Here is a 56425-nt window from a genome sequence, read left to right as displayed (position 1 = left end):
GCCCTCGCCGACCGCTTCCGCGAGGGTCTGCACGCCCTGGGCCACGCACCGGTCCCCGCCCCCGGCTCACCGATCGTCTCCGTGCCCGGCCTCGGCCACCGTCAGCCCGAGCTGAGCCGCGCGGGTGTCGAAGTGTCGGACCGTGCGGGCAACCTGAGGGCCGCCTTCCACCTGTACAACACGCCCGCGGATGTCGACCGGCTGCTGGACGTCCTGTCCGGCTGAGGGGTTCGCCCTCTGGCGCGGGGTACGGGAGGGCGCTAGGAAGGCACCACGAGGTGGTGGTGCCGGTGGATCCGACGCTCACGGACGCCGAGCTGCATCGGCGGCTGGTGTACGGGGACGAGACCGCGCTGGCCGAGGCGTACGCCGCGTACGGCGGGCTCGTGCGACGGGTCGCCGTCCGGGTCACGCGCAGCCCGGCCGCCGCCGAGGACGTGGCGCAGGAGGTCTTCGCGCAGCTGTGGAGCAGGCCGTACGCCTTCGACCCGCGCCGTGGCTCGCTGCGCACCTGGCTGTCCATGCTCGCCCACCGGCGGGCCGTGGACTGGGTGCGCAGCGAGGCCCGGCACCGCAAGGACGCCCGCACGGACGACTCGGCGCTGCACGCCATCCCCGACGCCGGACCCGGCCCCGACGAGACGGTCGTCGACCGCGAGCGCTCGCTGCTGCTGCACAGCGCCCTCGCCGAACTCCCGCAGCCACAGCGGGAAGTCGTCCATCTCGCCTACTTCGCGGGCCGCACCTACCGGCAGGCCGCCGTGGAGCTGGGGATCCCCGAGGGCACGGCCAAGACCCGGCTGCGCTCCGCCCTGCGCAAGCTCGCCGAATCCCTGGCCGATCCACCGGATCCGGCACTGGAGAGGGGCGCGTGATGGCGGCGCGAGTGGGCCCGGCCGGGCCGGGCGTGCGTATGGTGGCCACAGCGGGGCGAGGTGCGGCCACCATGCCGGCCGTGGCCCGGAAGGGCGGCATGTGATGAGCACCGACCACGAAGGCGTACGGGACCTGCTGGCGGCCTGGGCCGTCGGCGCGCTGCCCCCCGCCGACCAGAAGACGGTCCCCCTGCACCTGGCGGAATGCGAGTCCTGCGCGGCGGAGGCGGAGCGGCTGCGCGAGACGGTACGGCTGCTGGACGGCGCCCCACGGCCACCCCTGGCGAACGTCGCCTCCGCCGGCATCGACGGCGTCCTCACCGTCGCCCTGCGCGCCCGTCCCGCGGCACCTCGGGTGGCCTGGCACGCCGCCCCGTACGCCGCCGCCGTCGCCGGACTCCAGGCAGTGCTGCGGGAGTTGGACGGGCCCGGCCCCTGGGGTACGCCGGTCGTGCACGACTGGGACGTGCACGCCACGGTGGCCCACCTGATCGCGGCGGACGAGCCGCTCGCGCGACGACTGGGCCTGGCGGCGCGGGTGCCGGAGTCCCGGGTCGCGGAGGGGACGGGATGGGCGGACGCCTGGGCCGCGCGGACCGCCGACGTGATCGCGTACGAGCAGAGGCGTACGCCCGAGGAGACCGTTGCCGCGTGGACCGCGCAGGCCGGAGCGCTGCTGGCCACGCCCGAGGCGAGGGATCCCGAGCGGGCCGCGCACGCCACCACGTTGATGGGCGTACGGTTGCCCGTCGCGGACCACTTCGTCGTGCGGGCCTTCGAGGCGTGGATCCACACCGACGACATCGGGCGGGCCTTCGGGCTCGCGGTGCCCCCGCCGCCGGATCCGCACCTGTGGCAACTCGTCCGGCTGGCCGTCCGCATCCTCGGCATGGCACTGGGCCCCACGGCAGCGCCGGTGCTGTTCGCGGTGACCGGGGGAGAACCCGACGCCCAGTGGGTGCTCGGTTCCGAGGACGAGCCGGTACGGGCCGAACTCGTCCTGGATCCCGTGGACTTCTGCCTGCTGGTGGGCGGGCGGTACGCACCCGGCGAAGTGCCTCGGGGCGCTGCGGGGGACGACGCCGCGATCAGGGACGTACTGGAGCGGGCCGCCTCACTGGCGTGGCTGTGACGGAGGCCGCGTCGATGGCGTGGCCGTGACGGAGGCCGCCTCACTGGCGTGGCTGTGACGCGGGCCGGGCCCGGCACCCCCTGCGGCGGTACCGGGCCCGATGTGCCTTCAGATCACCGCACGGGAGTGAAGTCCCGCGCCCCGATGAACTCGGGCCTGCGCACCGGCGCCGCGAACGGCTCCACGGCCGCGTTCTCCACGCTGTTGAACACGATGAAGACATTGCTGCGCGGGAACGGGGTGATGTTGTCCCCGGAGCCGTGCATGCAATTGCAGTCGAACCAGGTCGCCGAGCCGGCCCGGCCCGTGAAGAGCTTGATCCCGTGGCGGGTGGCGAAGCGGGTGAGCGCCTCGTCGGAGGGCGTGCCCGCGTCCTGCATCTGCAGCGACTTCTTGTAGTTGTCCTCCGGGGTGGCACCCGCACACCCGAGGAACGTCTTGTGCGACCCCGGCATGATCATGAGGCCGCCGTTGGTGTCGTAGTTCTCGGTCAGCGCGATCGAGACGGACACGGTCCGCATGTTCGGCAGACCGTCCTCGGCGTGCCAGGTCTCGAAGTCCGAGTGCCAGTAGAAGCCGCTGGCCCCGAAGCCCGGCTTGACGTTGATCCGCGACTGGTGGACGTACACGTCCGAGCCGAGGATCTGCCGGGCCCGCCCGACCACGCGCTCGTCACGGACGAGACGGGCGAAGACCTCGCTGATCCGGTGCACCTCGAAGACGGACCGGATCTCCCGCGACTTCGGCTCGACGACGGACCGCTCGTCGGCACGGATCGCCGGATCGCCGACGAGTCGCTCCAACTCCTGCCGGTACACGGCGACTTCGTCCTCGGTGATGAGCTCCTCGACGGCGAGGAAGCCGTCGCGCTCGTACGCCTGGAGCTCGGAGACCGCGATCGGTCCCGGCTCGCCCGGCGCGCTCCACACGACCGGGTCCTGACGGGGCGCGGACACCTCGGTGGCGCCGCGGCTGGGGTAGAGATCGGTGAGGGTGGTCATGCGCTTGTCACACCTCCTCGGGTTCGGTGAGCAGGGGGTAGACGCCGTTCTCGTCGTGGTCCTCCCGTCCGGTGACGGGCGGGTTGAAGACGCAGATGCAGCGGAAGTCCTCCTTGATCCGCATGGTGTGCCTCTCATGACCGTCGAGGAGGTACATGGTGCCGGGCGTGATCGTGTACTTCCGCCCGGTCTCGTCGTCGGTGAGCTCGGCCTCGCCCTCGACGCACACGACGGCCTCGATGTGGTTCGCGTACCACATCGACGTCTCCGTACCCGCGTACAGGATCGTCTCGTGCACGGAGAAGCCGACCTTCTCCTTGGCGAGGACGATGCGCTTGCTCTCCCAGGTGCCCGAGGCCGACTTGACATGCCGGTCGGTGCCTTCGATGTCCTTGAACGAACGGACTATCACGGTGGTGCGATGCCTCTCTCTCGTGGCTCGGGTGTGTGTCAGGCGGTCTCGCGTACGGCGCGGGCGAGGGTGCGCAGCCCCTCGTCGAGCTCGTCGGGGGTGATGGTGAGCGCCGGGAGGAGTTTCGCGACCTCGCTCTCCGGCCCGGACGTCTCGATGAGCAGCCCGAGTTCGAAGGCGCGTTGCGCGATACGCCCCGCGCGCTCCTTGTCCGTGAACTCCATGCCCCAGACGAGTCCCCGCCCCCGGTACTCCTTGACGTCGGCGAGGTTCTCCTCGGTGATGGAGATCAGCGCCTGCTCGATCTGCTCGCCGCGGGCGCGGGTCTGCTTCTCCATGGCGGAGCCGTCGGCCCAGTACGCCTCCAGGGCGGCGGTGGCCGTGACGAACGCGGGGTTGTTGCCGCGGAAGGTGCCGTTGTGCTCGCCCGGCTCCCAGATGTCCAGCTCGGGCTTGAACAGGCACAGGGACATGGGAAGCCCGTAGCCGCTGATGGACTTGGAGACGGTCACGATGTCGGGCACGATGCCCGCTTCCTCGAAGGAGAAGAACGCTCCCGTCCGTCCGCAGCCCATCTGGATGTCGTCGACGATCAACAGCATGTCGCGCCGCGCGCACAGGTCGGCGAGGGCCCGCAGCCACTCGGGCCGCGCGACATTGATGCCGCCCTCGCCCTGCACGGTCTCGACGATGACCGCGGCGGGGTGGTTGAGCCCCGACCCCTGGTCCTCGAGCAGCCGCTCGAACCAGAGGAAGTCGGGGACCTGTCCGTCGAAGTAGTTGTCGAACGGCATCGGAGTGCCGTGCACGAGCGGAATCCCGGCGCCGGCTCGCTTGAAGGCGTTCCCGGTCACGGCGAGCGATCCCAGCGACATCCCGTGGAAGGCGTTGGTGAAGGACACGATCGCCTCGCGCCCCTTCACCTTCCGCGCCAACTTCAGCGCGGACTCCACGGCGTTGGTGCCGGTCGGCCCCGGGAACATGACCTTGTACGGCAGATCGCGCGGCCGCAGGACGAGATTCTGGAAGGCCTCCAGGAAGCCGCGCTTGGCCGTCGTCGACATGTCGAGCCCGTGGGTGACGCCGTCGCGCTCCAGGTAGTCGATGAGGGCCCGTTTGAGAACGGGGTTGTTGTGCCCGTAGTTCAGCGACCCCGCGCCGGCGAAGAAGTCGAGGTACTCGTGTCCGTCCTCGTCGTACATCCGGCTGCCCTGCGCCCGGTCGAAGACGGTGGGCCAGCCACGGCAGTAGCTGCGCACCTCCGACTCCAGGGTCTCGAAGACGCTCAGGTCGGGCTGGGTGATGCTCACAGCGAATCGCTCCTCGAAGCGTGGGGGAGAAGGAGATCGGGGGAGGTCAGCGGGAGAGGGTGGAGACAGGACCGATGCGGTACAGCACTTCGGGATCGTGCGGCCCGTCGGGGAACTGCTCGGCCTGGAACAGCACTTCGCGCTCTACGGCCGCGCCGTGGCGTCGCGCGTACGACGTGAACAGGCGCTCGGAGGCGGTGTTGCCGGGCGTGATCGTGGTCTCCACGGTGGTCAGCGCGTGCTCGCTCTCCTCGGCGACCCGCGCGGTCAGCCCGTCGAGCAGCGCCGCGGCGAGCCCGCGCCCGCGGTACGCGCCGTCGACGGCCACCTGCCATACGAGCAGCGTGCGCGGGCGCTCGGGCCGGACGTACCCGGTGACGAAACCGACGGGCGTCCCCTCCGCGTCGCGCGCCACCGCCGACGTGCCGGCGAAGTCACGGCACCAGAGCAGATAGCTGTACGAGGAGTTCAGATCGAGGGTTCTGGAGTCCTTGGCGATACGCCAGAGTGTGGCCCCGTCGGCCACCTCCGGACGGTCGATCCGAAGGCCCTCCGGCATTTCCAGGAATTCCGCTTGCAGGTCTGCGTGTGCGGCGGTCATGCGGATTGAATTTACCGAGGGAAAGTTCAAATTGCATCGTCGGTCGGGGTTACGTGCGGCGCGTCCATGTGCTATCGCGCGCCCGTGAGGGGTGCGCGAGCGGGTGGCATTAGCTCCCGTTTTGACCGGAAAATACGGGAGGAAGCGGGCGCGGTGTGGAGTGCGTCACAGCCATGTAATGGCCGCGAGATCTGCCCGAATTACGTTGGTTGGCGTTCGCGAAATCTTTGCGTTTAGGCATCCGGAAAGCGGGCAGAAGAATACGGGAAGCTGCGCTGAATTAATTACTGGATAGGCGGGTGGGGGATCCCCTTTTTCCTGCGGGATCCCGGTTTTTTCGCCCACGGGCGCCCCCTATCCATTCCCGTCCCCTGGGGGCTGCGCCCCCAGACCCCCGCTAAAAGTTCGCGCAGGGGCGGAGGGGGCGACGAAACGCTCGGACCTCAGCCCCAGGCCCCCGCCACGGCCCTCCGCGCCCCCTCCAGATCCACCGAAACGCCGAACTCGGCCAACGCGGCCCCCAGCCCCGCAAGGCTGGAGTGGACGACCCCGCGAGTCGCATCGGGCCCATAGTGGTTCACCCGGATCATCTCCTTCGCGAGCGCACCCCCACCCGCGACCAGCGGAAGCGCCGGATCCGAGGCCAACGCCTTCGCGGCCAACGCCGACGCGTCAACCCCCACCGGCACCCGCAACGTCGTGGCGACAGGCGCGGCGTCGGACGCCGTGTACACATACGGCTCGAGCCCACCGCCCAGGGCGACGGCCCCCGCCCGAGTCGCCGCCGCGGCCGAGGCGTGACGGTCCATCATCGCGTCCAGTCCCTCACCCTCGATGCGCTCGACGCACGCCTCGAGCGCCAGCATCTCCAACTGCGCCGGCGCGTGCAGCAACGCCTTGCGTCCGCCGTCGACCCACCTCTCCTTCCAGTCCAGCAGGGAGAGATACGAGCGACGCGGCGCCGTCGGATTCGCGGCCATCCGCGCCCACGCCCGCTCGCTCACCGACACCGCCGACACCCCCGCGGGGCCGCCCATCGCCTTCTGTGCCCCGATCACGCACAGGTCGACGCCCCACGCGTCCGGCAGCACCGGCTCGGCGCCGATCGACGCGACCGCGTCCAGGTAGAAGAGCGCGCCGTGCTCGCGCACGACCTCGCCGATCTCCGCGACCGGATTGGTGTTCCCGGTGGCGGCCTCCGCGTGCACGAGCGACACGAAGTCGATCGACGGGTGCTCGGCGAAGGCTTCGCGGATCTGCGCGGCGGTGACGGCGGTGTGGAAGGGCACCGCCAGATCGATCACGGTCGCCCCGCAGTCCCGCAGCCAGTCCCCGAAGGTCTGCCCGTACGGACCGGTGATCACGTTGAGCGCGGTCGTGCCGGGTCCGGCCGTCGCGCGAATGGCCCCCTCCAGCGGGAGCAGCGCCTCGCCCTGCATGATCACGACGTCCTGCTCGGTGGAGAGCAACCGGGCCACGCGGTCCTCGATCGACGCGAAGTGCGCGGCGCTCAGCGGCGCCAGGTCCAGGAGGGGATGGGTCACGGCGGTGCTCTCTTCGCTCACGGTTCCGATGCGCGGGTACGCGTTTTTTCCAGCACGCGAGTGCGCGGATTTGAGCGTAACCGGCGATCCCTTGGGCCTCGGACGCGGCGAGGGAGGGGCCCGCCGGTCAGCGGACGCGCCCGAGGCGGACGATCCCGCGCCGCGCCCGGCGAGACCGCGGCCACGCGCCGTCGGGCACCGGCACGAGACCACCTGGCCCCCTCCTGGCAGCAGATCTGAGGCCGGACAGCCCAGCAACCATCGGATTGATTTGAGCAACTCAAACCTTTCCTTATAATCGGAACCCACAGTTTCCCCACAGGAGGTCCCCGTGAACTCGGTCCTCGGACGCCGGACCCGCATTCTGGCCGCCACCACCGCGACGGCCGGGCTGCTGCTCGTGGCCGGCTGCTCCTCGGACAGCGGAGGAGGCAAGGCCACCGCCAAGGGCGTCCCCGTGGTGAAGGCGGGCCAGCTCACGACCTGCACCCACCTCCCGTACCCGCCGTTCCAGTCGGAGAAGAACGGCAAGTACGAGGGCTTCGACGTCTCTCTCATCGACCTGGTCGCCAAGGACCTCGGTGTGAAGCAGGCCATCGTCGACACGCCCTTCGAGAACTTCAAGACGGGCGCGTTCCTCAACTCCGGTCAGTGCGACCTTGCCGCGGCCGGCATGACGATCACCGAGGAGCGCAAGAAGAACGTCGACTTCTCCGACCCGTACTTCGACGCGACCCAGGCCGTCCTGGTCGACAAGAAGAGCGGCATCAACTCCCTCGCCGACGTGAAGTCCAAGGGCAAGAAGCTCGGCGCGCAGGCGCAGACCACGGGCGAGGACTACGCGACGAAGCATGGCTTCGACCCGGTCTCCTTCGAGTCCTCCGACGCGGTCCTCAACGGCCTGCGCACGGGCCAGGTCCAGGCCGTCGTCATCGACTACCCCGTCGTCCAGGGCTGGCTGAAGGACAAGGCCAACGCCGACGCCTTCAAGGTGGTCGACAACCTCAACACCGGTGAGCAGTACGGCTTCACGGTGAAGAAGGGCAACACCAAGCTCCTCGCCGCCATCAACAAGGCGATCAAGGACGCGAAGGCCGACGGCACGTACAAGAAGCTCTACGAGCAGTGGATCGGCCCGTACGACGAGTCCGCGGCCTCCGCCGCCCCGTCCGCCTCATGAGCGGTGCCGACGCACAAGTCCAGCCCCGCAAGTCCGGCCTGACCCGACGCCAGAAGCGTGCCCTGTCGCGTGGCGCGCAGTACGTCGTCTTCGTCGCCGCCGTGATCGCCTTCGCGGTCACGGCCGACTGGGGACGGCTGCAGAACCAGTTCGCGCAGTGGGACCTGGTCACGCAGATGTTCCCGGACGTCATCACGCTGGCGCTGAAGAACACCGTGCTCTACACGATGTCCGGCTTCGTGTTCGGCCTCGTGCTCGGCATGGTCATCGCCCTGATGCGGCTGTCTCCGGTGGGCCCCTACCGCTGGCTCGCCGGCATCTACATCGAGATCTTCCGCGGCCTGCCCGCCCTGTTGATCTTCGTCTTCGTGGGCGTCGCCGTGCCCCTGGCGTTCCCGGGCACGGAGATCCCCGGCGGTACGTACGGCAAGGTGGCGCTCGCGCTCGGCCTGGTGTCGGCCGCGTACATGGCGGAGACGATCCGCGCGGGCATCCAGGCGGTGCCCAAGGGGCAGATGGAGGCGGCCCGTTCACTGGGCTTCTCGCACGCCCGGGCCATGGTCTCGATCATCATCCCGCAGGCGTTCCGCATCGTGATCCCGCCGCTCACCAACGAACTCGTCCTCCTCTTCAAGGACTCCTCGCTGGTGCTGTTCCTCGGTGTCACCCTGGAGGAGCGCGAACTCACCAAGTTCGGGCGCGACCTGGCCAGCCAGACCGCCAACTCCACCCCGATCCTCGTCGCGGGCCTGTGCTATCTGCTGGTCACCGTGCCGCTCGGCTTCGTCGTGCGCCGCCTGGAGGCCAAGGCCGGGGAGGCCACCAAGTGAGCAGTACTCCAGAGATCCAGGTCCGGGACCTGTACAAGTCCTTCGGCGACAACGAAGTCCTGCGCGGTATCGACCTGGAGGTCGGGCAGGGCGAGGTCGTCTGCGTCATCGGGCCGTCCGGCTCCGGCAAGTCCACGCTGCTGCGCTGCGTGAACCTCCTCGAGGAGCCCACCAAGGGCCAGGTCTTCGTCGGCGGCACGGAGGTCACGCACCCCGACGTCGACATCGACGCCGTACGCCGCCGCATCGGCATGGTCTTCCAGCAGTTCAACCTCTTCCCGCACCTGTCGGTGACCGAGAACCTGACGCTGCCGCAGCGCCGGGTGCTGCGCCGGGGCAAGGAGGAGGCCGCCAGGATCGCCGCCGAGAACCTGCGGCGGGTGGGCCTGTCGGAGAAGGCCGACGCGTACCCGGCCTCCCTCTCCGGCGGCCAGCAGCGCGTCGCCATCGCCCGCGCGCTCGCCATGGGCCCCGAGGTGATGCTCTTCGACGAGCCGACCTCGGCGCTCGACCCCGAGCTCGTGGGTGACGTACTCGCCGTGATGCGGATGCTCGCGAACGAGGGCATGACGATGATGGTCGTCACCCACGAGATGACCTTCGCGCGCGAGGTAGCCGACCGGGTCGTCTTCATGGACGGCGGCGTGATCGTCGAGGACGGCAGGCCCGCCCAGGTCATCGGCAACCCGAGCCACGAGCGCACCCGCCACTTCCTGTCCCGGCTCCTCGACCCGGCGATGGCGGACGTGGAGGAGACCGAAAAGGGGCCCTAGCGCCCCGCCGTTCGGCAGGAATTAAGGTGCCGTCATGAGCGATCGCGCGGTGCTGCACGTGAAGGGGCGGGTCCTCGTCGGACCTGACGACGTCCGTGACGAACTCTGGGTCGTCGGCGGGAGGATCTCGTACGAGCGTCCCGCCGGCGCCCGTGACGTCCGTACCGTCGAGGGCTGGGCGCTGCCCGGACTCGTCGACGCGCACTGCCACGTCGGGCTCGACACCCACGGCCCCGTCCCCGAGGGCGTCTCCGAGAAGCAGGCGCTGACCGACCGCGATGCGGGCACCCTGCTGATCCGGGACGCGGGCTCGCCCTCCGACACCCGCTGGATCGACGACCGCGGCGATCTCCCGAAGATCATCCGCGCCGGTCGGCACATCGCGCGCACACGCCGCTACATCCGCAACTACGCGTGGGAGGTCGAGCCGGAGGACCTGGTCGCGTACGTCGCCCAGGAGGCGCGGAGCGGCGACGGCTGGGTCAAGCTGGTGGGCGACTGGCTCGACCGCGGCACGGGCGACCTGGGCGCCTGCTGGCCGCGCGGGGCCGTGGAAGCGGCGATCGCCGAGGCGCACCGCCTGGGCGCGCGGGTGACCGCGCACTGTTTCGCGGAGGATTCGCTCCGGGACCTGGTCGAGGCGGGCATCGACTGCATCGAGCACGCGACGGGTCTGACGGAGGAAACCATCCCGCTGTTCGCCGAGCGCGGGGTCGCGATCGTCCCCACGCTCGTGAACATCGCGATCTTCCCGCAGCTCGCGGCCGGTGGCGAGGCGAAGTTCCCGCGCTGGTCGGCGCACATGCGACGACTGCACGAGCGGCGCTACGACACCGTGCGCGCCGCGTACGACGCCGGAATCCCCGTCTACGTCGGAACGGACGCCGGCGGCTCGCTCGCCCACGGACTGGCCGGCGCCGAGGTCGCCGAACTCGTCACCGCCGGCATCCCGCCCGTCGAGGCACTGTCCGCCACCACATGGGGCGCACGGCGGTGGCTCGGGCGGCCCGGCCTCGACGAGGGGGCGCCCGCGGACCTCGTGGTGTACGAGGCGGATCCGCGGGCGGACGTACGGGTGCTTGTGGCTCCGCGCCGGGTGGTGCTGAACGGGCGGGTGGTCGGCTAGGGCCGCCGTGCGTCGAGGAGCGGATGGCCCCGGCCTGCCGGGGCCCGCCACCTCCGGGCCCTGTCCGTCGCGGCGGTCAGTGCGCCGCCGACTGTGCGGGCAGGTTGAACACGTGCTGCGGGCTGATGATCTCCGTGATGGCCTGGCCGACGACGGTGCTGGGCTCCGCGCCCTGATAGTTGATGTCGGTGTTCAGCAGCACGACGAGGGTCGCCTTCGCCGACGGGAGATAGATCGTCAGGGACTCGTATCCCGGCAGTGAACCGTTGTGCCCGATCCAGCCCTGGACGTTGAAGATGCCGAGCCCGTACCCGGCGCCCGGGATCGTGGTCGGGGGCGTGGTGAGCCGCTGCTTCTGTGTGGCGGGGCTGATCATGCGGGAGCCGTCGGGAAACACGCCCGTGGCCACTGTGGGCGCCCAGGTGCGCAGATCGTTCAGATTGGAGATCATCGCGCCGGCCGCCCAGCCCCAGGAGGGATTCCAGTCGGCCGCGTCCGCGACCTTCCCGTCCGCGGTCTGGTTCGTGTACCCCTGCGCGTGCGGGTTCGGGAATGCCGCGTCGGTCGGGAAGACTGTGTGATTCATTCCGGCCGGTGCGAGGACGTTCTTCTTGATGTAGTCCCCGAGCGGCAGGCCGCTTTTCTTCTCGACGACCAGGCCGAGCAGGATGAGGTTGGTGTTGCAGTAGTAGAACTTCTCGCCGGGCGGGAACAGCACGGGGTGCTTGAAGGAGTAGTCGAGCAGCTGCTGCGGTGTGAACGGCCGTTGCGGATCGGACGTCAGCGCCTTGAAGAAGTCCGGATCCTCGGAGTAGTTGAAGAGCCCGCTGCGCATCCCGGCCAGCTGGCGCAGCGTGATCGTGTCGCCGTTGGGCACACCGGAGACGTACTTGGCGATCGGATCGTCCAGGCCCACCTTGCCCTCGTCGACCAGCTTCAGCAGCGCCGTCACGGTGAAGGTCTTGGTCTCGCTGCCGATCCGCTCGTACAGATACGGCGACATCCTCTGGCCGTTGCTCTTGTCGGCGACCCCGAACGACCGTACGTAGCTCCCCTTGTCGGGCGTCCAGATGCCCACGGTCACCCCAGGGATGTTCGCCTGTCGCATGACCTGCTGCACGGTGACGTCGAGCCGGTGCAGCACGCCAGGGGTGAGCGCGCGGACGCCGCCCGAGGGCGAGGCGGACGGCGAGGGTGGTTCGGTGGAGGTGACGGCGGCGGTGGCAGCCGTGTGACCGAGCGTGGGCGCCCCGACGGCGGTAGCGCTCGCGAGGGGAACCATGAGGGTCCCCACCGCCGTGGCGGTGACGGCACCCCTGCGCAAGCGTCCGGATGAGTGCGTCATGGCTGACTCCAAGCATGGATGCCCCGCCCCACCCTCGGGCCCCAAGGCCCGGCAGGACCAGCATAGGAGCGCCCGCGCCTTGTTGCCTGTCGAGCGGGCGGGCGGTCCGGTGACTACAGATGCCTTCGGCTGATTGACGGAGCGTGACGAGGCGCCGGATCGGCTCGTTGAACATCAGCGTCCGTGCGCCGGAGCGTCAACCGGCGTAATCGCGCAGGGGCAGGTGAATGGGTGACGGCGGGGAACACCCGTGCCGCGAGATTCGAATTGATTCACGGAAACCCCACGTTGGAGTGAAGTCGCGTCAGGTTGCTGACTGTTCACTCTCAGTGCGTAATTCTTGCCGGGTCCCAAGCTTTTCTTCTATGGGGGTCCCACCCTTGAACAGCAACAACTTCCGCATGCCCGCACGCTGTTTCGCCGCCGCGGCCGCCGGTGTCCTCGCCGCCGGTCCCGTGGTGCTGGCCGGCGCGGGTTCCGCTCACGCGACCACCGACCACGGTCGCGCGAGTGCCGTCGTGCTCCGTACCGGGCTCGACGTGTCCCTGCTCAACAAGACCGTGGACGTTCCGCTCACGGTTTCCCTCAACGAGGTGCAGGCGCCGCACAGCGCCCGAAAGACCGCGCTCACCGCGCGGTTGGACGGTGTCGACGGCGGGCGTGCGTTCAGCGTGCTGCGCGCGGACGTCGCCACCGCGAAGGCCACGGTGTCCGCCGGGAAGGCCGAGGGCTCCACGGATCTCGCGCACGCGGTGGTCCATGTCCCGGGGCTGCCGCTGCTGTCGCTCATCGAGGTCGAGCAGGTGACCTCGAAGGCGACGTGCGAGGCCGGGAAGAAGCCCGTGGCCACCGCGAACCTTCTCGGCGGGGTCAGCGTCCTCGGCAAGAAGGTGACGCTGTCGGTGGGCGGGCCGACGGAGGTGAAGGTGCCCGGGGTCGGTGAGGTCCGCCTCGACCTGTCCAAGACCGAGACCACGTCCCGTACGGCGGCCGCGTCCACGCTCGAACTCAAGGTGTCCATCAATCCGTTGAAGTTGAACGTGGCCGAGGTCGAGGGAACCGTGACCCTGGCGGGGGCGACCTGTTCGTCCCCGGCGGCGCCCCCCGCCCAGCAGGAGCAGGCCGAGCCCGCCGATCCGTCGTCCGACGTGAAGCCCCAGGGGGCTCCCGCGGAGGCGAACCTCGCCGAGACCGGGGGCAGCTCCGTGACGCCGTACATCGCGGGCGGCGCGATCGCGTTGCTGGTGGCGGGCGCGGGAGCGGTGGCCTTGACGCGCCGCCGCCGGGGCTGACGCGGGAGGGTTGTTCGCCCCCTCCGCCCCTACCCATTCCCGTGCATTGGGCAGTTCCCCGCGCCCCGGAAAAGGGGCGCGGGGAACTTGCGCGAACGGGGTCTGGGGCGGAGCCCCAGGGACGGGACGGGTAGGGGCGGAGGGGGCGAACAACCCCTCTCAGCCCCCGCCCGCCGTCACCGCCCGGTCCAACGCCTGCAGAAACCGGTTGACCGTCCCCCGGTCCCGGACCGCCAGCCGCAACCACTCCTCGTCGAGCCCGGGGAACGTATCCCCGCGTCGCACGGCGAAGCCGAGACCGCGAAGGCGCCGCCGCACGGCGGCCGCACGCGGGAGGCGGATCAGCACGAACGGCCCCTCCGCGGACTCCACGACCCGCAGTCCGTCCGCCCCGAACTCCTCGAGCCCGGCGACGAGATGGGCCCGATCCGCCGCGATCCGGTGGGCCGCGTGCGCCGCCTCCGCCAGTGCCTGGGAGGACATACAGGCCTCGGCCGCGGCGAGGGCGGGCGTGGAAACGGGCCAGAGCGGCTGGGCACGCTCCAGCGAAGCGATCGTCTCGGGGGAGGCGAGGACGTAGCCGATGCGCAGCCCCGCCAGCCCCCACGTCTTCGTGAGGCTGCGCAGAACCACGAGCCCGGGCACGTCCGTCCGCCCGGCAAGCGCCTCGCGCTCCCCCGGCACCGCATCCATGAACGCCTCGTCGACCACCAACACCCGCCCGGGCCGGGCGAGTTCGGCGATCGAGGCGGCCGGATGCAGCACCGACGTCGGATTGGTCGGATTGCCGATCACGACCAGGTCGGCGTCCTCGGGGACGGCCGCGGGGTCGAGACGAAAGCCGTCCTCAGGGCGGAGCAGGACACGGTCGACCGTATGGCCCGCGTCCCGCAGCGCGGCCTCCGGTTCCGTGAACTGGGGGTGCACGACCACCGGTCCGCGGACTTTCAGGGCACGCGCGAGCAGCACGAACGCCTCCGCCGCACCCGCCGTGAGCAGCACCCGCTCCACCGGCAGCCCGTGCCGCGCCGCCACCGCGGCCCGCGCGGCCCGCCCGTCCGGGTAGGCCGCGAGTCCGCTCAGCGACGCGGCGATCCGCTCGCGCAGCCATGGCGGAGGCGTGTCCGCACGGACGTTCACGGCGAGATCGATGAGCGCCGACCCGTCGTCGCGCACCTCGGCGTCACCGTGGTGACGAAGATCGTGCGCACTGCCCTCGTACACGTTCCCCTGGTACGCCTCGCCCTCGCCCGCCCCCTCAGTGCGCATGAGAATGCGAGTGCGCGTGACCATCGTGGTGGTGCCCGTGATGGTGGTGACCGTCGTCGTCCGGGTGGAAGTGCGGCTGCTGGGGGAGCCCCACCTTGTCCTCGAAGCCTGGCAGGGCGATGCGGTACACGCACGAGTCGCAGTTCATCCGCAGATCGCCCTTGACGGCCTCACGGTAGCGCTCCATGACGAGGTCGAGCAGCTCCGGCTCGGGGCCGATCACATCGGCGGACCGCACCTCGACCTCGGGGTGCGCGGCGGCCCAGCCCTCGGTCTGCTGCAGCACCCGGTCGGGGAGAATGCCCGTGAAGAGGAAGTAGGGGAGCACGACGATCCGGCGCGCGCCCAGCTTCACGCAGCGGTCGAGCCCGTACGGCACGTCCGGCGCCGCCAGCGACACGAACGCCGTCTCGACGCCCGCGTACCCCCGGCCCTCCCACAGCAGCCGCGCAGCCTTGTGCACCTCGGCGTTGGCGTCCGGGTCGGTGGAGCCGCGCCCGACGAGCAGCACGGTCACATCGGCGCGGTCCTCGGGCGTACGGGCCGTACCTCCCAGGGCCTCGTCGAGCCGCCGCTCCAGGACGGCGAGCAGCGACGGGTGCGGGCCCAGCGGACGCCCGTACGTGTACGAGATCCCGGCGTGCCGCTCCTTCTCGCGGGCCAGCGCCGCCGGGATGTCCCCCTTGGCGTGACCGGCGGACACCAGCATCAGCGGGACTGCGGCGAAACGCCGTACACCCTGCTCTACCAGTTCGGTCACGGCGTCACCCAGCGGCGGCGGGGACAGCTCGATGAACCCGCCCGCGACGGGCAGTTCGGGGTGACGGCGCCCCAACTCCCGTACGAAGTCGCGGAAGGCCTCGGCTCCGGCCTCGTCCCGGGTGCCGTGTCCGGCGATGAGCAGGGCGGGGGGCGGGGTGGTCACGATTTCTCCTTCGAAGGCTCGGAGGCCTTGGTCACGGGGTGGTACAGCAGGGCATTGAGCGCGGCGGCGGCGACCGCCGAACCGCCCTTCTCGGACACGTTGCTGACCGCGGGCAGCCCGCTCTCGCGCAACGCGGCCTTGGACTCGGCAGCGCCGACGAAACCGACGGGCAGACCGATGACGAGCGCCGGATCGGCGTCCAGCCTCAGCAACTCCTCCAGGGCGGTCGGCGCGCAGCCGATCACCCACAGCGCGCCGGGCCCGACATCCTCGTACGCGAGCCGGATCGCATGTGCCGAACGGGTCAGGCCGGGGCCCGACTTGGCGTCCTTGAGACGGCAGACGGTGTCACGGCGCGTGATGCCCGCCGCGACCATCTCGACGTCCACCACGACGGGCGCCCCGGCGTGCAGCGCCGTGTGCGCCTTCTCCAGGGAGACCTCGTCGGTGACGAGGTCCGCCGCGTACTCCAGGTCGGCGGCGGAGTGGATGACCCGCTCCACCACGGCGCGCGTCAGCGGCGCGAAGTGCGAGGTGTCCAGGCGGGCGCGCAGCCGCCGGAAGGACTCCTGCTCGATGGGGTGCACGACCCGGGTCCCGGGGAACACCTGGCTCACTCGGCTCACTTGGGCTCCTCCTGCCAGCGGTAGCCGCGCGGTGTCACCATGCGCCCGGCGATCTCCCGGGTCGCCGTATTGCCCACGGTCACCACGGTCATCATGTCCACGATCGCCGGATCCAGGGACCCCAGCGTCGTCACCCGGCTCGACTCGTCGGCCCGGGAGGCATTGCGTACGACACCCACCGGCGTCGTCGGCTCCCGGTGCTCGGCGAGGATCACGAGCGCCTTCGGCAGCTGCCAGTCCCGGCCCCGACTGCGGGGGTTGTAGAAGGTGACCACGATGTCCGCCTCGGCCGCCGCGCGCACACGCCGCTCGATGACCTCCCACGGCGTGTGGAGATCGGAGAGGCTGATCGACACGTGGTCGTGGCCGAGCGGCGCGCCCAGGATCGCCCCGGCCGCGAGCGCCGCGGTCACTCCGGGCACCCCGACCACGTCGATGTCGTCGGACGCCTCGGCCAGCGCGGGCGACGCCATCGCGTACACGCCCGCGTCGCCGCTGCCGATCAGCGCGACGGCCTGCCCGCGCCGGGCCTCCGCCACCGCCGTACGCGCCCGCTCCTCCTCGGCGCCGAGACCCGACTCCAGGATCCGGGTCCCGGGCCGCAGCAGATCACGGATCTGGTCGACGTACTGGTCGAGCCCGACGAGCACGGAGGCGCGGCGGAGTTCGTCTTTGGCACGGGGGGTGAGCAGATCGCGCGCACCCGGCCCGAGCCCGACGACGGCGAGCCGCCCGCGCGCAGGCCGACGCACGACCGCACAGGTCGCCATCGCCGGCTGCCCGTCCGCGCGCTCCGACTTGCGCTTGGGGACCAGGAGTTCACCACCGCCTACGAGGGCGGCGGCCTCCGCCACGGAAGGGGTCCCGACGGCGGCGAGCGGAGCATCCGAGGGGTTCGGCACCTCGACCTTCGCCAGTTCCTCGGCGGTGTACGTGACGACGGGCACCCCGAGGCGCTCGGCGGCCCCGAGGATGCCGGGCTCGTCCGCCTTGGCGTCGACGGTGGCGACCTCGGCAGCGGACTTTGCCGACAGCCCGGCCTCCCGGAGGGCGTCCTCGACGAGCCCGAGCACCTCATCGACGGGCGCGCCCTTGGAGGCACCTACACCGACAACAAGCGAGGGCGGCCGCAGCACGACCTCCCGCTCGACGGGCTCAACGGCACGGTCGGTGACGCGGATGACGGGCGTAGCCGGCTGTGGGCAATCGTCCCGCTGGGCGATGGGGGTCTGCCCTGCCCGAGCGGAGCCGACTGCTTGGGGGAGGGTGGGCACAGCCCCCGGCGCCGGGTACGTGACATGCGACGGCAACGCGGGCAGAGGCCACTGCACCTCCGCTTCCAGCGCGACGGGCTCGCCGTCCAGCATGGCCCGGGAAACCCCGGCGACATCCCCCTCCACCGGGAACCCGAGCGTATCCAGCCCCGGCATCCCGACGGAGTCGGTCGCAGTGGTCACCACAGGCGCGGCCCCGAGCAACTCACCCACCTCGCGGGCGAGTTCGTTCGCACCGCCCCCGTGCCCCCCGACGAGGGACACGGCAAACCGGCCCGCCTCGTCGACACACACGACCCCGGGGTCAGCCGCCTTGTCGGAAAGGAGCGGCGCCACGAGCCGCACGGTCGCCCCCGTGGCAAGGAAGCAGACGAGCTGGTCGCACTCGGCGAACGCCCGCCGAACGGCGTCCCCCACGGACCCGTCGTACACCCGCGTACGGGTGGGCCAGGCGGTGGCGAGCCGGTCACGGGCCACCGCCCCCGCCGCCGTGGCGGAAATCAGGCCGATCACTGGGGGACTCCTTCGGTACGGGCCGGAGGCCGGACGCCCCACAGCAGAAAAACGGGATTGGTGGCCGCGAGCCGGGTGACGCCACCCGGCAGCGGCGCCAGCCGCGACGACTGCAGCAGCACGCCGTCGCAGTCGAACCCGGCACCGGTGAGCGCGTCCCGGGCCGCCGGCACGCGGTCCAGCGCGGCCATGGCGACCACGACGGCACGCCGGGCCCGCCGCGCGCAGACCGTGACGATGGCGGGCAGTTCACGTCCGCCGCCGCCGATGAAGACCGCGTCCGGGTCGTCCAGATCGGACAGCACCGTGGGAGCGGCCCCGTGCACCACCCGTACGTCCACGCCGTGCGCCTGGGCGTTGGCGCGGATGCGGTCGCAGCCGTCCCGCGTCTTCTCGATCGCGGTGACGGCGGCACCGAACCGCGCGCACTCGACGGCGACGGACCCGGAGCCCGCGCCGACGTCCCAGATCAGCTCGCCGAGGCGCGGCCCGAGCCGGGCCAGCGCGAGCGCCCGTACCTCGAACTTGCTGATCATCGAGTCGCGGTGTGCGAACTCGCTCTCGTCCAGGGCCCATTGGGCGGGCCCGGACGGTGGCCCGGCGAGGGTCCGTACGGGGGCGATGGCACGTGACTCGTCCAGGCACAGGACGACGCTCACGGCCGTTCCCCAGTCACGGGCCGCGGCCTCGGCGGGCGTGACCCGCTCCACGCGCTCGTGCTCGGGGTCGCCCAGGGCGCTCGCCACGACGAGGACGCGTTCAGCGCTGCGGTACGCGAGGGCGGCGCCCAGCTCGGCGGGTCCGGAGCCGGGTCCGGTCAGCACGGCCACCTTGGGCTGGGACCGGCAGACCTGGACGGCCGTGCGCAGATCACGCCCGTGCGCGCTGACGACCACCGCGTCGTCCCAGGGCAGTCCGAGCCGCGCGAAGGCGGTCGCGACGGACGAGACGCCGGGGCTGACGTCCAGCCGGTCCGCCCCGAACCGCTCGGCCAGCGCCCGCACGATCCCGAAGAACCCGGGGTCGCCGGAGGCGAGCACGACGACCCGGCCTTCCCGCTTCTCCCCTTTTTTCAGGTATCGCTCGATGTCGTCGAGGGCGGGTGCGAGCGGCCCGAGGACGATCTGCTCGGCCTCCTGCGGCGGCCGCGCGGCCGCCAGATGCCGCCGGGCACCCACGACCAGCCCGGCATCGGCGAGAGCGGACGCGGCATCCGGGGGCAGCGGCGCCCCCGTCCCCGTACCGAAGACACTGATCACGACGGATTGCCCTTCCGCGCCGCGCGCAGCTCCGCACGCGCCTGCGGGTCGGCCTTGCGGAACCCGTGGAAGTGACCGGGGTGGTAGAGGTGCGAGCGGGTGCCGCTGGCGTCGAGCGCCGGGCCGACCAGGAAGAGGGTGTGCTTCCAGAGCTTGTGCTCCTTGACGGTCTCCTCCAGCGTCTCGATCGTGCACTTCACGATCAGCTCCTCCGGCCAGGTCGCCTGATACGCGACCACGACCGGCGTGGAGGTGGGGTAGCCGCCCTCCAGCAGCTCCCGTACGAGCTGGCCGCTGCGGGCGGCCGACAGGAACAGCGCCATGGTCGTGCCGTGCCGGGCGAACTCGCGGACCTCCTCACCGGGCGGCATCGGCGTCTTGCCGCCGCCGAGCCGGGTGAGGATCACGGACTGGGCGACCTCGGGAATCGTCAGTTCGCGCTGCGCGAGCGCGGCGACGGCGGAGAAGGAGGAGACGCCCGGGACGATCTCGGTCGCGATGCCGATCTCCGCACATCGGTCGACCTGCTCCTGCGTACCGCCCCACAGGGCCGGGTCGCCGGAGTGGATCCGAGCCACCCTCAAGCCCTCCGCGCGGGCCCGCCGGTACACGGCGACGACGTCCTCCAGCGACATGGTCGCCGAATCGAGGATCTCCGCGCCCTCGCGCGCGTGGTCGAGGACCTCGGCCTGCACCAGGCTGGCCGCCCAGATCACGACGTCGGCCTCGGCGATGGCGCGCGCGGCGCGGAACGTCAGCAGGTCGGCGGCGCCGGGCCCTGCGCCGACGAAGGTCACCTTGCCGGTGGGGGCATCGGCCATGGAAATCGGTCCTCTCCTACGAAAAACTCGGGTGCTGCGAAAAGTCAGTGCCCGCGCGGCCGTCGGACGTGCGCGAACGGGGGTCGATCGGATAGCAAGGGCGTATGGCGGTCCTCGTCGCGCTCGGCGCGTTCCTGATGACGCTGGCCGGCGGCTGGACGGCACAGCGCGTGACCGACCGCCGCCACCTGGTGCTGGGCCTGGCCGGCGGACTGATGCTCGGTGTGGTCGGCATGGACCTGCTGCCGGAGGCGCTGCACGCGGCGGGAGAGGAAGTCTTCGGCGTCCCCACCGCGCTGCTGCTGTTCGTGGCCGGATTCCTGCTGGCCCATCTGGTGGAGCGCCTGCTGGCCCACCGTCAGGCCGCGCACGGCGGCGAGGAGAACGGCGGACGCGCGCCCGAGGTGGGCCTGACGGCGGCCGCCGCGATGGTCGGCCACAGCGCGATGGACGGTGTCGCGATCGGCGCCGCCTTCCAGGTCGGCGGCGGCATGGGCCTGGCGGTCGCCCTCGCGGTGATCGCCCACGACTTCGCGGACGGCTTCAACACGTACACGATCACGAGCCTGTACGGGAACGCCCGCCGCAAGGCGATCACGATGCTGTTCGCGGACGCGGCGGCCCCCGTGGTCGGCGCGGCCTCCACGCTCTTCGTCACCATCCCCGAGGAGCTGCTCGGCGGCTATCTCGGCCTCTTCGGCGGCGTACTGCTCTACCTCGCCGCCGCCGAGATCCTCCCCGAGGCACACCACGAGCACCCGGCCCGTTCGACCCTGCTGTGCACGGTCGCGGGCGTGGGCTTCATCTGGCTGGTGGTCGGCATCGCGGGCTGATCCGCACCGTGGACCGCTCACAGTTTTCCGCCGCGTCCGCCGTCGCGCCGAGCGGGCGCGATGAGCGTGGACAGGTACGGCAGTGGCCCACCGTCGAGTTCGCCCGCCGGCCTGATCGACTCGTCCTCGAGCCCGAGCGCCGAGCCCCACACGGCGTCGTCGATCCGCCCGGTCTCGCGCAGCGCCTCCGCGACCTCTGGCGCCTGCCGCCCGAACTTGTACGCGACGACCGTGCCGGGCCCGTTCAGGGCGTCCTTGAGCACAGCGGCCCCGGCGGTCACCGGCACCAGGGTGAGCGGCTCGGTCCCCTCCGTGAGCACGGCCCCCGACCGCGCGGCGAGGTCCTGCATGGCGGTGATACCGGGCACGGTCTCGATCTCCGTCCCCGGTACGAGCTCCCCGATGGTGTGCGCGAGGTAGGTGAAGGTCGAGTACACGTTGGGGTCGCCGATAGTGGCGAAGGCGACGGCGGCGTGCCGCTTGAGCAACTCCGCGACGCGCGCACCGGCGGCATCCCAGGCGGCCTCGCGCCGGCCCCGGTCGCTCCGCTCGTTGAGCGCGAAGACGACTTGTACGACCTTCTCCTCGGGCACGTAGTGCAGCACGGTCGCCTCGGCGCGCCCCCGCTCCCCCGTGTCCATGACGGGCACCACGACGACCTCGGCGGTCCGCAGAGCGTTGACGCCCTTGACGGTCACCAGCTCCGGATCGCCGGGGCCGACCCCGACTCCGATCAGCTTGCTGCTCATGACGTCAGGCACCTCTCCACGAACCGACGGGCGACACCGGGCTCGGACGCCCAGTGCGTGTGCAGATAACTCGCGTGCACACCTTGTTGTACGAAACCTTCGACGCGCTTTTGAGGGGCGCGCACCCCCCAGGCGGGAGCCGCTCCGGCGCCGGGCTCGACGACGGTCCGGTGGAACTCGTGCCCGCGCATCCGGGTCCCGGCCCCGGCGAGCACACTGTCGGACACGGCGACGGCGTCCCGGTAGCCCAGGGTGAGCCGCTCGCTCATCCGGGCCGTGGCGTCGAACACCCCGCACATGGGCTGCCCGTCGAGCTCACGGCACAGGTAGAGCAGCCCGGCACACTCGGCGGCAACGGGCGCGCCACTGAGCGCGAGCTCGGAAACGGCCTTCCGAAGCGGCTCGTTGGCGGACAGCTCCGGCGCGTACACCTCGGGAAACCCGCCCCCGATGACCAGCCCGCCCGTTCCCTTGGGCAGTTGCTCGTCCCGGAGAGGGTCGAACGTGACGACTTCGGCCCCGGCGGCGGCGAGCAGCTCGGCATGCTCGGCGTAGGAGAAGGTGAAGGCGGGTCCCCCGGCAAGGGCGATCACCTTCAGCCCGTCCGGCGTTTGAGGACGGGGCCGATCAGACCGATCGGGGGTCTGGGGGCGGAGCCCCCAGGGATCGGGAAGGGGAAGGGGCGGCGGGGGCGAAGAACCAACAGCCTCAGCCGCATCCCAAGCCGCACCCGACAGCGCAGGCGCACTGCGCGCCAGCGCGAAGAGCGCATCGAGATCGCACCCCTCCCGCACCTGCGAGGCCATGGCGGCAACCGCCTCAACGGCCTCCGAACGCCGCTCGGCAACGGGCACCAGCCCAAGATGCCGAGAAGGCGTGTCCACCTGCTGAACCCGCCGAAGCACCCCGAGAACGGGCACCCCGGACTCGTCCAACGCCTCCCGCAGCATCCCCTCGTGCCGCTCGGACCCCACCTTGTTGAGGATCACGCCCGCGACCCGCACCTCGGGATCCCAGGAAGCAAACCCATGCACCAGCGCGGCAACGGACCGCGACTGCGACGACGCATCCACCACCAGCACGACGGGCGCTCGCAGCAACTTCGCGACATGAGCCGTGGAGGCCAGCTCCCCCTGCCCCGCGGCCCCGTCGTACAGCCCCATCACACCCTCGACGACAGCGAGCTCGCACCCACGCGCACCATGCGCGAACAACGGCGCGATCAACTCCGCCCCGCACAGATACGCGTCGAGATTCCGCCCCACGCGCCCGGTCGCGAGCGCGTGATACCCGGGATCGATGTAGTCGGGCCCCACCTTGTGCGGGGACACGGCAAGCCCCCGCGAGGCGAAGGCCGCCATCAGCCCCGTGGCAACGGTGGTCTTGCCGCTGCCCGAGGAGGGCGCGGCGATGACCAGCCGAGGGACGGACATCACCACTCGATACCCCTCTGGCCCTTCTGGCCTGCGTCCATCGGGTGCTTGACCTTGGACATGTCGGTCACAAGATCGGCGAACTCGACGAGCTTCTCGGGGGCATTGCGCCCGGTGATCACGACATGCTGAGTCCCCGGCCGATCCCGCAGCACGGCCACCACCTCATCGACATCCACCCACCCCCAGTGCAGGGGGTACGCGAACTCGTCGAGGACGTACAGCCGGTACGTCTCGGCGGCGAGGTCCCGCTTGACCTGCTCCCACCCCTCGCGGGCCTTCTCCTCGTTGTCCATCTGGGAGTCGCGCTGGACCCAGGACCAGCCCTCGCCCATCTTGTGCCAGTCGACGGACCCGCCCTCACCGGAGGCGCCCAGCACACGCAGCGCGTTCTCCTCCCCGACCTTCCACTTCGCCGACTTGACGAACTGGAACACTCCGATGGGCCATCCCTGATTCCAGGCACGCAGCGCGAGCCCGAAGGCGGCGGTCGACTTGCCCTTCCCGATCCCCGTGTGCACGACGACAAGTGGCCGATTCCGGCGCTGACGTGTCGTCAGGCCGTCGTCCGGCACCACACTCGGCTGCCCCTGCGGCATTACGCGGCCCTCCTCGGAGTCCTCTGCGTCTCCTGCACATCACGCACGAGCCCGGCGATGGAATCGGCCCGCAACTCGTCCAACGTCACCGCGGTGCCGCCCAGTTCACCGGCGAGCCGCCCCGCGAGCCCGAGCCGCACGGGCCCCGCCTCGCAGTCGACGACGACGGACGCGACTCCCTCTGCGGCGAACAACCGGGCCGCCCGTCCGGCCAGCGCGACCGGCTCCGTCGCACCCGTCGCCCGACCACCACCCCTGGCCGAGGCTCCCCCAGAGCTGAACGCCTGGGGGGACCCCCATCGCGCCGCCCCTCCTTCTGTGGCCCGCCCGTCCGTCACCACGACAACCAGCGGCCGTCGAGCCGCGTCGCGCAGCCGCTCGACCCGCAGCACCTCGTGCGCCCTGAGCAACCCGGCCGCGAGCGGCGTCCGCCCACCCGTGGGCAGCGACTCCAGGCGGGCCGCGGCGGCGTCCACCGACGACGTGGGCGGCAGCGCGACCTCGGCCGCGGACCCGCGGAAGGTCACGAGCCCCACCTTGTCCCGCCGCTGATACGCGTCGAGCAGCAGCGACAGCACCGCACCCTTCACGGCACTCATCCGCTGCCGCGCCGCCATCGACCCGGAGGCGTCGACGACGAAGAGAACGAGGTTCCCCTCACGCCCCTCCCGCGTCGCCTGGCGCAGATCGTCCCGCCGTACGACGAGACCGCGCCCCGACCGCCCGCGCGCCCGCTGATGCGGCGCCGCCGCCTGCACGGTGGCCGCCAGGTGCAGCTTGGTGAGCGCCCCTCGGGGCCGTCGCGACCCGGTCGTCCGCCCGTGCTCGGTCCGCGCCCGCGAACGCCGGCCGGCCGCGCCCTCGCCGAGACCGGGCACGCTCAGCACCTTCGTGCGAAAGGGTTCGGCGGCCCGTACGGGGGACTGTTCGCCGGCCGCCCGAGGCTGCCCGCCCTCACCCGCTTCGGCCTGCGCGGGAGCTTCGCCCGGTGCCTCCGGTGCGGAACCGTCGTCGGGCCCGTCCTGAGGCGGCTGCCCGCCGCCACCGGGCCCGTCCGGATCAGGATCGTCGTCGCCGTCCCCGTCCTGCCCGCCGAACTCCTCCAGCGTCTCATCGAGCTTGTCCTCGTCGAGTCCCGGCGCGTCGAAGGGGTTGCGCCGCCGACGGTGCGGCAGCGCGAGCAGCGCCGCCTGTCGTACGTCCTCGGCGAGCACCTCGGTCCGCCCCGCCCAGGCGGCCAGCGCGGTCGCGGTGCGCGCCATCACGATGTCGGCCCGCATGCCGTCCACCTCGAAGGCCGCGCAGGTCGCCGCGATCTGCCGCAGCGCCCCGTCCCCGAGCCGCACGGACGGCAACAGCTCGCGCGCCGCCACGATCCGCGCCCGCACGGCGGACTCCTCGTCGGCCCACCGCGCGGCGAACGCGCCGGGATCGTCGTCGTACGCGAGCCTGCGCCGGACGACCTCGACCCGCTGATCGGGCTCCCGAGAGGCGGCCACCTCGACCGTCAGTCCGAACCGGTCCAGCAACTGCGGCCGCAGCTCGCCCTCTTCGGGGTTCATGGTCCCGACGAGCAGGAAGCGGGCGGCGTGCCGAACGGAGACGCCCTCGCGTTCGACGTACGAGGCGCCCATCGCGGCGGCGTCGAGCAGCAGGTCGACGAGGTGGTCGTGCAGCAGATTCACTTCGTCGACGTAGAGAATCCCGCGATGCGCGTCGGCCAGCAGCCCCGGCTCGAAGGCCTTGACGCCCTCCGCGAGCGCCCGCTCGATGTCGAGGGCGCCGACGAGCCGGTCCTCGGAGGCGCCGACCGGCAACTCCACCATGCGGGCGGGCCGTCGGGTGCCCGTCCCGGGCTGGTGCGGCCCGTCCGGGCAGGCCGGATCGGGTGACGCGGGGGCACACGAGAAACGGCACCCGGCGACGACGTCCACCTGCGGCATGAGGGCCGAGAGGGCACGGACGGCGGTCGACTTGGCGGTGCCCTTCTCGCCACGGACCAGCACACCGCCCACGGCCGGCGACACGGCGTTCAGCAGCAGCGCGAGCCGCAGGTCGTCCTGACCGACAACTGCCGTGAACGGAAACGGAGTACTCACTGGTCGTCGCCCTCCAGGTCGCCTTCGAGCTCCAGATAGGTGGCGCGCAGCCGCTCCAGCGTGTCGGCGTCCGGCTCGGCCCACAGCCCGCGGTCGGCGGCCTCCAGCAGGCGCTCGGTGATGCCGCGCAGCGCCCAGGGGTTGGACTTCTTCATGAAGTCCTGGTTCTGCGGATCGAAGACGTACTCCGCGCTGAGCTTCTCGTACATCCAGTCGTCCACGACCCCGGCCGTGGCGTCGTACCCGAAGAGGTAGTCGACGGTCGCGGCCATCTCGAAGGCGCCCTTGTAGCCGTGCCGCCGCATCGCCGCCATCCAGCGCGGGTTGACGACACGGGCGCGGAAGACGCGGTGCGTCTCCTCGCCGAGGGTCCGGGTCTTCACCTGGTCCGGTACGGCGCTGTCACCGACGTACGCCTCCGGGCTCGTGCCGGTCAGATGGCGCACCATGGCGACCATTCCGCCGTGGTACTGGAAGTAGTCGTCCGCGTCCACGAGGTCGTGCTCGCGGGTGTCGACGTTCTTCGCGGCGACGGCGATGCGCCTGAACGCCGTCTCCATGTCGCCGCGCGCCGCCCGCCCGTCGAGCCCGCGCCCGTACGCGTAGCCGCCCCACACCGCGTACACCTCGGCGAGGTCCGCGTCGGAGCGCCAGTTGCGCGCGTCGATCAGGGGAAGCAGGCCGGCCCCGTACGCCCCCGGCTTGGAGCCGAAGATACGGGCCGTCGCGCGCCGCCGGTCGCCGTGCTCGGCGGTGTCCTCGTCGGCGTGCTTGCGCACGTAGTTCCGGTCGGCGGGCTCGTCCAGCTCGGCGACCGCCCGCACCGCGTCGTCGATGAGACCGACGACGTGCGGGAACGCGTCCCGGAAGAAGCCGGAGATCCGGACCGTGACGTCGATCCGCGGCCGGCCCAGTTCCTCCAGGGCCACGACCTCGAAGCCGGTCACCCGGCGCGACGCGTCGTCCCACACCGGGCGGCAGCCGAGCAGCGCGAGGATCTCGGCGATGTCGTCGCCCTGGGTGCGCATCGCGGACGTGCCCCAGACCGTGAGCCCGACGGACGTCGGGTACTCGCCGGTGTCCTGGAGATAGCGGGCCACGAGCGAGTCGGCGAGCGACTGCCCGACCTCCCAACTCAGCCTGGACGGGATCGCCTTGGGGTCGACGGAGTAGAAGTTGCGGCCGGTCGGCAGGACGTTGACGAGCCCGCGCGTCGGCGAGCCGGACGGGCCCGCCGGGACGTAACCGCCGTCAAGGGCCCGGAGGATGTGGTCGATCTCGTCCGTCGTACGGGCGAGCCGCGGCACGACCTCACGGCAGGCGAACTCCAACACCGCGACCGCGTCCGGGAGTTCGACGCCGAGTACTTCCCGTACGAGCGCGGCGCTCTCGGCGGTCACCCAGCCGCGTTCCTCCATGCCCTCGGCGATCCGGCGGCACAGCTGCTCCAGCAGGTCGATCGCGTCGGCCGCCGTGCGGGACGGGCCCTCGACGAGATCCGTCAGCTCGACCGGCGCCTTCACCGGCGCGCCCGGCTCCGCGAGCAGCTCCTTCTCGACCAGGCCGAAGTGCTCGGCGAGGCAGGCCCGCAGACCGGGCAGCGCGTTGGCCGCGCCGCCCCACACCTGCGAGGCGCGCAGCACCGCCAGCACCAGATTCACCCGCGCCTCGGCCTCCGGCCCGCCGCCGAGGATGTGCAGGCCATCCCTGATCTGCACGTCCTTGATCTCGCACAGATAGCCGTCGATGTGCATGACGAACTCGTCGAACGCCGCGTCGTCCGGCTGCTCGTCCACATGCAGGTCGTGGTGGAGTTCCGCCGCCTTGACGAGGGTCCAGATCTGGGCGCGGACCGCCGGGGCCTTGGTCGGGTCCAGGTCGGACACGAGGGCGTACTCGTCGAGGAGCTGCTCCAGCTTCGCCAGATCGCCGTAGGTGTCCGCGCGCGCCATCGGCGGTACGAGGTGGTCGACGACGGTGGCATGACCGCGGCGCTTGGCCTGGGTGCCCTCGCCCGGGTCGTTGACGATGAACGGGTAGACGAGGGGGAGTTCACCGAGGACGGCGTCGGGCGCGCAGCCGCTGCTGAGACCGAGTCCCTTGCCCGGCAGCCACTCCATCGTGCCGTGCTTGCCCATGTGCACGATGGCGTCCGCGCCGAACGAGTTTTCCAGCCACCGATAGGCCGCCATGTAGTGGTGCGACGGCGGCATGTCCGGGTCGTGGTAGATCGCGATCGGGTTCTCGCCGAAGCCGCGCGGCGGCTGGATCATCACGACGACATTCCCGAACTGGAGGCAGGCCAGCACGATGTCGTCGCCGTCGACGTAGAGGGAGCCCGGCGGCTCGCCCCAGGCTTCGAGCATCCCGTCCCGCAGCTCGGGGTCGAGCTTGTCGAACCACGCCCGGTAGTCGGCGAGCGGCACGCGCGCGGGCGCCGCGGCGAGCTGGTCCTCGGTGAGCCACTCGACGTCGTGGCCGCCGGCCGCGATGAGCCGATGGATCAACTCGTCGCCGCCCGCAGGGTATTCGGTGAGGCTGTACCCGGCGCCTCGCAGCGCGTCCAGGACCCGTACCGCCGAAGCGGGCGTGTCGAGCCCCACCGCGTTGCCGACCCGCGAGTGCTTGGTCGGGTAGGCGGTGAAGACGAGCGCGAGCTTCTTCTCGGCGTTCGGCTTGTGCTTCAACTGTGCGTGGCGCAGGGCGATTCCGGCGACGCGCGCGGCCCGCTCGGGGTCGGCGACATACACCGGCACATCGTCGGGACCCTGCTCCTTGAAGGAGAACGGCACGGTGATGAGCCGCCCGTCGAACTCCGGGATCGCGACCTGCATCGCCGCGTCCATGGGGGAGAGGGCGGCGTCCGACTCATCCCACGCACTCTTCGACGAGGTCAGGCAGAGCCCTTGCAGGACAGGGATGTCGAGGTCGGCCAGCGCGCCGATGTCCCAGGCCTCCTCGTCGCCCCCGGCGGACGCCTGCGAGGCGTGCGTGCCGCCCGCCGCGAGCACGGTGGTGACCAGCGCGTCGGCCTTTTGGAGGATCTCGTACAGGCCCGCGTCCGCGCCGCGCAGCGAACCGCAGTACACGGCAAGGGCGTTGGCGCCCCGCGCCTCGATCGCGTCGCACAGTGTGTCGACGAAGGCCGTGTTGCCGGACAGCTGGTGCGCCCGGTAGAACAGCACGCCGACCGTCGGGCGCCCCTCGACGAAGACACGCTCGCCGTGGACGCCGTACTCGGCCATCTTCCGCGGCTCTTCGAAGCCCTCACCCGTGAGCAGCACGGTGTCGGAGAGGAAGCGGGCCAGTTCGGTGAGGTTCGCCGGGCCGCCCTCCACCAGGTAGCGCAGCGCCTCGGCCACGACACCGGCCGGCACCGACGACTCGGCCATCAACTCCGCGTCCGGGACGGCCTCTCCGCCGAGCAGCACGGTCGGGATGCCCGACGCCTTGAGCGTGCTCAGGCCGTCCTCCCAGGCGCGCTTGCCGCCGAGCAGCCGTACGACGGCGATGTCCGCGCCCTCGATGAGCCCCGGGAGCTCCTCCGTGACATCCACTCGGGTCGGATTGCCGATCCGGTACGGCGCGCCGGAGGCACGCGCCGCCAGCAGATCCGTGTCGGCGGTCGACAACAACAACACTGTGCTCATGCGGGCGCTCCCGGTGGAATGAAAGGCAGTCCTGACGGCGCGCCCGACTCGATGAGCCGCCACAGCGCGTCCGTGTCCGCGTGTTCCTCGATCAGATCGCCGAGCCGGTCCAGCTGCTCCTCGCGCAGCGCCGCGAACGACGTGTCGGCGGCCGGCACGAAGCGTCGGCCCGCGGCGGCCGCCACCTCGCGCAGGAAGGCGCGCCGGAATCCGTCCGACTCCAGCGAGCCGTGCCAGTGCGTGCCCCAGACGGCGCCGACCCGGCACCCGTCCAGGAACGGTTCGCCGCCCGTGACATCGGCGACGCCGTGGTGGATCTCGTATCCCTCGACGCGCTCGCCGAGCGCCTCGCCGACGGGCCGGGTGAGGGTCTTCTCGCGCGCGAACCGCACGCGCACGGGGAGGAGTCCGAGGCCGTCCACCTGGCCTCGGCGGCTTTCGACCTCGTCGTCGATGTGCTCGCCGAGCACCTGGAAGCCACCGCAGATGCCCAGTACGGGCCGTCCCTCGGCGGCTCTGCGCGCGATTGCGTCCGCCAGTCCGCGCTCTCGCAGCCACTCCAGCGCCTGCACCGTCCCCCGGGTTCCCGGTATGACGACGAGGTCCGCGTCGGCCAGCTCCTCGGCCCGGTCCACGAACCGCACGACGACACCCGGCTCGGCGGCCAGCGCGTCCACGTCCGTGAAGTTGGACATGAGCGGGATCGCGCAGACCGCGACCCGGAGGATGTCCTCGCCGACGGGGGAGGTGACCTCCGACTCCCGGACCGCCCCGCGCAGCACTGTGTTTGATCTAAAAGCGAGCCGCAGCCCGTCCTCCTCGTCGATGCCGAGGCCGTGCCGGAAGGGCAGGACGCCGTACGAGCGCCGCCCGGTGAGGCCGTGCAGCATCTCGAGTCCGGGCTCCAGCAGGGAGACGTCCCCGCGGAACTTGTTGACGAGGAACCCGGCGACGAGCTCCTGGTCCTCGGGCGACAGCAGCGCGACCGTTCCGAAGAACGAGGCGAACACGCCCCCGCGGTCGATGTCGCCGACGACGAGCACAGGGAGCCGGGCATTCCTGGCGATCCCCATGTTCACGATGTCGGTACGCCGCAGATTGATCTCGGCAGGACTGCCGGCCCCCTCGCAGATCACCGCGTCATACGTGCCCCGCAACTCGGCGAGGCAGTCCAGCACGGTCCCGAGGAGTTGCTCCTGCCGCCCTCCGTGGTAGCCGCGCGCCGAGAGCTCCCCCACGGGCTTGCCCATGAGGACGACCTGACTGCTCCGGTCGCTCCCCGGCTTGAGGAGTACGGGATTCATGAGCGCGGTGGGCTCCACGCGCGCGGCCTGCGCCTGCATGGCCTGCGCGCGCCCGATCTCGGCGCCCTCGCGCGTCACGAACGAATTCAGCGACATGTTCTGCGCCTTGAACGGCGCGACCTTGACGCCCTGCCGCACCAGCCACCGGCAGACCCCGGCGGTCACGACGCTCTTGCCGGCGTCGGAGGTGGTTCCGGCGATGAGCAGTCCACGACCCGTCATGATGTCGTCCTCCAACGCTGTGGGCAGTCGTTCCGCAGGGCGTTGGGGGTCCCTCCTGGTCGAGCGAAGCCGAGAGCTTGGGGGAGGGTGGGCACAGCCCGTAGCGCCGGGTGCCTTGTCACCCGACCCCACAGCAGAGCCCCCGCCGCGCTCGCCCCCAGCGCCAGCCAGCTCACCCGTCGCGACAACCGCACGGCCCGTTCGATGTCGCGCACCGCAACAGCTCGGCCCTCCCCGTTGAGCACGGGCCGGTGCTCAAGCCGTCCCCCGTACGAGAGGGTCCCCCCGAGCCGTACCCCGAGCGCCCCCGCGAACGACGCCTCCACGGGCCCCGCGTTGGGACTCGGATGCTTGTGCGCGTCCGCGCGCCAGGCGCGCACGGCCCCGCGCGGGTCGCGTCCCGCGACGGTGGTGAGCACGGCGGTCAAGCGCGCCCCCGGCCAGCCCGCGACATCGTCGAGCCGCGCGGAAGCCCACCCGTACCGCCGGTACTTGGGGGACTTGTGCCCGACCATGGCGTCGAGCGTGTTCACGGCACGAAAGGCGACGAGCCCCGGCACACCGCCGAGGGCCCCCCACACCAAGGCGCCCACCACGGCATCGGAGGTGTTCTCGGCGACGGACTCGACGACCGCTCGCGCGATGCCGTCGCTGTCCAGTGCCTGCGGATCACGCCCGCACAGATGGGGCAGCCGCTCCCGGGCCACCTCGGCATCGCCGACCGCGAGCGCGTCGCCGATCGCGCGCGCCTCGCGCCCGAGGGAGGTCCCTCCGACGACGGCCCAAGTGGCGGCGGCGGTCAGTGCGATGGAGGCGGTACGGGACCGGCGTACGGAATGACGGGCCAGCGCCGCGAGCCCGGTGGCACCGCCCACGCACACGGCGGTGTGCAGCGCGCCCCACCCGCGGTGGTCCCGCCACAGCACCCGCTCCACGGCTCCCGCGGCCCGCCCGAACGCGGCGACCGGATGCCCCCGGCGAGGGTCGCCGAGCAGCAGGTCACCGAGAAGGCCGGCGGCGGCGCCGTACGCGAAGACGCGATCGGCACGCACCGCTTCAGCCGACCGTCAGGTCGGGCACAACTGTCGTTCGCGTAGTTCGCGTCGTTCGCACAGAACTTGGGCAGCCGCGCATGGCGATATGTCCTCACTCAGGGTGTCCACGCCCTGGTTCGACGAGACCGGCGGTGAGAGTTCCTGGCTCCCGGGGACTTACTTCCCCGGTGACAGTGGCGGGACCGCGCCGGACTCGCACCGGCTTCCTCTCATGTCGCCGTACTTGGCTCGGGCAGTCCACCACGGGGTCGGAAGACCCGTCAACTTGCTGTTGACCTGCGAGGGGAGAGTGTGCTGAGGCCCACAGGGCCGACCAGCGGGCCGGTTTTCCCCTAGGCGGTCAAATCAGGCTTTCCTGGACTGGTTTGCGACAAGGGGCGAGCGGTCCAGCGCGGGGGGCGCCTGCTCTCGGGCAGGAGGGGGTCGGTGTGGGCCACAGGAACCCGTCCGTGCTGCGCTGGCACACCAGCAGCCACAGTGGGGACGACGAGTGCGTCGAAGTGGCGGTCTCCGGGAACGCGGTGCTGGTCCGCGACTCGTGGAACCGGCGCGGGGGACGTGTCGTCTTCTCCCGACCCCAGTGGCAGGCGTTTTTGTACGTGCTCGGCGCTCCCGGTGCGCGGCGCCGGATATCGGTTCCGTGACGTAGTCGTTCTGGGGCTCTGGTGACGAGAGGGAAGGTCCGGTGATGTACGCGACCGAGTGAGGCCTGGGGAGACTGCCGGGGCATGCCCTCGGAAGTGGCCGTATCCGGACATGCGAGTGCCCTGCCGGTCGCTCCCGTGAGGGAGGTCCGGCAGGGCACTCGGCGAGGGTGCGCGGGCGTCAGGCCACGATGATGAAGATCCCGTACGCCACCGCCGCCGCGCACGCCGCGAAGCAGGCGTAGGCGCCGGTGACCGCGAGAGCGGCGGAGCCGCCCTGGGCCGACGCCGACTCTCGCTTCGAGAGGCCGACGATGCCGAGGGTGAAGAGGCCGACGAGGGCCACGGTGGTGAGGAGGCTGACTCCGAAGACGGAGGCGAGGGCTGCCCAGTCGATGTTCATGCTGTTCTTTCCTTACACCGTGGCCGGGCGGGTGGGCTCCGCGTCCGGGGCCGGGATGGTGGTCTTCAGGTCGGTGTCGGCCGTGGCCATCGAACCGGCCGGCGGCGGGGTGACCGCGGCGATCGCCGTGGTGACGACGCCCGCGGGCTCGGCGGCGACGTCGTTCACGTTGTCGACGGTGACCGGCTGGCGGCGGGAGAGAGTCCAGATGACCCCGGCGCCCGCGACGAGCAGCACGCCCGTGGCGACGATGCCCCACGTGCCCTGCTTGGTGAGGAACTCGGCGGAGGCACCGGCCAGACCGGCGGCCGGCAGTGTCAGACCCCACGCGACGAACATCCGGGTCGCGGTCGACCAGCGGACGACACCGCCCTTGCGGCCGAGGCCGGAGCCCATCACGGCGCCGGAGCAGACCTGGGTGGTGGAGAGGGAGAAGCCGATGTGCGAGGAGGCCAGGATGGCGGTCGCGGCACTGGTCTGGGCGGCGAAGCCCTGCTGCGGCGCGAGGTCCGTCAGACCCTTGCCCATGGTGCGGATGATGCGCCAGCCGCCCAGGTAGGTGCCGAGCGCGATGGCCGTACCGGCCGAGACGATGACCCAGGTGGGAGGGTTCGAGCCCGGGGCGAGGACGCCGCCGGTGACCAGGGCCAGGGTGATGATGCCCATCGTCTTCTGGGCGTCGTTCGTGCCGTGCGCCAGCGAGACCAGGCCGGCGGAGGCGATCTGGCCGGCGCGGTAGCCCTTGGCGGTCGCCTTCTCTTCGGCGCGGTTGCCGATCCTGTACGTCAGCCGGGTGGCCAGCATCGCGGCGAGTCCGGCCACGATGGGCGCGGCGACCGCGGGGATCAGCACCTTGGTGACAACGGTCGAGCCGTTCACGGACGACCAGCCGGCCGACATGACCGCGGCGCCGATCAGGCCGCCGAAGAGTGCGTGGGAGGAGCTGGAGGGCAGACCCAGGAGCCAGGTCAGCAGATTCCAGAGGATGGCGCCGACGAGCGCCGCGAAGATCACTTCGGTGCGGATGCCCTCTTCGTTGATCATCCCGCCGGAGATCGTCTTGGCGACCTCGACGGAGAGGAACGCACCGACGAGGTTCAGCACGGCGGACATGGCCACCGCCGTCTTGGGCTTCAGAGCGCCGGTCGAGATGGTCGTCGCCATCGCGTTGGCAGTGTCGTGGAAACCGTTCGTGAAATCGAACACGAGAGCGGTGACGATCACGATTCCGAGGAGGAGCGTGATGTGTTCCATTTACCCAGGCTTCTCTTTGACGTCAGTGGCAGGTGGACCGTAGGCAACCTGAGTGAACGGAAGATGAACTGGGGCGGGCCGTGGGGTGTCTCAAGCGGTGGGCCGCCCCTCCGTTTTTGACGGAGGGGCGGCCCGGCGTCTCGAACAAGGGCGGAATATCGGGCTCCGCTATCAGCCTCTAGCCCCGCGCGAGCCTCTTGAGCGAGGTCATGGACCCGTTGAAGAGATTCTGGTCACCCGGCAGGCTGCCGCGGTTGGCGTACTGCCAGAACGTCCAGTACGACCAGCCGGCGGGCAGTGCACCCGCGTCCGCCGAGTCGTAGCGGGCGAGCCACAGGGCGTGGTTCGCGGCGAAGGCGCGACTGCCGCCGGTGCAGTTGTTCCACCAGTGCGTGGTCGTGTAGATCACCGGACGTCGGCCGGTCTCCCGCTTGACCTCGTTGCTGAACGCCTTGATCCAGCTCACCATCCTGGCCTTGCTCAGGCCGTAGCACTTGCGCTTGCCGTACGGGTTGTACTCGATGTCCAGCGCGGGCGGCAGCGTCCAGCCGTCCGAGTGCCAGGCGCCGCCGTTGCGCACGAAGTACGCGGCCTGGGCGGTGCCGGACGACTTGTTCGGCACCGCGAAGTGATAGGCGCCGCGGAGGATGCCCGCGTTGCGCGCGCCGTTGTACTGCCGGCTGAAGTACGGATTGCGGTACGTGTGGGACTCGGTCGCCTTGACGTAGACGAACCGGGCGCCCTTTGCTTTCGCGCTTTGCCAGTCGACGTTCTTCTGGTGCGAGGAGACGTCGTGCCCTTTGGGCTTGCTCGCCGCGGAGGCCGGAACCGCGACGAGGGCGGTCCCACCCGCGGTGAGCGCCCCCACGATGGCCGTTGCCGCGATGACGCGGACACGGCGACGGAATGGTTTGTGATCACGGGCCATATTTCCCCCCGGAATGGCGACGTGCACGACAAATCCCCCAGAGGTTACTGGAAGATCAGCGCATGCTCATCGATCGCCAGCCAATCGCCGACAGAGGGGTATGTATGCCCATATGCGACCTTACGGACGCACGGGTTCCGCCCTAAAGTGCCCTGGCCTACGGTGTATTGACGTCCGTGCCTGGCAGGATCGCGGCATGGCTGAGCAGCGGCGGGACGCACGGGACGTGCGGGAGGACGTACAGGATGCGCCCGGACGGGGCGAGTTGGGCGCGAGGGACGCGCGGGACGCGGTGGAACGGGCGTGGGACGAGCTCGTGCTGACGGCCCGTCGGACGGTGGCCGACGGGCTGGTCGTCGGTACGTCGGGCAATGTGTCGGTACGGGTCGGCGGCACCGTCCTGGTCACGCCCACCGGAGTGCCGTACGACCGGCTGGCGCCCGACGACGCCGTCGGTGTCGATCTCGACGGCCGGCAGGTGCTCGGTTCGCTTCTTCCGACGAGCGAACTGCCGATGCACCTCGCGATCTACCGCGGAACCGACGCGCGCGCCGTCGTCCACACCCACGCCGCGCACGCGACGGCGGTTTCCACGCTCGTCCCCGAGCTCCCGCTGATCCACTACATGGCGGGCGCCCTCGGTGGGCCGGTCCGTGTTGCCCCCTATGCGACATACGGCACTCCGGAGTTGGCCGAGAACATGCTCCAGGCCCTCGCCGACCGCACTGCCTGCCTTCTCCAGAACCACGGCACCATCGCCTACGGAGACTCCTTGAACCAGGCGTACGACCGCACGGCCCAGCTGGAGTGGATGTCCCGCGTCTGGCTCCTGGCCTCCTCGGTCCCGGGCCTGACCCCCACGCTGCTGTCACCCCAGCAGACCCAGGAGGCGAGGGAGCGGCTACGGGGGTACGGGCAGCGGGGCTGAGCGACGGCGGGCGGCGGACACGTAGGAATCCCGGCGATGCCGCACCACCCGCACCACGAGAGCGCACAGGCCCCAGCCCGGGCGGAAGACGTCATCCCAGCCCCACCTCCCGCTGGCCGATGGCGGGCTCCCCCGGGAGACTGGACGCGTGCGCACCATCAGAGCCATGGCAGCTGCCGTCACCGTAGCCATAGCCGCGGGCGCGGCCTCCGTGGCGGCGGGCCGGTTCGCGAGTGACGCCGCGCTGAAGACGTCGCCCGGCAGGCCCCTGCCCACCGAGCCCCGGCTCACCGTGCACGCCACGACGGCGGGCGGGATCACGCTCACCCGGGACCTGGCCTCCCAGCGCCCGGGCAGGTACGGCCTCGCCGGAGACGGCTCCCACGCGGTCGTCGGACCGGTCATGAAGGGCACGCCTCACCCCGCCGACACGGTCGTACGCCGCCTCGAACGCGTCACCCACGGCTCCCTGGACCCCGGCGACAAGGTGTGGTTCACCCCGAACCTGCACATCGGCGACCCGAGCGCCGCCCTCGGTCTCGCCCACGCCGACGTCGACATACCCGGCGAACTCGGTGCTCTGCCCGCCTGGTTCGTGCCCGCCGTCCGCGACACCTGGGTGATCACCGTGCACGGCCTGGGTGCCACCCGCGAACATCCGATGAACGTGATGGAGTTCCTGAACCGTCAGCACTTCCCGGTGCTCGACCTCGCCTACCGCGGCGACCTCGGCGCACCCCGCTCCCAGGACGGCCTCAACCACCTCGGCGAGACCGAATGGCGCGACCTCGACGCGGCCATCCGGTACGCCGTACGGTACGGCGCCGAGCAGGTCGTCCTGTACGGCTGGTCCATCGGCGCCACCATGGCCCTGCGCGCCGCCGCGCACTCCGCCCTGCGCGCGCGGATCTCCGGCCTGGTCCTGGACTCGCCCGTCCTCAACTGGGAGACCACACTGCGCGCCCTCGCCACGGCCCGCCACACCCCCAGCGCCCTGCTGCCCCTCGCGGTGCGCGCTGCCCAGGGCCGTACGGGCCTGCACGGCGACCGCATCGGGAACGCCGCGCACCCCGACCACCTCAAGGTGCCCACCCTGGTGCTGCACGGCCCGGACGACACCATCGCCCCTTGGGACACCTCACGCCGCCTCGCCGAGCGCCGCCCGGACCTGGTCACCCTGTACACGGTCCCGGGGGCCCCGCACGGCGCCATGTGGAACGCCGACCCGGAGGGCTACGAAGAGGCCCTGCGCCGCTTCCTCACCCCCCTGATGTAAGCGCCCCGGCACGCCTCCGACGGAGCCCGACAGCCGGTCCCCACGAAGCACCCCGCGGAACCCGCCGGCGCCCTTCCGGTTCGCCCCCGGACAACTCTCGCGAGGGCTCGTTTCCGCGTGTCGAGCGCCCTGAGAACGCCCCGCGCTCACCACCCCCGTCGCCTGCCGTGACATTCCGTTTGGGTTTTCCGACCGTCAACCGGAAGACTGCACCCGTGACGTCCCGTAACCCGCGCGACTCCAGGCTCCGACTCGTCAGCCCGCGGCCCCTGGCCGCCGCCCCCCGAGCGGTGACCCAGCGCCGCACGCGCCGCCCCGCACCGCGGCCGCCCGAGGGCACACCGCCGCCCGCGGAACTGGCCCGTATGGCGCGCACCGGCCTGTCCGGCGCGGCCCGTGTCGCCCGCTGGGCCGACGCCGCCCTGCGCCCGGGACGCGACGGTGCGACCCCCGGCAGCAAAGGCACTCTCTCCGATGCCACCGCGGAACGGGCTGCCGCCGACCTGAGGCTGACCCCGGCTCAGGTCCGCGCAGACTGGGACACCGCACGCCTGGCCGGTCTTGTCGAGGTGCACGGCGACAGCGCCCGCCCGGGCTGGCGGCTGCGCGCCTGGAACCGCGACGACAGCGCCGTACTGCGCGGCTGGGTCGCCCTCTTCGACGCCTGGTCGCTCGCGTATCCGGAGCCCGCGGACCGCGAACCCGCCGCCGTCGCCGAGGTCGTCTCCGCGATGCCTCAGGTGCTCTCCTTCCTCCAGCTCTCCGCGGGGCCCGTCCCCGTGGAACAGCTCCTCGATCTCCTCGAACAGCGCGTCACGGAACTGCGCACCGAGCGCTGTGAAATCCCGTACGGACCCCAGCCGGAGCCCGCCCCGCAGGCCGCACCCGAAGCCGCGGACGCCCTCCTCGCCCCGCTCCTCGACTGGGCCCTGCACGCCCTCGCCTCTGTGGGCGCGCTCACCTGCGCCGACGGCCAGGCCACCCTCACCCCGCTCGGCAGCTGGGCGGTCTGGGTCAAGCTGGAGCAGATCTGCGTCGCCGCGCAGAGTCCCGCCGGGAACATCGAGCAGTCCGCCGAGGACATGCTCCGCGGCTGCGCCCAACTGCGCCCCAATGCGGCTCGCGCCGAGTACCGCGCCTGGCTGGCCGCCCGTCCCGTCGGCAGCGCCGTCACCGAACTCCTCGACGCCGCCCGCGGCGAAGACGCCCTCACCCGCGGTCTCGCCTTCGAGGCGCTGCGCGTGGTCGGCGCCCCCGCCGAGCCCGACGTGCGCGCGGTGGCCGAGGAGACCTCGCTGCGTCCCTACGCCATGCTGTGGCTCGCCGAGCAGGATGGTCACGACCCCGAGGACGCCCACGACGTGCTCACCCGCGAGGAGTCCACCTGGCTGTGGGTCGACACCGCCGCCGCCGTCGCCGACCACGGTGAAGCCCCGCTCCTCGTACGGCACTTGGAGTCCGCGGTGCAGCCCACCGTGCCCGCGCTCCTGGACGAGGTACGCGCGGTCGGCCACCCCCGCACCGTGCAGGTGCTGGTCGCGCTCGCCGCCGCGCACCCGGACCCGGCGCTTGCCAAGGCCGTACGCCGGGCCGCCTTCCAGGTGCACACCGGAGGAAGCTGACGGGGGAGCCGGGCAGGGAGTCGGCGAGGGAAGCCGACGGGGTCCTACGCCCCTATCTCAGGGGCGTACGTGCCGAAGCTCCAGATATTTCCCTCGAGGTCCCGGGCCATGTAGTCCCGCGAGCCGTAGTCCTGGTCCGTCGGGGGCATCAGGATCTCGGCGCCGTGGTCCACGGCCCGCTGGTGGTGCGAGTCGACGTCGTCCACGACCACGTACACCGCAGTTGGGCCCGCGTCCTTCATCGCGGTGTCGAAGATGCCGCCGCGGCCCTTGGAGCCGAGCATCACCGCGCCATTGCCCTGCACCAGTTCGGCGTGCATCACCGTGGTGACCCCGCCCTCGTCGCTCTCGTACACCGACGTCTCGCTGAAGCCGAAGGTCTCCGTGAGCTGCCTGATCGCCGCCTTCGCGTCCGCGTACAGCAGTGTCGGGTAGATGCTCGGGCGCCCGCCGTCCATGCCTGCCATGCCGATCACTCCCTCTCGTCGCGCCGCCGGAACCGCCGCCGGAATCCGACCTGCTGCCCAGTCTGGCACCGGGCACTGACAACGCCCCGGCGAGCGGAAGCCGTCTGCCGTCCGGCCTCAGCGAAACGTGTTGCATCGCGCCATGTCGCCGGTGCTGTAACCCTCGTAGAACCACTGCTGCCGCTGCCTGGCGGAGCCGTGCGTCCAGGTCTCCGGGGTCACCCGGCCCTGGAACCTCTCCTGGATCCGGTCGTCGCCGACGGCCGCCGCCGCGTCCAGGCCGTCGCGAATGTCGGCGTCCGTGAGGCTGGTGATCAGCGGCCGGCCCGTCGACGGGTCCTTCGTCGTCGTCGCGTGGTGCGCCCACACCCCGGCGTAGCAGTCGGCCTGCAGCTCCACCTTCACCGAGTTGCTGTTCGCGCCGGTCAGTCCGTTCTGCGACTTGCCCAGTGTCCCCATCAGGTCCTGCACGTGGTGCCCGTACTCGTGCGCCACCACGTACGCCTGCGCGAACGGCCCGCCGCTGGAACCGAACTTGGTGCGCAGCTCGTCGAAGAAGCCCAGGTCCAGATAGACCTTGCGGTCGCCGGGGCAGTAGAAGGGCCCGACGGCGGACGTGGCGGTGCCGCAGGCCGTGCCGACCCGATTGCTGAAGAAGACCGTCGGGGAGCGTGTGTAGGTGCCCCTGCGGCGCGCGAACTCCTGCGCCCAGTAGTCCTGCACGCTGTTGACCACCGCCACCATGCGGCAGTCCTCCCTGGCGTTCGCGTCGCTGCCCTTCTTGCAGGTCTGCTGGACCTGCGCGAGGGAAGAGGAGGTCGACGCGGGATGGTCGCTCCCGGAGGAGAGCCCGAGCTCGTCGGGACCGATTCCGAAGAAGAGTCCGATGAGCAGGGCGAGCAGGCCGGCGATGCCACCCCCGATGGTCGCCCTGCCGCCGGGGATTCGACTGCCGCGCACATCCTGGACCTCGGATGTGTCCAGGTCGGCGTCGTCGTCGAACTGCATGGGCACACCACCCTCTGCCGTACGTCGCTCTGGCGCCATCCTCGTACGCCCCCAGGTCCCCGGCCTCGGGCGGAGGTCCGAACGGGGGACGCGTTCCCGCCGGTCCGCCGTGTCCCGACGGACCTCCGAGCCACCCGCGTCTACGCTCTGCGCCGGATCCGTGGGCTGTGGTGGCGAGGGGGCAATGTGGTCGTTCTGCCGATCGAGGTGACGGATCCGGAGTCACCTGCCCGGCATCCACCGGCCACCCCGACCGCGCCTGCCCCCACCCCCAGGACCGCGCCGCGTCCGCGACCGGCGCATGCGGAGTCCGCGCCGCGTCCGCGACCGGCGCATGCGGAGTCCGCGCCGCCACGAGTCGTTCGCACAGAGTCCGCCTCGTCGCCGCGACCGGCTCGCACGGGGCCCGCCCCGCGGACCGCCCCCACCGGCCCGCGCCCCGCGAAGGCCGAGCGACTCCCTCCCCCCGCTCCCGCGGGCCACGCTCTCCGTCGCGTCCTCCCCGCCACTCTCGCCCTCCTGCTGGCAGTTCCCCTCCTCGCGGCAGCCCACCAGGCCCGCACCGCCCCCTACGGAGACCACGTCACGGTGCACGCGCGCGTGGAGCACGGGGACCGACCCTCGCTGCGGACGACGGGGGCCACCGTCGAGGCGTACGACGAAGGAACCGGGCGCCTCCGGTGGACGTACAGGCGGGAGGGCCGGCGTCCGCTGGCCGTGCTCCCCGCGCGCGGGGACGCGATCGCGCTCTGGGACGACGGGCTGGTCACCGCCACCGTCCGCGGCGACGGCAGCGCGGTCCGCTGGCACCGGGCGCTTCCCGGGGCCGCACCCTGGCTCGCGGCCCACCGGGGCAGCGGCGTGCTGCGGGCCCTGGGCGCCCGCATGCTCGCCGTCGTCACCCCGCAGCGCATCGCCGCGTACCGCATCGCCGACGGCGACCTGCGCTGGGTGCTGCCCGCCCGCCGCGGCTGCGCCTTCGAACCCGCGCGCGCGGTGCGTGTCCGTACGGCGCTGCTGATCGCGCAGCCCTGTGCGGCCACCGACAGCTGGACCGTCGAGATCGTCGCGGTGGACGAGCTGGGCAGGATCACCCCGGACCGGACGCCGCTGGGCAACGAGCGGCGGGGCGAGCATCACAGTGTCGAACACCCGCACACAGAAAAAGTGCTTGCACGGCCCCGTTAGACTTGGCCCATGGCCATTCTCCTCGCGCATTAGACGGCGGGAACGTCCTCAGCCGTCCACCCCGCCAACGACCCTGCCCTGGAGTCTGTCCGTGATCTCCGCCTCCGGTATCGAGCTGCGCGCCGGCGCCCGCATCCTCATCGAGTCCGCCACCTTCCGTATCGCCAAGGGCGACCGCATCGGCCTGGTCGGCCGCAATGGGGCGGGCAAGACGACGCTGACCAAGGTCCTCGCGGGTGAGGGCATCCCCGCCGCAGGCAACGTCGCGCGCTCCGGCGAGGTCGGCTATCTCCCGCAGGACCCGCGCACCGGCGACCTCGACGTGCTCGCCCGCGACCGCGTCCTGTCCGCGCGCGGTCTGGACACCCTGATCCGCAAAATGCGGGACAACGAGCAGCGCATCGCCAACGGCACGGGTGCCACCCGCGAGAAGGCCCTGAGGCAGTACGAGCGCCAGGAGACGGAGTTCCTCACCAAGGGCGGGTACGCCGCCGAGGCCGAGGCCGCCACCATCGCCGCCGCGCTCAACCTGCCCGACCGTGTGCTCGGCCAGCCCCTGCACACCCTCTCCGGTGGTCAGCGCCGCCGTATCGAGCTGGCCCGCATCCTCTTCTCGGACGCGGACACGCTGCTGCTCGACGAGCCGACCAACCACCTCGACGCCGACTCGATCGTCTGGCTGCGCGACTACCTGAAGACCTACCGTGGCGGCTTCATCGTGATCTCCCACGACGTCGACCTCGTCGAGACGGTTGTCAACAAGGTCTTCTATCTGGACGCCAACCGCGCCCAGATCGACGTCTACAACATGGGCTGGAAGCTCTATCAGCAGCAGCGCGAGGCGGACGAGAAGCGTCGCAAGCGCGAGCGGCAGAACGCCGAGAAGAAGGCCGCCGCGCTGAACGCGCAGGCCGACAAGATGCGCGCCAAGGCCACCAAGACGGTCGCCGCGCAGAACATGGCCAAGCGCGCCGACCGGCTGCTCGCCGGACTCGAAGCGGTACGGGCCTCCGACAAGGTCGCCAAGCTGCGCTTCCCGGAGCCCGCGCCCTGCGGCAAGACGCCGCTCACCGCCGAGGGCCTGTCGAAGTCGTACGGATCGCTGGAGATCTTCACCGATGTCGACCTGGCCATCGACAAGGGCTCCCGCGTCGTCATCCTCGGCCTCAACGGCGCCGGAAAGACGACCCTTCTCAGGCTCCTCGGCGGCGTCGAGAACCCCGACACCGGTGAGGTCGTGCAGGGCCACGGTCTCAAGCTCGGCTACTACGCGCAGGAGCACGAGACCCTCGACCCCGAGCGCACGGTCCTGGAGAACATGCGCTCCGCCGCCCCCGACCTCGACCTGGTCGAGGTCCGCAAGACGCTCGGCTCGTTCCTGTTCTCCGGCGACGACGTCGACAAGCCCGCCGGCGTCCTGTCCGGCGGCGAGAAGACCCGTCTCGCGCTCGCGACCCTCGTGGTCTCCTCCGCGAACGTGCTCCTGCTCGACGAGCCGACGAACAACCTCGACCCGGCCAGCCGCGAGGAGATCCTCGGCGCGCTGCGCACGTACAAGGGCGCCGTCGTCCTCGTCACCCATGACGAGGGCGCCGTCGAGGCGCTCCAGCCGGAGCGGATCATCCTGCTGCCGGACGGCGTCGAGGACCTGTGGGGCGCGGACTACGCGGATCTGGTGGCTCTCGCCTGAGTCGCTGCCTGAGTCGTTGCCCGAGCCTCACCGAGTGTCAGCCCGGCGTGATCGAATGGCTGATCCACTGCGTATGGATCATTCGGCCGATCCGTGATCCATCATCTGTGTGAGATCTCCTCGTACCGAGGTGTGTCCTACATCGATTTCGCGGCCGAGCCCTGTGTTCCCAAGGGCTCGGCCGTCTCGCGTCGCTGACCAGGTACTTCGCGGATGAACCCGTTCGGCCGTACGGACGACGGCAGCCGGAACCTGGAATTCCACTCGTGGGGATGGGCTCCTGTCGTCAAAACCTTGTCTTACGGACCTTGCCGAATGGGTGGCCATGAGGCCCGTGAGGGGTGATCATGAGAGTCCAGAGCGCACTTCCCATGAGGAGGCACGGGTGGCCGAGACTCTGAAGAAGGGCAGCCGGGTGACCGGCGCCGCGCGCGACAAGCTCGCGGCAGACCTGAAGAAGAAGTACGACTCCGGTGCGAGCATCCGGGCGCTGGCCGAAGAGACCGGCCGCTCGTATGGCTTTGTGCACCGGATGCTCAGCGAGTCGGGCGTCACGCTCCGAGGGCGTGGTGGAGCGACGCGGGGCAAGAAGGCCGCCTCGGCCTGAGGCCGGGCGTCCCCATCGGCTTCGGTGGTGGCCACCCGGTCGGTCGGGTGATCGACCGGGTGGTTACTGTGCAGTCACTTAGGTGTGTCCCTCGTGGGGTACACACCTGATCCGACCGCACCCATCGGAGGCGCCCCATGGCTTCGCTCGACCCGGTATTCGACAAGGACGGCGTACGGCTCACCGTCGACGAAGCGATCGCCACGGTGACGCTGACCAACCCGACCAAGCGCAACGCCCAGAGTCCTGCTCTGTGGCGGGCGTTGACGCAGGCCGGCCGGTCACTGCCGGGCTCCGTCCGCGTGGTGGTCCTGCGCGCCGAGGGCAAGTCCTTCTCCGCCGGGCTCGACCGGCAGGCGTTCACGCCCGAGGGCTTCGACGGGGAACCGTCGTTCATCGACCTCGCGCGCGGCTCCGATGCCGAGCTCGACGCGACCATCGCCGAGTACCAGGAGGCGTTCACCTGGTGGCGGCGCAGCGACATCGTGTCCATCGCCGCCGTGCAGGGGCACGCCATCGGCGCGGGATTCCAGCTCGCGCTCGCCTGTGATCTGCGCGTTGTCGCGGACGACGTGCAGTTCGCCATGCGCGAGACCAGCCTCGGGCTCGTGCCCGACCTCACGGGGACGCATCCGCTGGTGAACCTCGTGGGGTACGCCCGCGCGCTCGAAATCTGCGTGACGGGGCGCTTTGTGTCGGCCGAGGAGGCCGAGCGCACCGGGCTCGCCAACCTTGCCGTGCCCGGCGAGCAGCTCGACGACGCGGTGCGAGACCTTGCCGCCGCACTGCTTGCCGCGCCGCGGGATGCCGTCATTGAGACCAAGGCGTTGCTGCGCGGGGCGCAGGAGCGGTCCTATGAGGAGCAGCGGGTTGCTGAGCGTGCTGCTCAGGCTCGGCGGCTTCGGGACCTCGCCGGGGTGGGTGACTGAGACCGTCCTGGGGCTGCGGGTCGTACTCGGGCCGGTCACGCAGTTCCCCGCGCCCCTTCAGGGGCGCTCTAGCCCACGGCGGTTACCAGTACTGCCACCGATGGTGTGTCCGTCAGGGTCCGCGTGACCGCTGTCCTGACGGCCCTTGCCACGTCGACGGTCCGCTCGTCCGCCGCGACCGCCAGTTCGACGCGGACGTGGCGGCGTGGCAGGGCGGGGTCCCCGCCCGGCGCGTCCTCGATGTGCACCGGGCGGCCCAGGAGGTCCGTCAGGTGGGTCACACCCGGGACCGACCGGGCGGCGGCCGCTGCCCGCGCCTCCTCGGGAACCGTCGGTTCGCCGGCCTCTCGCACCTCGTCAGGGCGTACGGCGACGGGGGGCTCGTCCTGGCCGAGCAGCTCCGTCACCCGTAGATCCACATCCGTGACCGTCAGACCGAGGCGTTCCGTCGCCGCCGCGGCCAGGGCCAGGCGCAGGCGGCCCGCTGTCGTCGGGAGCGGCTCCACGCCAGGGGCGGTGGGGTCCGTCCGCGCCGCGAACTCCGCGGCGATGCGGAGGGGACCGGGCGGCAGCGCGCCGGGCGGAGGCGGCACGGCGGGGTCGTACGTCTCGTCCGGGTCGGCGAGTGAGATCCGGAGCGTGCCGAGCCGCACACCGAGCACGGGATCGGCCGCGCGCCGCAGTACCGAGTCGGCCGCCCACTCCGTGATCCACGCGCCGTCGCGCGGGAGGCCGAGGGGCAGCAGTCTGCCGAGCCCGAGCTGATGCCGTACAACCTGCGTCCACCGGTCCGCCGTCATTGCTCCAGCCTGCCGCATCCCCGGCGCGCGACCGCGGAACCCCACTTACTGTGGGTGAAGGAGGACGACCGAAAGGGACGTACGGCCATGACCGACATGACGGAGCCGGACCGGACGGAGACCCCCGCCGGCGAGAAGGGGTCGCCCCAGACCCGCAAGCCCGGTGTCACCAAGCGCGGCGGCGGTGATCCCGCAACCCGGGGACGGACCACGATCGCCGACGGCGTCGTGGAGAAGATCGCCGGACTCGCGGCCCGTGATGTGCTCGGTGTGCATGCGATGGGCAGCGGACTGAGCCGGACCTTCGGGGCGGTGCGCGATCGGGTGCCCGGCGGTTCGAAGTCCGTCTCGCGCGGTGTGAAGGCCGAGGTCGGCGAGGTGCAGACCGCGCTCGACCTGGAGATCGTCGTCGACTACGGCGTCTCGATCGGCGACGTGGCCCGCGCCGTGCGCGAGAACGTCATCGCGGCCGTCGAGCGCATGACGGGCCTTGAGGTCGTCGAGGTCAACATCGCGGTGAGTGATGTGAAGCTTCCCGAGGAAGAAGAGGAGGAGCCGGAGACGCGGCTCCAGTGACCGCCCGGTCACCGAATCGCTGTCGCCCGGCCACCGAACCGCTAGTGATCACTCGGCCACCGAATTGCTGAGGAGCGCACCATGAGCTTGGCCGTGATCGGCATGATCGCCGGAATGGCGCTGGGCTTCGCCGGGTACTTCGGCGGATTCGGGGCCTTCTTGCTGGTGGCCGCGCTGGGGGCCATCGGGTTCGTCGTCGGGCGGTTCCTGGAGGGGGACCTGGACGTCGGCGACTTCTTCCGCACCCGCGACAACCGACGGCGGTGACGCGTGCCAGGTCATGTCGACCGGCTCGGTGAGACGCGGCGGCCCGTGACGGTCGTCGTGGCGGCCGAGCGGGGCGCGACCCGGATCGCCGACCGGGTCGTCGCGAAGATCGCCGCGCAGGCGGCGCGCGAGGTGCTTCCGGCGCTGCCCCCGGACGCCGTGCCCCCGCACGCGAGTGTGGTCGTGCACCACGAGAGCGCCCGCCTTCGCGTCACCCTCGAACTCGACTACCCCTCCGATATCGGTGGCCGGTGCAACGCGGTGCGTCGCCATGTCGCCGAGCGGGTAAGGACGTTGGCGGGGATGGAAGTGCCGGAGGTGGCCGTCCAGGTGGAGCGGCTGCACCTGGCGCAGGCACCCGGCACGGTACAGGGGAGGACGCGATGAGCGAGTCCCAGGGCTCCGACAGCACCCAGCGCATGCCTGTCCTGGAGAAGACGGGTGAGAGCGCACTCGGTCAGTCCGCCTCCGCGGCGGCATACGAACCGCTGCACACCGTGGACGACGAGGACGGCGGCCAGGGCCGTTTCTGGTCCGCGCGCCGCGTTCCCGCGGGCATCCTCGCGGTGCTGATCCTTGTCGCCGCGGGCGCCTTCCTGTACGACGTCGCGGCGGTACGAGCCCGCCGGCCCGCCATGCACTGGCGCAGGTCGCTGGCCCTGCAGCTAGCCGAACGGCCCCTCGACGACACCTGGGTGCTCGTCGGCGCGGGAGTAGTGGCCACCCTCGGCATCTGGCTGATCGTCCTCGCCGTCACGCCCGGACTGCGCGAGGTCCTGCCGATGCGGCGCACCCACGCCGACGTCCGGGCCGGGCTGCACCGGCGCGCCGCCGCGATGGCGCTGCGCGACCGGGCCATGGAGGTCGCCGGGGTGCAGTCGGTCCGGGTACGCATGGGACGTACGAAGGCCGACGTCCGCGCGGTCTCGCACTTCCGTGAACTCGACGACGTACGCGCCGACTTGGACGCCACGCTCGCCGACGGCATCAGGGGGCTCGGGCTCGCCCGGCCGCCCGCGCTGTCGGTGCACGTCCGGCGCCCCGGACGGAAGGGGTGAGGCCGGTGCTCCGGATGGTCAACCGCGTACTGCTCGGGATCCTCGGTCTGGGGCTGGTCGTCCTCGGCGGCTCCGTGCTCGCCGTCGGGCTCGGTGCGAACCCGCCCTCGTGGTGGATCCACGACGGGCAGCACGACGTACTGCTCAGCCAGGCCGAGCGGACCCGGTGGCGGGACCACGGCTGGTGGTGGCCCACCGTCATCGCCGCCCTCGCGATTCTGGTGCTGCTGTCCCTGTGGTGGCTGGCGGCCGTGCTGCGGCGGCGCCGGCTCGCCGAGGTGCTCGTCGACACCGGCGACGGCGAGGGCGCGCTGCTGCGCGGGCGGGCACTGGAAGGCGTACTGGCCACCGAGGCGACGCAGCTGGACGGCGTCGAGCAGGCACAGATCCTGCTGACCGGACGGCGCAGCGTGCCCGAGGCGCGGGTGCAGCTCCTGCTGGAGCCCCATGTGGACCCCGGGCAGGCCTTGCACCTGCTGACGGCCGAGGCGCTGGCGCACGCGCGGGACTCGGCGGGCCTCGCCGCGCTCCCCGCGGAGGTGCGCCTCCGCGGGGTCAAGCACCGTGCTCAGCGGGTCAGTTGAGCTTCGCTCAGGGCCCTGTCGGCCAGGAGCCTGTCGGCGAGGAACCTGCCGCCGAGGAGCCTGTCGGCGAGGACCCTGTCGGTCAGGAACCTAGAAGCCGCGCCGCATTCCGCCGTCCACCGGCAGCATGATGCCCGTCAGGTACGACGCCGCCGGCGAGAGCAGGAACGCGGCGGTGCGGCCGAACTCCTCCGGGGTGCCGTAGCGGCGCAGTGGGATGCGGGCCTCGTTGGCCGCGCGGGTGGCCTCCGGATCGGCGGAGTAGCCGTCGAGTTCGCGGACGCGGTCGGTGTCGATACGGGACGGGAGCAGGCCGACCACGCGGATGCCGCGCGGGCCCAGCTCGTCCGCGAGTGAATTGGCGAAGCCCGCGAGACCGGGGCGCAGACCGTTGGAGATGGTGAGCCCGGGGATCGGCTCGTGCACCGAGGCGGACAGCACGAAACCGATGACACCGCCCTCGCCGAGCTCCGCGGCGGCCGCGCGGGCCAACCGCACCGCGCCGAGGAAGACCGTCTCGAACGCGGCCGTCCACTGCTCGTCGGTGTTGTCGGCGACGAACCCGGGCGGCGGGCCGCCAACACTGATCAGGACGCCGTCGAAGCCGCCGAAGTGCTCACGGGCGGCGGCGATCAGCCGGGCCGCGGTCTCCGGGTCGGCATTGTCGGCGCCGACCCCGACCGCGTTCGGGCCGAGCGCGGCCGCGGCGTCGGCGACGCGCTTCTCGTCGCGCCCCGTCATGATCACCTTCGCACCGTCGGCGACGAGTTCACGCGCGGCGGCGTTGCCCAGGCCACGGGTGGCTCCCGTGACGACGTACACACGGTCCTTCAGTCCAAGATCCATGGCCCCTATCCTGCCTGCTCGCCCCCGAACAGGGCGAGGGCGGTACCCACCAGACCGATATGGCTGAACGCCTGCGGGAAGTTGCCGAGCTGGCGGCCGGCGACGGGGTCGTACTCCTCGGAGAGCAGGCCCACGTCGTTGGCCAGTCCCACCAGCCGCTCGAACATCTCACGGGCCTCCTCCGTACGACCCGTCAGATGCAGCGCCTCCGCGAGCCAGAACGAGCAGACGAGGAACGTGCCCTCACCGCCCGGCAGCCCGTCGAGGGCGGACTGCTCGGTGCCGACGCCCATCCGCTCGGTGCTGATGGCGGTCGACTCGGTGCCGGTCTGCTCGATGCTGACCCGGGTCTCTTCGACCGTGATCCGGGTCTCCTCGATGCTGTAGCGGCGCAGGAAGCCGTTGTGGCTGAGCTCCTCGCGGACCGCGGCGATCGTGCCGAGGACCCGCGGATCGTCGTACGGCAGGAAGCCGACGTGGGGGATGAGCAGCAGCGAGGCGTCCAGCGCGCGGGAGCCGTAGGACTGCGTGAAGGTGTTCCGCTCGGGGTCGTAGCCGCGTTCGCACACCTCCCGGTGCACCTCGTCGCGCATCGCGCGCCAGCCCTCCAGGTCGCCTTCGAGCTTCGGGTCGTCCTCCAGGGTGCGGACGGCGCGGTCGGCGGCCACCCAGGCCATGACCTTCGAGTACACGAAGTGCCGGCGCGGGCCGCGCACCTCCCAGATCCCCTCGTCCGGCTGCCGCCACGCCGTCCGCAGGAACTCCATCAGGGCGACCTGCACCCGCCACATGTGCGGCTTGGAGGGCAGGCCGGAACGCCGGGCCAGCGAGAGGGAGTCGATGACCTCGCCGTACACGTCGAGCTGCAGCTGCTGTACGGCGTCGTTGCCGACCCGCACCGGGTACGAGCCCGCGTAGCCGGGCAGCCACGGCAGTTCGTACTCGGACAGCCGGCGTTCGCCGGCGAGGCCGTACATGATCTGCAGGTCCGCCGGGTCGCCCGCGACCGCGCGCAGCAGCCAGTCGCGCCAGGCCTCGGCCTCCTCGAGGTAGCCGGCCTCCAGGAGCGCGCCGAGCGTGAGCGTGGAGTCGCGCAGCCAGCAGTAGCGGTAGTCCCAGTTGCGGACGCCGCCCAGTTCCTCGGGCAGCGAGGTGGTGGGGGCGGCCACGATGCCGCCGGTCGGCGCGTAGGTGAGTGCCTTGAGGGTGATCAGGGAGCGCATGACGATGTCCCGGTGCGGGCCGTCGTAACGGCAGCGCGCCGCCCACGCCTGCCAGTCCTCGACGCTGGTGCGCAGCGCCTCGAAGGGGTCGCAGAGAGGTGGACGCGGCCGGTGCGAGGGGTGCCAGGTCAGGACGAAGGCGACCTTCTCCCCCTTTTCGACCGTGAACTCCGAGTGGGTACCGAAGTCCTTGCCCCAGGTGCGCACGGGCGGCTCGCTGCGCAGCCAGACCGAGTCCGGGCCCGCGACCGCCACGCGGTGGCCGTCCGACCGGCGCATCCACGGCACGATCGAGCCGTAGTCGAAGCGCAGCCGGAGCAGGCTGCGCATCGTGACCCGGCCGCTCAGCCCCTCGATGACGCGTACGAGATCGGGGGCGTGCTCGCGCTGTGGCATCAGGTCGGTCACCCGGACCGAGCCCTCGTCGGTGTCCCACTCGGTGTCGAGCACGAGCGTGTCCGGACGGTACGCGCGCCGGGTGCAGGAGCCCGCGCTCTTGGGTGCGATGCGCCAGTGCCCGTTGTCCTCGTCGCCAAGGAGCGCGGCGAAACAAGCCGCGGAATCGAAGCGGGGCAGACACAACCAGTCGACGGAGCCGTCGCGGCCCACCAGAGCCACGGTCTGTTCGTCCCCGATGAGCGCGTAGTCCTCGATGCGTTGCTGCACGGTGGACGGGTTCCCGAGGAGGGCGCGAGCCAATCGGGCCGCCAGGGTGGCGCGAACCCCCACCCGGGGGCCCCGGCGCTAGACCGCCGCCGCGGCCGTTTCCGGTGTGGCCTCCGCTGCCGCGGCCTCCGTCCGGTCACGGCGCTCGCGGCGGACCAGGATCACCCAGCCCACGGGAACGCCCGCCGAGAACAGCCACCACTGGATCGCGTACGCCATGTGCGGACCGATGTCGCTGTGCTCGGGGTCGGGGATCAGCTCGGGGGAGTCGCCCTTGGGTTCCGGCGCGGTCTGCTCGATGTAGCCGCCGAGGACCTGCTTGCCGAGCCGCTGGGCCTGCTGCTCGCTGCTGATCAGCATGACCTGGCGGTCGGGCAGCCCCTGGACGTTCTTGATGCCGCTGTCGGCGGTCGTCTCGTCGGCCATGAGCCGCCCGGTGACGGTGATCTCGCCCTTCGCGGGCGCCGGGATCTTCGGGAACGCGGTCTGCGCGCCGTTCGCCGGAATCCAGCCCCGGTTGACGATGAGGACCCGGCCGTCGTCCAGGACGAACGGGGTCAGGACGTGGTAGCCGACCGCGCCGTCGGAGTTGGTCCGGCGGCGCACGACCTCCTCGTGCGCGGTGTCGAAGTGCCCCTTCGCCGTCACCCGGCGGTAGAGGTCGTCGTGCCTGATGTGCTGTCCCGGCGCGGTGAGCGACTCGGCGGGCACCGGCTTAGCGGCCAGCGAGTCGGAGATCACCGTGTTCAGCGCGACCTTGTGTTCATGGCGGTGCAGCTGCCAGTAGCCCAGCCGGATCATCGTCGGGATGAGCGCGAGGGTCACGAGGGTGAGAATCACCCACTGCCGGGTCAACAGGAAGCGGTACACCCCATTGACGTTACTCGGCATGATTCGGCCCCCGACGGGAGGGTCCCGCCGAGGGCCGTGCCGATGGCGCGTGCCGGGCTCGGGGCGCTGCCCCGTGCCGGACCGGAGAGCGAGGCTCAGACCTTGTCGATGATCCCCACCTTCCCCTCCGCGCGGGCGCAGTGCGCGCCGCAGAACCAGTGGCCCTCGACCTCGACCCCTTGGCCGATGACCTGGACGCGACAGTGCTCGCAGATGGGGGCCATCCGGTGGATCGCGCAGGAGAAGCAGTCGAAGACGTGCACCGCGCCCTGCGCGTGCACCTCGAACGTCATGCCGTAGTCATTGCCGCATACTTCACATCTCGCCATGCGCCACAGGGTGAGGGGCCGACGCGGCGCGGGCGAGCGGGCGCCGGGCGAGTCGCCCGCCAATCACCCGTACGTCCGTCAGCCCTCGTACGTCCATCAGGGGCCCCGGCGTCCGGCAGGCAGGGGTCCCGGGCGTCCGCCGACGGCTGCCGGGTCACTTCTCCGTCGCCGGCTCCACGTCCCGCAGCAGCTGGCCGAACGCCGCCTCGTCGATCACCGGTGTCCCGAACTGCTTGGCCTTGACCACCTTCGACGTACTGGAGTCCGGGTCGTTGGTGACGAGCAGGCTGGTGAGCCGGGACAGGCTCGTCGCGACATGCAGCCCGGCCTCGACGGCACGGTCCTCCAGCAGTTCGCGGTCGACGGAGGTGTCCCCGGAGAACGCGACCCGCATGCCCTGCTTGAGCGGTTTGCCCTCTTCATACCGGCCTGGGTTGGGATACGGGCATGCGGGACGTTTGCGGGAAGGGCGCCAACTCCCGGACGGATAGCCGCTCCCGGACGGATAACCGCCCGGCTGGCGCCCGATCCGCGGCATCGCGGGGCTGTCGGACCACTCCTTGAGCGGCCGGCACTCCAGCAGTGGCAGCCGCACCCCGCCGCGCGCGGCCGCGCGAAGGCTCGGCCGGAACGCCTCCGCCAGCACGCGTGCGTCGTCCAGCGCGTGGTGCGCCCGCTGCTGTACGACTCCGAAGTGCGCGGCCAGCGACTCCAGCTTGTGGTTGGGCAGCGGCAGCCCCAACTCTTTGGAGAGGGCGATGGTGCACAGCCGCTGGCGGACCGGAGCCTCGCGCTCCGCGCGCGCGTACTCCCGCGCGATCATCGACCAGTCGAAGACCGCGTTGTGCGCGACCAGCACGCGGTCGGCGAGCCGGTCGGCGAACTCCTCGGCGATGTCCTGGAAGAGCGGTGCCCCTTCGAGCATCTCGCTCGTCAAGCCGTGGATCCACACCGGGCCCGGGTCCCGCTCCGGGTTGACCATCGTGTACCAGTGGTCCTGGACCTCACCGCGCGCGTCCAGCCGGTAGACGGCGGCCGAGATTATCCGGTCGTCGCGGGCCAGGCCTGTGGTCTCCACGTCAACGACCGCGTACCCCTGCGGGTACGCGGCCGGCCAGGACGCTGCGGTCGTGAGGTCTTCGAGCATGGTCACTGAGGATACGGGCCACGACTGACAGTCAGGCCGTCGCCTGCCCGGAACGCGGGGCTCCCAGGGCCCCGGACATGGCCACGCGCGCGTGGACCCCGTAATGGCGCCGCGCGGCCCCGGAGTTGACGCCGCGCCCGGCTGTCCGAACCGGCGCCACTACCACCTCTCAGCCCAGTGCCGCCACGAAGTCACCCGCCGTCAGCGGCTCCAGACCGCAGCCGTCGACCGGGCCGGGCAGCAGCCGGTACACGGAGCCGGTCGAGCCCTCCGGGGCGACGCCACCGTGCACGAGGGCGAGCAGCACGTGCTTCTTGGCGGCCGTCTCGGCAGCGAGCGCCTCCGCGTCCTCCGAGGGGCGCCGCCACTCCGGAGGCTCCAGGGCACGCACGCGTGCGGCGAAGGCCAAGTCGGTCTCGCCCTCCCGGCGGTGGTAGTGCCACAGCTCGTCGGTCCAGGGCGCGCGACGGACCACGGCGACCGCGTCCGTACGGGCCGCCGCATGCCAGACCGCGAGGTCCCACAACGTCGTACGGCCCGAGGTGAAGTACTGGAACAGGTCCTTGCCGATACGCCCGAGGTCGCCGCTGTGCCGGTGCACGCTGTGAAAGCCTTCCGACGGAGGCAGATGCAGGTCCGTCCACAGGAACGTGCGGCGCTCCAGATCGACCAGCATCGGGACGTGGATGCGCGACTCGCCCTCCAGGTCATAGCGCTGGCGCACCGTCCGAGGGTCGTACGAGGCGTCGCGACTGTCCTTCGAGGGCAGCGCCATGAAGCCGGCGAAGGCGTCGAGAAGCCGCTCGAAGGGGACGTTGTTGTAGCTGAAGACGATGGGCACGGCGAACCGCACCCGGCCGTCGGCGAGCAGCGCGAGGTCCAGGTCCGCGTACTCGGTCGCGCCGTCGGGTGCCGGAGCCGAGGTGAGGTCCCCGGAGTGCACGGCGGCCCGGTCCCCGTACACGAGGTTCGTGTAGTCGCACACGCCCGTGAACGTCCAGTCCTCGTCGTACAGCGCGACGGACAGATCGAGGTCCACGCGCGTCTTGTCGGGCTGCGTCCAGTGCAGGAAGAGCCGCAGGACCTCGCCCTGGGGCAGTGGCTGGCTGCTGCCGCGCGGCACGGAGACGAGCGCCTTCGCGGACGCGCGGTCGGCGGAGGGGACGGCCAGGCCCGCGAGACCCGAGTCGAGGACGGCGAGGTCGAAGCGCGAGGCGCCGGCCAGGCGACGCAGGGCCTCCGCCTCCAGGAGCGCGCAGACGCCCTCGGTGACCGCCTTGGCCAGCGGGGCCCGGGTGTCGTCGACGGTGAAGGAGTGCGTCACCTGGCCGCGCGGGAAGAACACCCGTCGCTCGCCCGGGAGATGCCGGATGCGCAGCCTCCCGAGCGCGGCGAGCAGCGGGCCGGGACCGGCCTTGGGCAGGACCCGCCGCAGGGTGTCGGCGAACCCGTCCGGCAGCCCCGTCAGGTCGTGCAGTCGCAGCACGTGGTCCATCCTGCGCAGCAGTTCGCCCGGACGCTGGGCCAGCAGGGCGAGTGCTGCGGTGAAATCGTCTTCTCGCAGGGCCTGTTCGGTGCGTGTGCCCCAGGTGTCGGCCTTGAGGCGCGTGCCGTCGACGCGTACCGCCTCCGGGTACGCGGCCGCCGTACGCAGCAGCGCCTCGCCCAGCGGCGTGGCGGAGGTGTCCGTGGCGCGCAGTACGGCGAAGGCGAGGGCGGCCTTCGGGTGACGTGCGTGCTGCTCGTACGGGTGCAGGATCTCGGCGGCGCGCTTCCAGGCGACCGGATGCCGCAGAACGTCCTCGACCAGCGACGACGCCTCGAACCCGTCAAGTACGGCGAGGAGTTCGCGGCGCAGCGCGCGCGGGAGGGAGCGGAAACGCCGCGGTTCGACCAGATCGGCCTCGCCGCCCGACCAGACGTGCAGCAGGCGCAGGACGTCGGTGGCGGTGGTCAGATGTGCGGCGAGCAGCGGGCGCACGGCCTCGCGCGTACGCCGGTCCAGCAGGAGGCTGCCCAGGACCAGCGCCTTCGTCTCGCGGACCGGGATGTCCTCGGGCATCCAGTTCAGCGCGGCCGGGGCGTGCGCCAGCAGCAGCTTCACGTCGTCGCGGTCCTGCGGCGGCAGTGGGGTACGCCGGGCCAGCAGTCGGAGCAGCGCCTTCGTGGCGTCGGCTTTCTGGTCGGTGCCGAGGGCGAGCAACTTCAGCGGGCCGGTGGGCACTTCGCGCCGGTGGCGGGGCTCGGCGGGCCTCAGGAACGGGTCGCCGCCGTCGATACGGCGGTGGCAGATCGGGCAGCCGGAGTAGTCGGCGCCGTCCCAGCACGTGCGGCACACGAGGTGGGCGCACGGCGACACGGGGTGCACACTGCCGACGGTGCCGCACAGCACGCACGGCTGGGCCGGCCACTGCAGCAGCAGCGTGAAGACGCGGTCGACGTACAGCTCGAAGGTGTCGTCGGGCACCGAGGCCGGGAAGCTGCGGAACAGCGGCATGTGCGTGCGGTCGGCGCCCAGCTCCGCGTCGATCTGCCGGATCAGGGAGCCACCGGCGTCGGCGAGTCCGGCGGGGCCGAGCCAGGCGAGCGCGGCGCGCAGCGGTGCCGTCGGGGCGAAACCCCGGTCCAGCAGCTCGGCCTCCAGGGCGGTCAGGCCCTCGGACGTCGCCGGGTCGCCCGGGCGTGGTCCGGCCTGGTCGACGTAGACGGTACGGAGGCGGCGGAGCAGCACGGACGACAGCACGGACAAACGGATTCCCCCCGGAAACGTGTGTGAGGCGGGGGCGGAGAGTGAGCGCGCTACGGGTGTCATAGAAAGAGTGAGAAGGAAGCACGCTTGCGGAGCCGCCCCCGCGATCACGGAGTCTAGGGAGGCGGCGGTCCGCGCCGCCACCGAATATTTTCGAGGTCCGGATCAGCGTGCGAGCAGCGCTTCCACCAACGCCCGTACGGAGGTGACGAACAGCCGTTCCTGGTCGACCGGCCCGGCCAGCGCACGGGCCAGGCCCGGGTCGTCCTCCGCGCTCTCGGTGCCCCACAGCT

At 71.5% G+C, this 56425-nt stretch carries 54 protein-coding genes and 1 riboswitch (2 of these 55 running past the window's edge); of the genes, 22 read left to right on the top strand and 32 right to left on the bottom strand.

What is annotated here, in order from left to right; genetic code table 11:
- The 3 genes from ACZ4RZ_RS08325 to ACZ4RZ_RS08315 form a co-directional block, all read left to right on the top strand.
- Positions 1-225, top strand: partial view of an aminotransferase class V-fold PLP-dependent enzyme gene (locus ACZ4RZ_RS08325; protein ID WP_467743198.1) — the final stretch only. The gene continues 861 nt to the left of window position 1, outside the view; 225 of the gene's 1086 nt are visible here — the last part of the coding sequence; the start codon falls outside the window, past its left edge; its stop codon occupies positions 223-225.
- Between the two features lie 53 nt (positions 226-278).
- The gene (locus ACZ4RZ_RS08320) at positions 279-875 is read left to right on the top strand and encodes an RNA polymerase sigma factor (protein ID WP_467743197.1); all 597 of its coding nucleotides are present in this window, start codon (positions 279-281) and stop codon (positions 873-875) included.
- Positions 876-978: 103 nt separating this feature from the next.
- A complete protein-coding gene (locus tag ACZ4RZ_RS08315) occupies positions 979-2007 on the top strand; it encodes a maleylpyruvate isomerase family mycothiol-dependent enzyme (protein ID WP_467743196.1) in 1029 nt (342 codons plus the stop codon).
- Between the two features lie 113 nt (positions 2008-2120).
- Here the strand turns inward: ACZ4RZ_RS08315 and thpD are convergent, their stop codons facing one another.
- The 5 genes from thpD to ACZ4RZ_RS08290 form a co-directional block, all read right to left on the bottom strand.
- Positions 2121-3008, bottom strand: a complete 888-nt coding sequence (gene thpD, locus ACZ4RZ_RS08310; RefSeq protein WP_467743195.1) for an ectoine hydroxylase — start codon at positions 3006-3008, stop codon at positions 2121-2123.
- 7 nt (positions 3009-3015) lie between these two features.
- Positions 3016-3420, bottom strand: a complete 405-nt coding sequence (locus tag ACZ4RZ_RS08305) for an ectoine synthase (protein WP_467743194.1) — start codon at positions 3418-3420, stop codon at positions 3016-3018.
- 38 nt (positions 3421-3458) lie between these two features.
- Positions 3459-4730 (bottom strand): diaminobutyrate--2-oxoglutarate transaminase, encoded by a 1272-nt coding sequence (gene ectB / locus ACZ4RZ_RS08300; protein ID WP_467743193.1) that lies wholly within the window; start codon positions 4728-4730, stop codon positions 3459-3461.
- A 46-nt stretch (positions 4731-4776) separates the two neighbouring features.
- The gene (gene ectA, locus ACZ4RZ_RS08295) at positions 4777-5331 is read right to left on the bottom strand and encodes a diaminobutyrate acetyltransferase (RefSeq protein WP_467743192.1); all 555 of its coding nucleotides are present in this window, start codon (positions 5329-5331) and stop codon (positions 4777-4779) included.
- Positions 5332-5774: 443 nt separating this feature from the next.
- Entirely contained in the window at positions 5775-6875 is a 1101-nt protein-coding gene (locus ACZ4RZ_RS08290; protein ID WP_467743664.1) for a pyridoxal-phosphate-dependent aminotransferase family protein, read from the bottom strand.
- Positions 6876-7206: 331 nt separating this feature from the next.
- Here ACZ4RZ_RS08290 and ACZ4RZ_RS08285 point away from each other — a divergent pair, with 331 nt between their 5' ends.
- From ACZ4RZ_RS08285 to ACZ4RZ_RS08270, 4 genes are read left to right on the top strand one after another with little or no spacing between them, the layout of a single operon-like run.
- A complete protein-coding gene (locus ACZ4RZ_RS08285) occupies positions 7207-8055 on the top strand; it encodes a transporter substrate-binding domain-containing protein (protein ID WP_467743191.1) in 849 nt (282 codons plus the stop codon).
- Positions 8052-8885 (top strand): amino acid ABC transporter permease, encoded by an 834-nt coding sequence (locus ACZ4RZ_RS08280; protein WP_467743190.1) that lies wholly within the window; start codon positions 8052-8054, stop codon positions 8883-8885. Before ACZ4RZ_RS08285 ends, ACZ4RZ_RS08280 begins: the two co-directional genes overlap by 4 nt.
- On the top strand, positions 8882-9658 hold the full coding sequence (locus tag ACZ4RZ_RS08275; RefSeq protein ID WP_467743189.1) for an amino acid ABC transporter ATP-binding protein: 777 nt from the start codon (positions 8882-8884) through the stop codon (positions 9656-9658). Before ACZ4RZ_RS08280 ends, ACZ4RZ_RS08275 begins: the two co-directional genes overlap by 4 nt.
- A 34-nt stretch (positions 9659-9692) precedes the next feature.
- Positions 9693-10784 (top strand): amidohydrolase family protein, encoded by a 1092-nt coding sequence (locus ACZ4RZ_RS08270; protein ID WP_467743188.1) that lies wholly within the window; start codon positions 9693-9695, stop codon positions 10782-10784.
- A 76-nt stretch (positions 10785-10860) separates the two neighbouring features.
- Here the strand turns inward: ACZ4RZ_RS08270 and ACZ4RZ_RS08265 are convergent, their stop codons facing one another.
- Positions 10861-12129, bottom strand: coding sequence for a serine hydrolase domain-containing protein (locus tag ACZ4RZ_RS08265; RefSeq protein WP_467743187.1), 1269 nt, complete (start codon positions 12127-12129; stop codon positions 10861-10863).
- Positions 12130-12509: 380 nt separating this feature from the next.
- Between ACZ4RZ_RS08265 and ACZ4RZ_RS08260 the strand changes: the two genes are divergently transcribed.
- Positions 12510-13421, top strand: a complete 912-nt coding sequence (locus tag ACZ4RZ_RS08260; protein WP_467743186.1) for an SCO1860 family LAETG-anchored protein — start codon at positions 12510-12512, stop codon at positions 13419-13421.
- A 159-nt stretch (positions 13422-13580) separates the two neighbouring features.
- Here ACZ4RZ_RS08260 and cobC read toward each other — a convergent pair whose 3' ends face one another.
- From cobC to cobM, 6 genes are read right to left on the bottom strand one after another with little or no spacing between them, the layout of a single operon-like run.
- Complete coding sequence (cobC, locus tag ACZ4RZ_RS08255; protein WP_467743185.1) at positions 13581-14690, bottom strand: Rv2231c family pyridoxal phosphate-dependent protein CobC; 1110 nt, start codon at positions 14688-14690, stop codon at positions 13581-13583.
- Positions 14680-15615, bottom strand: coding sequence for a sirohydrochlorin chelatase (locus ACZ4RZ_RS08250; RefSeq protein WP_467743184.1), 936 nt, complete (start codon positions 15613-15615; stop codon positions 14680-14682). Before ACZ4RZ_RS08250 ends, cobC begins: the two co-directional genes overlap by 11 nt.
- Positions 15612-16232 carry a precorrin-8X methylmutase gene (locus ACZ4RZ_RS08245; protein ID WP_467743663.1) on the bottom strand — a complete coding sequence of 207 codons (621 nt, stop codon included), beginning with the start codon at positions 16230-16232 and terminating at the stop codon, positions 15612-15614. Before ACZ4RZ_RS08245 ends, ACZ4RZ_RS08250 begins: the two co-directional genes overlap by 4 nt.
- A gap of 5 nt (positions 16233-16237) precedes the next feature.
- Positions 16238-18028, bottom strand: a complete 1791-nt coding sequence (gene cobJ, locus ACZ4RZ_RS08240; RefSeq protein ID WP_467743183.1) for a precorrin-3B C(17)-methyltransferase — start codon at positions 18026-18028, stop codon at positions 16238-16240.
- Positions 18025-19287 carry a precorrin-6y C5,15-methyltransferase (decarboxylating) subunit CbiE gene (gene cbiE, locus ACZ4RZ_RS08235; RefSeq protein ID WP_467743182.1) on the bottom strand — a complete coding sequence of 421 codons (1263 nt, stop codon included), beginning with the start codon at positions 19285-19287 and terminating at the stop codon, positions 18025-18027. Before cbiE ends, cobJ begins: the two co-directional genes overlap by 4 nt.
- Positions 19284-20108: a precorrin-4 C(11)-methyltransferase gene (gene cobM, locus ACZ4RZ_RS08230; protein ID WP_467743181.1), complete on the bottom strand. Its 825-nt coding sequence runs from the start codon at positions 20106-20108 to the stop codon at positions 19284-19286. Before cobM ends, cbiE begins: the two co-directional genes overlap by 4 nt.
- Before the next feature lie 104 nt (positions 20109-20212).
- Here cobM and ACZ4RZ_RS08225 point away from each other — a divergent pair, with 104 nt between their 5' ends.
- Positions 20213-20941 (top strand): ZIP family metal transporter, encoded by a 729-nt coding sequence (locus tag ACZ4RZ_RS08225; protein WP_467743180.1) that lies wholly within the window; start codon positions 20213-20215, stop codon positions 20939-20941.
- A 17-nt stretch (positions 20942-20958) separates the two neighbouring features.
- On the opposite strand, the gene cobI is transcribed toward ACZ4RZ_RS08225, so the two are convergent.
- The 7 genes from cobI to ACZ4RZ_RS08190 are packed head-to-tail and all read right to left on the bottom strand — an operon-like array spanning position 20959 to position 32049.
- Positions 20959-21690, bottom strand: coding sequence for a precorrin-2 C(20)-methyltransferase (gene cobI / locus ACZ4RZ_RS08220; RefSeq protein ID WP_467743179.1), 732 nt, complete (start codon positions 21688-21690; stop codon positions 20959-20961).
- Positions 21687-23123, bottom strand: coding sequence for a cobyrinate a,c-diamide synthase (locus tag ACZ4RZ_RS08215; protein ID WP_467743178.1), 1437 nt, complete (start codon positions 23121-23123; stop codon positions 21687-21689). The genes cobI and ACZ4RZ_RS08215 overlap by 4 nt, the downstream gene beginning before the upstream one ends.
- Positions 23123-23722: a cob(I)yrinic acid a,c-diamide adenosyltransferase gene (gene cobO / locus ACZ4RZ_RS08210; protein ID WP_467743177.1), complete on the bottom strand. Its 600-nt coding sequence runs from the start codon at positions 23720-23722 to the stop codon at positions 23123-23125. Before cobO ends, ACZ4RZ_RS08215 begins: the two co-directional genes overlap by 1 nt.
- Complete coding sequence (locus ACZ4RZ_RS08205) at positions 23722-25821, bottom strand: putative cobaltochelatase (protein ID WP_467743176.1); 2100 nt, start codon at positions 25819-25821, stop codon at positions 23722-23724. Before ACZ4RZ_RS08205 ends, cobO begins: the two co-directional genes overlap by 1 nt.
- Positions 25818-29471: a cobaltochelatase subunit CobN gene (gene cobN / locus ACZ4RZ_RS08200; RefSeq protein ID WP_467743175.1), complete on the bottom strand. Its 3654-nt coding sequence runs from the start codon at positions 29469-29471 to the stop codon at positions 25818-25820. Before cobN ends, ACZ4RZ_RS08205 begins: the two co-directional genes overlap by 4 nt.
- Complete coding sequence (locus ACZ4RZ_RS08195) at positions 29468-30997, bottom strand: cobyric acid synthase (protein ID WP_467743174.1); 1530 nt, start codon at positions 30995-30997, stop codon at positions 29468-29470. The genes cobN and ACZ4RZ_RS08195 overlap by 4 nt, the downstream gene beginning before the upstream one ends.
- Positions 30994-32049, bottom strand: a complete 1056-nt coding sequence (locus ACZ4RZ_RS08190; RefSeq protein ID WP_467743173.1) for a cobalamin biosynthesis protein — start codon at positions 32047-32049, stop codon at positions 30994-30996. The genes ACZ4RZ_RS08195 and ACZ4RZ_RS08190 overlap by 4 nt, the downstream gene beginning before the upstream one ends.
- Before the next feature lie 119 nt (positions 32050-32168).
- A riboswitch (cobalamin riboswitch) is annotated at positions 32169-32309 on the bottom strand.
- A 171-nt stretch (positions 32310-32480) separates the two neighbouring features.
- Here ACZ4RZ_RS08190 and ACZ4RZ_RS08185 point away from each other — a divergent pair.
- Positions 32481-32696 (top strand): DUF397 domain-containing protein, encoded by a 216-nt coding sequence (locus tag ACZ4RZ_RS08185; RefSeq protein WP_467743172.1) that lies wholly within the window; start codon positions 32481-32483, stop codon positions 32694-32696.
- Positions 32697-32877: 181 nt separating this feature from the next.
- On the opposite strand, the gene ACZ4RZ_RS08180 is transcribed toward ACZ4RZ_RS08185, so the two are convergent.
- The 3 genes from ACZ4RZ_RS08180 to ACZ4RZ_RS08170 form a co-directional block, all read right to left on the bottom strand.
- A complete protein-coding gene (locus tag ACZ4RZ_RS08180) occupies positions 32878-33099 on the bottom strand; it encodes a hypothetical protein (RefSeq protein ID WP_467743171.1) in 222 nt (73 codons plus the stop codon).
- Positions 33100-33111: 12 nt separating this feature from the next.
- The gene (locus ACZ4RZ_RS08175) at positions 33112-34353 is read right to left on the bottom strand and encodes an inorganic phosphate transporter (RefSeq protein ID WP_467743170.1); all 1242 of its coding nucleotides are present in this window, start codon (positions 34351-34353) and stop codon (positions 33112-33114) included.
- A gap of 178 nt (positions 34354-34531) precedes the next feature.
- Positions 34532-35281, bottom strand: a complete 750-nt coding sequence (locus tag ACZ4RZ_RS08170; RefSeq protein ID WP_467743169.1) for a lysozyme — start codon at positions 35279-35281, stop codon at positions 34532-34534.
- Between the two features lie 196 nt (positions 35282-35477).
- Between ACZ4RZ_RS08170 and ACZ4RZ_RS08165 the strand changes: the two genes are divergently transcribed.
- From ACZ4RZ_RS08165 to ACZ4RZ_RS08155, 3 genes are all read left to right on the top strand, one after another.
- Positions 35478-36209, top strand: a complete 732-nt coding sequence (locus ACZ4RZ_RS08165) for a class II aldolase/adducin family protein (protein ID WP_467743168.1) — start codon at positions 35478-35480, stop codon at positions 36207-36209.
- Positions 36210-36357: 148 nt separating this feature from the next.
- Positions 36358-37485, top strand: coding sequence for an alpha/beta hydrolase (locus ACZ4RZ_RS08160; RefSeq protein WP_467743167.1), 1128 nt, complete (start codon positions 36358-36360; stop codon positions 37483-37485).
- A gap of 215 nt (positions 37486-37700) precedes the next feature.
- Complete coding sequence (locus ACZ4RZ_RS08155) at positions 37701-39107, top strand: hypothetical protein (RefSeq protein WP_467743166.1); 1407 nt, start codon at positions 37701-37703, stop codon at positions 39105-39107.
- 44 nt (positions 39108-39151) lie between these two features.
- Here ACZ4RZ_RS08155 and ACZ4RZ_RS08150 read toward each other — a convergent pair whose 3' ends face one another.
- Together ACZ4RZ_RS08150 and ypfJ are read right to left on the bottom strand one after the other, a co-directional pair.
- On the bottom strand, positions 39152-39574 hold the full coding sequence (locus tag ACZ4RZ_RS08150) for a VOC family protein (protein ID WP_467743165.1): 423 nt from the start codon (positions 39572-39574) through the stop codon (positions 39152-39154).
- A 117-nt stretch (positions 39575-39691) separates the two neighbouring features.
- Positions 39692-40582 carry a KPN_02809 family neutral zinc metallopeptidase gene (ypfJ, locus tag ACZ4RZ_RS08145; protein ID WP_467743164.1) on the bottom strand — a complete coding sequence of 297 codons (891 nt, stop codon included), beginning with the start codon at positions 40580-40582 and terminating at the stop codon, positions 39692-39694.
- Positions 40583-41170: 588 nt separating this feature from the next.
- Between ypfJ and ACZ4RZ_RS08140 the strand changes: the two genes are divergently transcribed.
- The 4 genes from ACZ4RZ_RS08140 to ACZ4RZ_RS08125 all read left to right on the top strand — a co-directional run bounded on the left by ACZ4RZ_RS08140 (position 41171) and on the right by ACZ4RZ_RS08125 (position 44996).
- Positions 41171-41770, top strand: a complete 600-nt coding sequence (locus ACZ4RZ_RS08140) for a PQQ-binding-like beta-propeller repeat protein (protein ID WP_467743163.1) — start codon at positions 41171-41173, stop codon at positions 41768-41770.
- 91 nt (positions 41771-41861) lie between these two features.
- Positions 41862-43460, top strand: coding sequence for an ABC-F family ATP-binding cassette domain-containing protein (locus ACZ4RZ_RS08135; protein ID WP_399077483.1), 1599 nt, complete (start codon positions 41862-41864; stop codon positions 43458-43460).
- A 385-nt stretch (positions 43461-43845) separates the two neighbouring features.
- On the top strand, positions 43846-44067 hold the full coding sequence (locus ACZ4RZ_RS08130; protein WP_006123601.1) for a helix-turn-helix domain-containing protein: 222 nt from the start codon (positions 43846-43848) through the stop codon (positions 44065-44067).
- A 137-nt stretch (positions 44068-44204) separates the two neighbouring features.
- Entirely contained in the window at positions 44205-44996 is a 792-nt protein-coding gene (locus ACZ4RZ_RS08125) for an enoyl-CoA hydratase/isomerase family protein (protein ID WP_467743162.1), read from the top strand.
- Positions 44997-45064: 68 nt separating this feature from the next.
- On the opposite strand, the gene ACZ4RZ_RS08120 is transcribed toward ACZ4RZ_RS08125, so the two are convergent.
- Entirely contained in the window at positions 45065-45796 is a 732-nt protein-coding gene (locus tag ACZ4RZ_RS08120) for a nucleopolyhedrovirus P10 family protein (protein WP_467743161.1), read from the bottom strand.
- An 87-nt stretch (positions 45797-45883) separates the two neighbouring features.
- Between ACZ4RZ_RS08120 and ACZ4RZ_RS08115 the strand changes: the two genes are divergently transcribed.
- From ACZ4RZ_RS08115 to amaP, 5 genes are all read left to right on the top strand, one after another.
- Positions 45884-46372, top strand: a complete 489-nt coding sequence (locus ACZ4RZ_RS08115; protein WP_467743160.1) for an Asp23/Gls24 family envelope stress response protein — start codon at positions 45884-45886, stop codon at positions 46370-46372.
- Positions 46373-46453: 81 nt separating this feature from the next.
- Positions 46454-46639 carry a hypothetical protein gene (locus ACZ4RZ_RS08110; RefSeq protein ID WP_369245649.1) on the top strand — a complete coding sequence of 62 codons (186 nt, stop codon included), beginning with the start codon at positions 46454-46456 and terminating at the stop codon, positions 46637-46639.
- A 3-nt stretch (positions 46640-46642) separates the two neighbouring features.
- Positions 46643-47026: an Asp23/Gls24 family envelope stress response protein gene (locus ACZ4RZ_RS08105; RefSeq protein WP_467743159.1), complete on the top strand. Its 384-nt coding sequence runs from the start codon at positions 46643-46645 to the stop codon at positions 47024-47026.
- Positions 47023-47697, top strand: coding sequence for a DUF6286 domain-containing protein (locus tag ACZ4RZ_RS08100; RefSeq protein ID WP_467743158.1), 675 nt, complete (start codon positions 47023-47025; stop codon positions 47695-47697). The genes ACZ4RZ_RS08105 and ACZ4RZ_RS08100 overlap by 4 nt, the downstream gene beginning before the upstream one ends.
- Positions 47694-48281 (top strand): alkaline shock response membrane anchor protein AmaP, encoded by a 588-nt coding sequence (gene amaP, locus ACZ4RZ_RS08095; protein ID WP_467743157.1) that lies wholly within the window; start codon positions 47694-47696, stop codon positions 48279-48281. The genes ACZ4RZ_RS08100 and amaP overlap by 4 nt, the downstream gene beginning before the upstream one ends.
- Before the next feature lie 90 nt (positions 48282-48371).
- Here amaP and ACZ4RZ_RS08090 read toward each other — a convergent pair whose 3' ends face one another.
- The 7 genes from ACZ4RZ_RS08090 to ACZ4RZ_RS08060 all read right to left on the bottom strand — a co-directional run.
- The gene (locus ACZ4RZ_RS08090) at positions 48372-49127 is read right to left on the bottom strand and encodes an SDR family oxidoreductase (RefSeq protein ID WP_467743156.1); all 756 of its coding nucleotides are present in this window, start codon (positions 49125-49127) and stop codon (positions 48372-48374) included.
- A gap of 5 nt (positions 49128-49132) precedes the next feature.
- A complete protein-coding gene (locus ACZ4RZ_RS08085) occupies positions 49133-51016 on the bottom strand; it encodes a glycoside hydrolase family 15 protein (protein ID WP_467743155.1) in 1884 nt (627 codons plus the stop codon).
- A 78-nt stretch (positions 51017-51094) separates the two neighbouring features.
- Positions 51095-51886 (bottom strand): SURF1 family cytochrome oxidase biogenesis protein, encoded by a 792-nt coding sequence (locus tag ACZ4RZ_RS08080; RefSeq protein ID WP_467743662.1) that lies wholly within the window; start codon positions 51884-51886, stop codon positions 51095-51097.
- A 116-nt stretch (positions 51887-52002) separates the two neighbouring features.
- A complete protein-coding gene (locus ACZ4RZ_RS08075) occupies positions 52003-52236 on the bottom strand; it encodes a hypothetical protein (protein ID WP_399077463.1) in 234 nt (77 codons plus the stop codon).
- A gap of 154 nt (positions 52237-52390) precedes the next feature.
- Complete coding sequence (locus ACZ4RZ_RS08070) at positions 52391-53383, bottom strand: DEDDh family exonuclease (protein WP_467743154.1); 993 nt, start codon at positions 53381-53383, stop codon at positions 52391-52393.
- A gap of 169 nt (positions 53384-53552) precedes the next feature.
- On the bottom strand, positions 53553-56132 hold the full coding sequence (locus tag ACZ4RZ_RS08065; protein ID WP_467743153.1) for an MXAN_6230/SCO0854 family RING domain-containing protein: 2580 nt from the start codon (positions 56130-56132) through the stop codon (positions 53553-53555).
- A 165-nt stretch (positions 56133-56297) separates the two neighbouring features.
- On the bottom strand, positions 56298-56425 hold the final stretch of the coding sequence (locus tag ACZ4RZ_RS08060) for a TetR/AcrR family transcriptional regulator (RefSeq protein ID WP_467743152.1). 490 nt of this gene lie beyond the right edge of the window; only the last 128 of its 618 coding nucleotides appear in the window; its start codon lies off the right edge, out of view; its stop codon occupies positions 56298-56300.

It is taken from the genome of Streptomyces sp. NPDC027189, assembly GCF_055566975.1.
Note: the sequence above shows the minus strand (reverse complement) of the source record. Positions and strands in the feature narration are given on the sequence as shown.

Bases quoted from the DNA above. Each gene is read 5' to 3' on its own strand.
- ACZ4RZ_RS08315 (WP_467743196.1), top strand. From the start codon at position 979: ATGAGCACCGACCACGAAGGCGTACGGGACCTGCTGGCGGCCTGGGCC.
- thpD (WP_467743195.1), bottom strand. From the start codon at position 3,008: ATGACCACCCTCACCGATCTCTACCCCAGCCGCGGCGCCACCGAGGTG.
- ectA (WP_467743192.1), bottom strand. From the start codon at position 5,331: ATGACCGCCGCACACGCAGACCTGCAAGCGGAATTCCTGGAAATGCCG.
- ACZ4RZ_RS08280 (WP_467743190.1), top strand. From the start codon at position 8,052: ATGAGCGGTGCCGACGCACAAGTCCAGCCCCGCAAGTCCGGCCTGACC.
- ACZ4RZ_RS08270 (WP_467743188.1), top strand. From the start codon at position 9,693: ATGAGCGATCGCGCGGTGCTGCACGTGAAGGGGCGGGTCCTCGTCGGA.
- ACZ4RZ_RS08265 (WP_467743187.1), bottom strand. From the start codon at position 12,129: ATGACGCACTCATCCGGACGCTTGCGCAGGGGTGCCGTCACCGCCACG.
- cobC (WP_467743185.1), bottom strand. From the start codon at position 14,690: ATGCGCACTGAGGGGGCGGGCGAGGGCGAGGCGTACCAGGGGAACGTG.
- cobM (WP_467743181.1), bottom strand. From the start codon at position 20,108: ATGGCCGATGCCCCCACCGGCAAGGTGACCTTCGTCGGCGCAGGGCCC.
- ACZ4RZ_RS08225 (WP_467743180.1), top strand. From the start codon at position 20,213: ATGGCGGTCCTCGTCGCGCTCGGCGCGTTCCTGATGACGCTGGCCGGC.
- cobI (WP_467743179.1), bottom strand. From the start codon at position 21,690: ATGAGCAGCAAGCTGATCGGAGTCGGGGTCGGCCCCGGCGATCCGGAG.
- ACZ4RZ_RS08215 (WP_467743178.1), bottom strand. From the start codon at position 23,123: ATGTCCGTCCCTCGGCTGGTCATCGCCGCGCCCTCCTCGGGCAGCGGC.
- cobO (WP_467743177.1), bottom strand. From the start codon at position 23,722: ATGCCGCAGGGGCAGCCGAGTGTGGTGCCGGACGACGGCCTGACGACA.
- cobN (WP_467743175.1), bottom strand. From the start codon at position 29,471: ATGAGCACAGTGTTGTTGTTGTCGACCGCCGACACGGATCTGCTGGCG.
- ACZ4RZ_RS08195 (WP_467743174.1), bottom strand. From the start codon at position 30,997: ATGACGGGTCGTGGACTGCTCATCGCCGGAACCACCTCCGACGCCGGC.
- ACZ4RZ_RS08180 (WP_467743171.1), bottom strand. From the start codon at position 33,099: ATGAACATCGACTGGGCAGCCCTCGCCTCCGTCTTCGGAGTCAGCCTC.
- ACZ4RZ_RS08175 (WP_467743170.1), bottom strand. From the start codon at position 34,353: ATGGAACACATCACGCTCCTCCTCGGAATCGTGATCGTCACCGCTCTC.
- ACZ4RZ_RS08170 (WP_467743169.1), bottom strand. From the start codon at position 35,281: ATGGCCCGTGATCACAAACCATTCCGTCGCCGTGTCCGCGTCATCGCG.
- ACZ4RZ_RS08165 (WP_467743168.1), top strand. From the start codon at position 35,478: ATGGCTGAGCAGCGGCGGGACGCACGGGACGTGCGGGAGGACGTACAG.
- ACZ4RZ_RS08150 (WP_467743165.1), bottom strand. From the start codon at position 39,574: ATGGCAGGCATGGACGGCGGGCGCCCGAGCATCTACCCGACACTGCTG.
- ypfJ (WP_467743164.1), bottom strand. From the start codon at position 40,582: ATGCAGTTCGACGACGACGCCGACCTGGACACATCCGAGGTCCAGGAT.
- ACZ4RZ_RS08125 (WP_467743162.1), top strand. From the start codon at position 44,205: ATGGCTTCGCTCGACCCGGTATTCGACAAGGACGGCGTACGGCTCACC.
- ACZ4RZ_RS08120 (WP_467743161.1), bottom strand. From the start codon at position 45,796: ATGACGGCGGACCGGTGGACGCAGGTTGTACGGCATCAGCTCGGGCTC.
- ACZ4RZ_RS08115 (WP_467743160.1), top strand. From the start codon at position 45,884: ATGACCGACATGACGGAGCCGGACCGGACGGAGACCCCCGCCGGCGAG.
- ACZ4RZ_RS08110 (WP_369245649.1), top strand. From the start codon at position 46,454: ATGAGCTTGGCCGTGATCGGCATGATCGCCGGAATGGCGCTGGGCTTC.
- ACZ4RZ_RS08100 (WP_467743158.1), top strand. From the start codon at position 47,023: ATGAGCGAGTCCCAGGGCTCCGACAGCACCCAGCGCATGCCTGTCCTG.
- ACZ4RZ_RS08090 (WP_467743156.1), bottom strand. From the start codon at position 49,127: ATGGATCTTGGACTGAAGGACCGTGTGTACGTCGTCACGGGAGCCACC.
- ACZ4RZ_RS08075 (WP_399077463.1), bottom strand. From the start codon at position 52,236: ATGGCGAGATGTGAAGTATGCGGCAATGACTACGGCATGACGTTCGAG.
- ACZ4RZ_RS08070 (WP_467743154.1), bottom strand. From the start codon at position 53,383: ATGCTCGAAGACCTCACGACCGCAGCGTCCTGGCCGGCCGCGTACCCG.